This is a genomic window from Pseudomonas cerasi (genome assembly GCF_027983475.1).
In the GTDB taxonomy this organism is placed as follows: domain Bacteria; phylum Pseudomonadota; class Gammaproteobacteria; order Pseudomonadales; family Pseudomonadaceae; genus Aquipseudomonas; species Aquipseudomonas cerasi.
Map to the genome: position 1 here is coordinate 1,891,764 of NZ_JAQJVM010000001.1, position 57,671 is coordinate 1,949,434.

The following is a 57,671-nucleotide window of genomic DNA, read 5'->3' on the forward strand; positions in this document are numbered from 1 at the left end:
TCCTGAATTTCCTGCTCCTGACGCGCCACCTTCTCGGTCAGCAAGTCGTGCTGGCTGTTGCCCAGGTCCTGCAACTGGCTGTTGCCGGCCAGTTCCTGACGGCGCAGCAGGTTGAGGGCGTTGATCGAGGCCAGTTCTGCATTGAGCAGGTTGCGCTGGTCGGCGCTCAGGGTCTTGCCGTTGTCCTTGCCATTCTTGAGGATGGCGTTGATCTGCTGAATGCGCGTCTGATTGGCGCTGATTTCAGTCTGGGCGCGCTCAGGCCGGGTCTGCGCGGTAATGGCCAGACTGTTGGCGTCGTTGAGTTCGCTCTGCAGATCACTCTGCTGGGTGCTGCGCTGACTGAGCAGTTGCTCCAGCTGCGGCACGTCGAGGCCGCCATAGCGCTGGGCCACGGGCACCACTTTGCTTTCTTTCAGGCGGGCCAGTTCACGCTGGTTTTCCGAAGTCTGTTTTGGCGCCTGGGCGAGCTGCTGTTTGAGCGCTTCGAGCTTCTGCTCGCTGTCCTGCTTGCTGTTCAGAAACGCCAGTGTCTGCTCGAGGACCTGCTGCAGTGCCTTTTGCTCGGCGTCAGGCAGCTTGCGGTCGGCAATCTTGTCGAGGCTTTGCTGAACAGCGTCGCTGCTGGGCGGGTCGGCGGCGAGCGCCGGGAAAGAAGACAGGCAGAGCGCAAACAGTGCGGCAGCACAAAAGGAACGCAGGGAAAACATAGACACCGGTCGCATGATGATACGTGTGGGTTGGCAGTTTAAAGGAACAGTCCGGGGCCCGGGCGGGTTCCTTCGGGGAATTTGACGCCCACTTTCTGGATCTTGTTCCCGTCCATGACGGCAACGGTCCAAATAGTTCCATTCCATTCAACCTGGTCGCCCACCACCGGCTCGCCACGGTTCTTCTGCACGATGAACTGGCTGAGTGGCATTCCTGGGTCGATGCCGTCGAGTTTCAGGCCATAAAGGGCCGCCACTTCACCCAGCCTTGCGTCGCCTTCGAGCACGAAGTCGCCGAAGAAACGCAGGTCCAGCCCACGCTGCGGTGCCTGGCTGAACAATTTGCCCAGCGCCGGAAGGTCGTGTTCGTGGCCGATCACACACAGCAGATCACCCACTTCCAGTGTCGTACTGCCGGACGGATGGAGCAGTTGCTGGCCGCGGAACAGTGCCGCGATACGCGTGCCTTCCGGCATCTTCAGTTCGCGCAGTGCTGCACCGATGCACCACTTTTCGGCGCCCAGGCGGTAGACGAACAGCTCCCATTCGCTGGTGACGTGTACCTCCAGCGCGGCTCGGGAAATCGGTGCGGGATCAGGCGGAACCGTCACTTTCAGCAATTTGGCCATCCACGGCAGGCTGGTGCCTTGCAGCAACAGCGAAACCAGTACGATAAAGAACGCCAGGTTGAAGTACAGCTGCGCATTGGGCAGGCCGGCCATCAGCGGGAACACCGCGAGGATGATCGGTACCGCGCCGCGCAGGCCGACCCAGGCGATAAAGGCTTTTTCGCGGCCATGGAAGGCCTTGAACGGCAGCAGGCCGACCATCACCGACAGCGGGCGTGCCACCAGAATCATCCACAGCGCCAGGCCCAGCGCCGGAATCGCAATCGGCAGCAGATCGTGTGGCGTGACCAGCAGGCCCAGCACCAGAAACATGCCGATCTGCGCCAGCCAGGCCATGCCATCGAGCATATGCAGGATGCCGTGGCGGCTGCGAATCGGCCGGTTGCCGAGCACCAGACCGCACAGGTAGACCGCGAGAAAACCGCTGCCGTGGATAGCGTTGGTCAGGGCGAAGATCGCCAGGCCGCCGGCAATCACCAGAATTGGGTAGAGGCCGGCCGCCAGATTGATGCGGTTGACCAGTTGCAGGAGGATCCAGCCGCCGCCCAGGCCGATGAAGCTGCCGATACCGAATTCCTGGATCAGGTGCCCCAGCAGCCCCCAGTGCAACCCGGTCTGCCCGCTGGCGAGCATGCCGATCAGGGTAACGGTCAGGAACACCGCCATGGGGTCGTTGCTGCCCGACTCGATCTCGAGGCTGGCGGTAACGCGCTCGTTCAAGCCTTTGCCGCCCAGCAGGGAGAACACCGCCGCGGCGTCTGTGGAGCCGACGATCGCGCCGATCAACAGGCCCTGAATGACGCTGAGATTGAACAGCCAGGCAGCCACCATGCCGGTCAGTACGGTGGTGATCAGCACGCCCACCGTTGCCAGCGACAAGGCAGGCCACAGCGCAACCCGGAAACTGGCCACCCGCGTTCGCAGCCCGCCATCGAGCAGGATCACCGCCAGCGCAAGGTTGCCGACCAGGTAAGCGGTCGCGTAGTTGTCGAAGATGATCCCGCCGCCATCGACGCCTGCCACCATGCCCACCGCGAGGATGATGACCAGAATAGGAATGCCGAGGCGCGACGAAAGAGAACTGACCAGGATGCTTGCGGCTACCAGCAACGCGCCGATCAGGAACAGGCTGTTGATGGTGGTGGCGTCCAAGGGCGGTACTCCGTAGAAAACTGAATTGAAGCGAGAGGGGCGAAAACTGACCATGCAGTCCGCGTGCCAAGGGATTTAACCTGTTGAATTGCTTGGCTGTCAAAGAGCAATTTCGAGCGATTGACCCAGACCGGCATTCCCGGGCTCACGATTGGTTGCAGTCCAGCGGCTGACATATACCTATATACCGCAGACCAGGCCTTCTTGCTCCCTACTGTAGGCGCTCCAACCATCAAGCAGGTTTTTCATCATGGACGATGAGTTTGCAGCACATTACGACTTCGACGATGACAATAGGGATGGCGGTGATGACCCTGACGCAGAGTTCTGGGCGCGGGTGCGCGATGACTATTCGGTCAGCGATTACTTCCGCCTCAACCCGATCGCCCTGCAGTCACCTGCCGCCCTTGCTGCGCGGGATGTGGCCCAGGCATGCCAGTCGAGATGGGGTGTCGAGATCGATCCGGACGACACCCTGATCGTCACGCTGTATATCGAAGACCCTAAGCTCTATCCCGCCCCTCATCGCGCCAATGTCGCTCACTCGATGACGCTGACCGAGGCGCTGCTGCGCAACTGGCAGCAAAAGGGCAATGGCGACTGGTTTGATCACCTCGGGCATTTGCAGCCCCATCATGATGACGGTCTCGACTGTCAGAGAGTGGATAAAAAACTGCCGCCCTATGACTGCGTCGCTTATGAAGCGGTGTACCGCAAATCCGATCCGCAGCATTACGATTCGACGACGCAACTTCGCCTGACTGCCGAGGCGTTCAAGCAGTACATCTGGGATCACAACCTGCAAGCCGGTTATCTCGCCTACCTGAATCAGTTCTGGCAGGCGCATGCCAAAGACTACAACCTGATGCTCAAGGCCGGTCTGTTCAGGGCGGCCTGGCTGCAAGCTGAGGAAAACACGCTCAAGGCCGAGCACAAGGACATGGTGCTGGAGGCGCTCGGGCTGCCCGCCGATCAGGGTTGGAAAGAGCTGAGCTTCGACGCTTTTGTCGCCGCGCCGATTTCCACTCGCGTGACAATTTCCGAATTGCAGGTGCACGGCTACAGCGCCGTGGACATCATGGTCATCCGCAGTGCCGATTCGCCAACCGTGCTGCTCTACATCCCCGGCAACTCGTCACCCATTCATACCTTCGCCAACGCCGATGCGCTCAAGGACTGGGTCGCGCTGATGTGCAAGGATCCAGGCAAGCGCCGGTCTTTAGAGGGGCATTTCAGTGCCACGGATGACGTCGATGGCTTTTTCTACAGTGGTGTTGCCACCGCCCTCCGAGGCTTCGCTGTCTACCCGAAGCTGCTGGACGCCGCGACCGGTGCGTGGAACCCGCGCAGACTGGTGCAGTTTGGCGAACCGCTGCAGCCCTGGCCGTTCTCGCACTTCAAGGATCGGATCAAGGCAAAGTCCGAAACCGATGCGCTGCAAAAAATCCGCAACCACGACGACTACTGGAAAGAGGAAGTCAGCAGTGGCTTGAGCGAGTGTGTGTCTGTTCTGGGCGGCGTCGCCATCGTCTTTCCCGAGCTTATGCCCGTGATTGCGGGACTGTCTCTCGCGCTGGTGGGGCTTGGCGTCGATGCGGCAGTCAATGGTCGCACGCTCGAAGAGCGCCAGGCCGGGCTTGGGCGGATTGCCTTTGGCGTTTTGAACGCGTTGCCGATCCTTGCCGAGGGGGGCACTGCGGTCGAGGCTGGCGCTGAAACCGGACTGATTGATGAGGCGCGAGGCGATTATGAGGTTTTCGACCCCTCAACAACCGACCCGGCTATAGAAGTCGGGCCGCTTCCGGTATTCAGGGAAGAGCCGCGTGCCTTGCGTTCGCTCAATGCCAAAATGCGCCGCCTGTTGCGCGCGCTGGAAGTGACTCAAGACCTGCCGGGACTGGCGTCGGGCGAAGTGGCAGGTATCTATCCGCTGCAAGGCAAAAGTTACATCGAACTGCATGATCAGGCTTTTCGGGTCGAGTGGGTGCCACAGGAAAAACAGTACCGGATTCGCTCTGATTCTGATCCGCGTGTCTGGGGACCCTACGTGAAGACTATTGACACCGGCTATTGGGATCTTGACCTCAAGCTCGGGTTGCGTGGCGGGGAAAGCTTTGACGGCTCGCGATTGCCGCCGGCCAGTGAGGCAGAGAGCGCCGTGGTGGCGGTCGTGCCTGAAGAACCAGCCGTCGAGATTCAGCGCTGGGGCCCCAAGGTGCAGGTCGAGGTGCCACTGGATCAGATCATGGTCGAGGAAGTACTGAGCCAGGCAAAAGGAACGGTCGTAGAGAAGTACTTCATTCAGATCGGGGGGATCAGGAAGAACGTGTATTACGATGCCGATATTCCATGCTGGCGCACTGATCCGTCTTCAAACGGCCTGGTCTGGCTGGACCGCAACGGAGTCTGGAACAGCGGGTCGGAGGATGCATTCAGGAAGGTGGAGGCAAAACTGCCACAGAGCCGCCGCTTCGAGATCTTTTCTTTCCCCCGCGTGCCCAGGTTGCCTTCAGATGCCGAGCCCATCAGCCGTGTGATTCATCATATATGGCTGGGCGAACGCATGCCGGGCGATAACCTGCTGGAACGGATGCTCGACAACATGCGCACCAGCCCGGACTTGCGCTTCGAACTGCATATCGATATCAACCACCCGACGGCGCATCAGCAATTGCTGGATTACTTCAGCGCACATCCACAGATGCGGATTTCCAGGCTCAAGGAAGAAGCGTTCTTTCCCACGTTCCTGAGTGGTGAAAATGGCGAAGCCTTCAACTATTTCATGCACTCGGATAATCGTAATTATGCGGCCGCTTCGGACATTCTGCGTTATCGACTGATCAACGAATACGGCGGCATTTATCTTGATTGCGATGACACCATTGATGTCCCTTTTGCAGGCATTCCGTTGAAGGCCGGGCCCAATGATGTATTGCTGGGCAGGCGTCTGGATGCGCCGCAATTAAGTTACAACGGGCCGGGTAACAGCCATTTCGCCAGCCACCCGGACAACCCGGTCCTGAAGAGGATCCTGAAAGAAATAAATACGCGTTTCCAGAATGAAAAACAGACCAACAAGGCGTTTTTCAGTACACGCAGACCCTTCATCGACCACAGCAGCGAAGCCTTGCGTAGCGCCTCTAGAGACCGAATGACACCGTACATGACGCGCATTTCCGACCTGACCGGTCCCAAACTCATGTCAGACGTCTTGAGAAAGCTGCGACCTGACTATTTTGATCTGCTGGAGCGTTCCTATTTGCCGGTCGATGAGGTCTTGTCCGTGTTGTACATCGAACACCTGAACGAGGCCGTGGACTTTTATTTTCCATTCAAGGGCAGGGCGAAAATTTCCCCGGGCTCCGAGAATGGTTGGTAAGGCTTCAGTGTTTGCAGCGTCAGGTGAGGGTGATAGATAGTTAGCGCCACCAACACGCTTATGAATGATTACGTGCATGACTTCTCTCTTACAGGAAGACGTCATGGCACCTACCCCCCTGGAAACATCCAAAACCGACCAGCAACTGCTGCGTGCACGTGCGCAGCAGTTCGTTCTCGATTATCCCGATCTTTACGATCTGGCCCATACCGCCGCCAGCAGGATCATTCTTCAGCACACCCAGCGCGTGTTCGCCCCGGAGCAGGTGTATTGGCATCGTTTCAGCAGTGCCAGCAGCAGTCCGCGCACGTTTACCGGCTGGCAGCATTCCGGAACGCCGGAGCAGTCGATGACCTTTATCGAGCTGCTCATGCGGCACTTCAGCGCCCACGATCAGGAAGCCAGCGACGAGCTTTCCTTGTATGGCGGTTTCTATACCGATGGCCCGGATCACGGGGTTTTCGACGAGCGCAATGAGGTGCCCATGCTCCCTCAGGACGTGCTCAAAGACATGTGGACGCTTGATTTCAGCGCGCAGTACACCCGCCGTATGGAGCGTTTCTGGAGCCTGCACAGCGAGAACTTTTGCACCCTGGTCAAGGCACGCTATCTGGTTGCCGCCAGTCACTGTCTGCGCAAGGGCCATCTTTCAGCCGACGATTTCAAGCACGTTACGTGCGTTATCACCGCAGACCCTTTGCAGACCCCTACGCTTAAGGCGTTGCAGAGCCCGCTTCCCTCAACCCCCGGTGTCGCGGTACACACGCTGGATATCGATGGCATCAAGGCCCATGACATGTTGCGTATTGTCACCGCCGCTGGCCGAGAGATCATCTACTGGCCTGATGCCGAGCAGCCTTTCATGGCGTTCGACAGTGAGCGTGCGGTGTACCGCTGGCTCAAGACCCGGTTTATGGACGAGCACGCAGACAAGGCGATAACCCGCCAGTTTCTGCGTGGGGAGGCGTCGCGGACAAAGGACGGTGAGCGGTTCTTTCGTGCGGTGAGCCAGTTGCTCACGCACGATTGGCGTGCCAACGTTCGACTCGTCAATCTGGTGCAGGCGCCTATTGCGGGCGACCCCTTCGTGTATCTGCGAGACGTCGCCCGTCAGGGAATGGCCGCCGATGCGCGTGAACTGCTGACCTCCAATGCTGATCTGCGCAAGCAGATGTGGATCGGCTACCTGGGTGCTTTCATGCAGGCGTTTGGCGGGCTCGCGCCGCTGGGTTGGCCGATCGCCTTGACGCTGGTTGGCGCAAGCCTCGCCAATACCGGTTTGAACATCGATCAGGCGCTCAATGGCAAAACCGTAGCACAGCGCAAGGCGGGCGTGCTGGGCGCGATCATCAACATCATTTATCTGCTGTTCAATCTGCCGCTTTTAATGTCCATACGTGCGGTCCCCCAGCCTGTGCCGGTGGCCGCAACCGAAGGCCAGCCGGTCTCCAGCGAGGTAATTGAAGGCGGCAGCGCGTCGGCCCATGCGCTGGACAATATGGAGGGTAACCTGCTGCTCGACAGCCTTACGCCTTCAGTCGCAGAGGGCCGGTTTCGTGGCATCTACACACTGGGTAATGGCGAAACCTGGATCAAGCTTGCACAACTGCCTTATCGCGTGATGTTCAACGAATTGCAGCAGTGCTGGTTTATCGTCAACCCGGACAATCCTTTTGCATTCGCAGGCAGCAAGCCGGTGCGCCTGAGTGCCGACGGGGAGTGGACGTTACTTGACTCGCCTGGTCTGCAGGGCGGTGCCCCGATGGATGTGCAGGTGCCGTCAAGCAGTACATCCGCCGCGACGGGCAAACCTTATGTGACCGTGCACTCGGCGTTTTGGGACACGTACCTGCAAACGGACCTGTTCAATGAGCAACACTATGCCGAAATGGCCTTGGCCCGGCAGAAAGACGTGATGACGATTTGGGAGCCAGGCCCTGAAGATACGGCCATGTCGGATTCTTCACCCGAAGGCGATGAGGTCTACAAGGACCCTTGGCATGGCAAACATCGGGTTTTCAAGCTTGGTGAGGACGACTACTGCGGAAGAAATATCATGCTTTATACCCAGGACTATTCTGAATTCAATCGGTTCCTGCGTACGGGCGAGAGCAATAAGGCCAATCAGGTGCGACTCATTGAACGACTGGCCGAGGACATTCAGGTGGTGGGGTACAACAATGATGTCGAGTTGTACCGAGGCGGCAGCGGTGATCGCGGGACTTCGGGTGCCGTGTTCCGTAGCGGTCAGATCAGGGTCGGTGATGTGCTGGTGAATACTGATGTCACCTCGTTCAGCGAAAATCCCTACGTGGTCAGCGCCTTCGCCAGCAGTCGGGTCGGTGCACCCGCTAACGCCATGATCGGGCCGGTAACCTTCGATGACACCTCGGTGGTCTTCGTTTTGCCCAAGGGCCGATACCTACGGGCGACACCGATTGCGCCGTTTTCAGCCTCTCCCGAAGAGGCCGAATCGATCTTTTTGCCCGGCTGCTACTTTCAGATCGACAGCATCGAAGAGGTGAGCGGCGAGTTTTACCGCATTATGAAAATCCAGATGCAGGAGGTCGATCGCCCTCATCCGGGGCGCGGGCTTTACGACATGCGCACGGGCGAGCCCTTCAGTCGGGAGCAGTACGCGCGCAAGCTGGGCGCAGACGCCAGGGTACTGGTCGATCGTTTTTTTCCGCAAAACCCGCTGACTGACCTGTTTAGCCTTCATTGATCAAGCGTGCGCCCTGGTTTATTTAAAACCAGTCGTCGCGCATTGCCAGGCAAGTGTCATCGCGGTTTTCCAGAATGGCCAATTCATGATGGCAGCCCGGTACTTCCCACGTCAGGAAGTATCGGGCGGCTTGCAGCTTGCCTCGGTAAAAGTCGTTGTCGGCCTGATTGCCGCTAATCAAGCCTTCTTCTGCACGGATCGCCTGTTCGAGCCATCGCCAACCTACTACCGTGTGGCCGAATGCCTTGAGGTACAGCGCCGAATTGGCCAGTGTGCTGGTGATTCTGCCCTGGGCCAGATCGGTCAACAGCCCGAGGGTGACGGCCTGCACGCGTGCGACCAGTTGCTGCAGGGGCTGGCGCAATTCGTCGAGTGCTTGATGGGTCTGGGCACGTTCGCAGGTCGCCGAGATCAGGCGCAGCAGTTGCTTGAGGCCGGTGCCGCCATTCTGCGCCAGCTTGCGGCCAAGCAGGTCGAGCGACTGGATGCCGTGAGTACCTTCATGGATCGCATTGAGGCGGTTATCCCGGTAATACTGCTCGACCGGGTATTCGCGGGTGTAGCCGTGGCCGCCCAGGACTTGAATCGCCAGTTCGTTGGCCTTCAGACAGAACTCCGACGGCCACGACTTGACCACCGGGGTCAGCAGGTCCAGCAGTTCGTGCGCGTGCTTGCGATCGTCTTCGGTTTCGCCGGTCTGCGTGTCATCGAACAGTCGCGAGGCGTAGAGGCACAGGTCAAACGCGCCTTCCACGTAGGCTTTCTGGGTCAGCAGCATGCGCCGCACGTCTGCATGTTCAATGATGGATACTGGCTTGCTGTCCGGGCTTTTACTGTCCGGCAAGCGTCCTTGCGGCCGCTCGCGGGCATACTCCAGTGAGTACAGGTAGCCGGAATAACCCAGCATTGCCGCACCGAGCCCGACGCCAATACGCGCTTCGTTCATCATCTGGAACATGTAATTCAGGCCATGATGAGGTTTGCCCACCAGATAGCCGACACACTCACCGTTATCGCCGAAATTCAGCGCGGTGGAGGTAGTACCTTTCCAGCCCATCTTGTGAAACAGGCCTGCCAGCAGCACATCGTTGCGCTTGCCGAGGCTGCCGTCATCGTTGACCAGAAACTTGGGCACGATGAACAGCGAGATACCTTTGACCCCGCCCGGCGCGTCCGGCAGTTTCGCCAGGACCATGTGCACAATGTTCTCCGACAGCGAATGATCCCCGCAGGAAATGAATATCTTGTTGCCACGCAGCCGATAAGTGCCGTCGCCTGCCGGCTCGGCGCGTGTGCGGATATCTGACAGCGACGAGCCGGCATGTGGCTCGGTGAGCGCCATGGTGCCGAAGAAGCGTCCTTCGATCATCGGTTGCAGAAAACGCTGCTTCTGCTCGTCGTCGGCAAAGCTCTCGATCAGATTGGCGGCGCCCATCGTCAGAAACGGATACGACGTGGTGCCGACATTGGCCGCCTGAAAGTGGGCAAAACAGGCTTGCGACAGCAGGGTAGGCAACTGCATGCCGCCTGCGTCGAAATCGCGTGATGCATTGAGAAAGCCGGCCTCGAGAAACGCGTTTATCGCGGGCTTGACCTCAGGAATCAGGATCGCTTCGCCATTTTCATAGCGCGGCTCGTTTTCGTCAGCCTTGCGGTTGTGCGGTGCAAAGTACTTTTCTGCAATGGCGCGCGCCGTTCCCAGCGCCGCATCAAAGGTTTCCCGCGAGTGCTCGGCAAAGCGCTCGCGACGCGTCAGACCTTCGGCGTCCAGCACTTCATACAGCTCGAAAGCCAGATTTCGGGAACTGAGCAGCGACTCGGACATGATGACGTACCTGTTCTTGGAATGGCTCAAGTCTAGGTCGGGTTGAGGGGGGAGGGTAGCAAGATTGATTCGGGTGATGGTCGAGCGTGTGCATGGGGTATCGAGAGCGGACGCGGAGGGTCCAGAGCATGGGAACGGTCGGTGTCTTTCCGACACCTCTCGTTCCGCACGCTCCGGCGTGGGAATGCCGTTCTTGACGCGCTGCGTCATCTGTTACCGAGCGGCATCAGCCGATCGTCATCAGGCTCGCATTGCCACCCGCCGCCGCGGTGTTGACGCTCAATGCCCGCTCGATCACCAGACGTTCCAGCGGCACGTTGGTTTCGCCGTGGGACAGGCCATTGACGCCGACGATGGCACCACTGCGTTGTGCGATCTGCTGGCAGACGGCACGTAGCTGGTCGGAGTCGCCGTGGTGCAGGACGGCGTCGAAGTTGACGTCGTCCTTGGCCCAGTCAGGTACCAGTTTGATGCGCGCCTGAACGTCCTTCGGCAGGCGAGCGCGTAGTGACTTGCTGATGTCGGTCTCCGGCCACACGGCAGAGCTGCCGACCGCCAGTACGGCTGCCAGTTGAATCATCAGGTCGTTCTCGTCGTCAGCCAGGCAAAGCACATGCTCACGCGGCAGGATCGCGTAGCTGTTGCGTTCGCCGGTCGGGCCAGCCAACTGGCGAGTGATGCCGCTTTGTGATTGCTCGGCGTATTGACTGCACAGGGCATCCAGATCGCTTTGCTGGTTGCTGGCAGCCCAGGCTTTCAGTGCCTGCAACGGCTTGCCGAAGACTTCACGCAGACGGGTATCCGGTGCAGACAGCGCGTCGCTACGGATGAACGATTTCTCGATAGCATCCTGCGGGCGCGTCGACAGCAGGCGATACAGGTACAACGGGCCGCCTGCTTTGGGACCGGTGCCGGACAGACCTTCGCCGCCGAATGGCTGAACACCCACCACTGCGCCGACGATGTTGCGGTTGACATAGACGTTGCCGGCATTGACGTTGTCGATGACCTTGGCAATGGTTTCGTCGATGCGGGTGTGCACGCCCAGGGTCAGGCCATAACCGGAGGCATTGATCTGATCGATCAGCAGGCCAAGCTCCTTGCGCTTGTAGCGCACCACGTGCAGCACCGGACCGAAGATTTCACGTTGCAGCTCATCGAAGCTTTCCAGCTCGATCAGGGTCGGCATCACATAAGTGCCGCGCTTGAGTTCGGCGCTGTCGGCGATGGCCACCTGGTAAACCGTGCGGCCCTTGTCGCGCATGGCCTGGATGTGTTTTTCGATACCTGCCTTGGCCTCTGCGTTGATGACCGGGCCGATGTCCACGGACAGGCGCTCCGGATTACCGAGGCGGTTCTCGGCCATCGCGCCCTTGAGCATTTCAATGACGCGGTCGGCAGAGTCTTCCTGCAGGCACAGCACGCGCAGTGCCGAGCAGCGTTGACCGGCGCTGTCGAATGCCGAAGACACCACGTCGATCACCACCTGTTCGGTCAGCGCCGAAGAGTCGACAATCATTGCGTTCTGGCCACCGGTTTCGGCGATCAGCGGAATGGGGCGACCCTGCGAGTCGAGGCGACCTGCCACGTTGCGCTGCAGCAGGCGGGCGACCTCGGTCGAGCCGGTGAACATGACACCTTTGACGCGTTCGTCGCCGACCAGCCCTGCGCCTACGGTTTCGCCACGACCGGGCAGCAATTGCACCACGCCTTCCGGGATGCCCGCTTCAAGCAGCAGACGTAAGGCCTGCGCGGCGATCAGTGGTGTCTGCTCGGCAGGTTTGGCCAGCACCGGGTTACCTGCGGCCAATGCAGCCGCCACCTGACCACTGAAAATCGCCAGCGGGAAATTCCACGGGCTGATACAGACCACCGGCCCCAGCGGACGGTGACCGTCGTTGGTGAAGTCGTTGCGCGCCTGCACGGCGTAGTAACGCAGGAAGTCCACGGCTTCGCGCACTTCGGCGATGGCGTTGGCGAAGGTCTTGCCCGCTTCACGGACCAACAGGCCCATCAACGGCTGGATTTCAGCCTCCATCAAGTCTGCGGCACGCTCCAGAATCGCGGCGCGCTCGACAGGCGGGGTAGCCTGCCAGATCGGACCGGCGCTCAAGGCGCACTGGATGGCGTTATCGACATCTTGCAGGGACGCTTCCTGCACATGACCGACCACGTCACGCAGATCCGATGGATTCAACGCAGCACTCAACGTGCCTGCGCTGGCCGGACAGCCCAGCATCGGGGCGGCTTTCCAGTCGTTGTGCGCGGTAGCCAGCAGGGCCGAAGACAGCGACGCCAGACGATGCTCGTTGGCCATGTCGATGCCGCTGGAATTGGCGCGTTCGGTTCCGTAGAGGTCTCGCGGCAGCGGAATGCGTGGATGCGGCAGGCCGAAACCGCCTTCCTGGGTGGCCATGCGTTCGATCTGGCTGACCGGATCGGCGACCAGTTCCTGTATGGAGATGGAGTGGTCGGCAATCCGGTTGACAAACGACGTATTGGCGCCGTTTTCCAGCAGACGACGCACCAGATAGGCCAGCAGTGTTTCATGAGTGCCAACCGGGGCGTACACGCGGCATGGTCGATTCAGTTTGCCGTCGGCGACTTTGCCTACAACCTGTTCATACAACGGCTCGCCCATGCCGTGCAGGCACTGGAACTCGTACTGGCCGGGGTAATAATTCTGACCGGCAATCTGGTAGATGGCCGCCAGGGTATGGGCGTTGTGCGTGGCGAATTGCGGATAGATGACTTCCGGTGCCGCGAGCAGCTTGCGCGCGCAGGCGATGTAGGACACGTCGGTGTACACCTTGCGCGTGTACACCGGATAGCCTTCCAGGCCTTCGACCTGGGCGCGCTTGATCTCGCTGTCCCAGTAAGCGCCCTTGACCAGACGGATCATCAGGCGATGGCGGCTGCGGCGCGCCAGATCGATCACGTAATCGATCACATAAGGGCAGCGCTTCTGGTATGCCTGAATCACGAAACCGATACCGTTCCAGCCGGTGAGCTGTGGTTCGAAACACAGGCGCTCGAGCAGATCCAGCGACAGCTCCAGGCGATCGGCTTCTTCGGCGTCGATGTTCAGGCCGATGTCGTATTGCTTGGCCAGCAGGGTCAGCGACAGCAGGCGCGGGTACAGCTCATCCATCACCCGCTCGTACTGGGCGCGGCTATAGCGTGGATGCAGTGCCGACAGCTTGATGGAAATCCCCGGACCTTCGTAGATGCCGCGGCCGTGTGAGGCTTTGCCGATGGAGTGGATGGCTTGCTCGTAGGACGCGAGGTACTTCTGCGCGTCATGTTCGGTCAGCGCCGCTTCACCCAGCATGTCGTAGGAATAGCGGAAGCCCTTGGCTTCGAAGCGGCTGGCATTGGCGAGGGCTTCACCGATGGTTTCGCCGGTCACGAACTGCTCGCCCATCAGGCGCATGGCCATGTCGACGCCCTTGCGGATCATCGGTTCGCCACTTTTGCCGATAATGCGGCTCAACGAGGACGTGAGGCCCGCCTCATTGTGAGTGGCAACCAGCCTGCCGGTGAGCAGCAGGCCCCAGGTGGCGGCGTTGACGAACAGCGATGGGCTGTTGCCCAGGTGCGGCTGCCAGTTGCCGTTGCTGATCTTGTCGCGAATCAACGCATCGCGGGTGCCCTTGTCGGGAATACGCAGCAGTGCTTCGGCCAGGCACATCAGCGCAACGCCCTCCTGAGAGGACAGTGAAAACTCCTGCAACAGGCCTTGAACGATGCCCGCGCGACCGCCAGCGCTTTTCTGGTTACGCAGTTTTTCCGCGATCGACGCGGCCATCTTGTTGGTGGCTTCGGCAACCGGGGCGCTCAGGCGGGCCTGCTCGAGCAGCATCGGCACCACTTCCTGCTCGGGGCGGCGGTAGGCGGAGGTGATGGCCGCTCGTAATACAGACTGCGGCTGGATGCTTTCGGCAAAATCCAGAAAGCATTGCAGCCCGGCATCTTCTGCCAGCTCACCGCGGTCTTCGTTGTCCTTTGCGCCGGCGGCACTGTTGAGTTCCAACAGGGTTGCACCACTCTCGAGCTTTTCCAGGTAATTGAAAATCGCCTGCTTGATCAACCAGTGCGGCGTGCGGTCGATGGAGTGGGCTGCGGCTTTCAATCGCTCGCGGGTAGGGTCGTCAAGTTTGACGCCAAGAGTGGTGGTGGCCATGTGTTGTCCTCTTTATAGCCACGCAGAAGTGGCATCGGCTTTGGCGCAGATTAGCGTCGGGACGGGGTGAGGTGCAACCGGGTGCAACCCGATTTGGAGAATATTTTGTGAGGTGCCCGGCGAGCGGCTCATAAAAACAGCGCTATGCGCAATGCTGGTGCGCGTTTTTTTGTAAATGGTATTTAAAACGCCCTAAAATGGCGCGTAAATGCACCTGCGTCAGGTTTTTTGTAACAGGTGCAACTTGCGCGATGAAATGGGTTGCACCCTGTTTGGTTTGTTTAATAGGATTCGTTTCCGCGGTGCAACCGCCAGTCATTGATTGCCGATCCTTGCGGAGCGATCAGTCAACGCGGTGTCGGGTGCAAAAGCAGGGATGTGCCGAATATCGGTCGCTATTCCCTTTGGCATCGGGTGCCAACATAAAAACAATGCCAAGGCAGAACTCATGAGTGTCAGCAACCCTACCTTGATCACGTTCGTGATCTATATAGCGGCAATGGTATTGATCGGCTTGATGGCCTATCGCTCTACCAACAACCTTTCGGATTACATCCTCGGCGGACGCAGCCTGGGCAGCGTGGTGACCGCTCTTTCAGCGGGTGCCTCTGACATGAGCGGCTGGCTGTTGATGGGGTTGCCCGGTGCCATCTATATGTCCGGCCTGTCGGAAAGCTGGATCGCCATCGGTCTTATCATCGGTGCCTACCTGAACTGGCTGTTCGTGGCCGGCCGTCTGCGTGTGCAGACAGAGCACAATGGCGACGCACTGACCCTGCCGGATTACTTCAGCAGCCGTTTCGAAGACAACAGTGGCCTGCTGCGCATCATTTCGGCCATCGTGATTCTGGTGTTTTTCACCATCTATTGCGCCTCGGGCATCGTTGCGGGGGCGCGTCTGTTTGAAAGCACCTTCGGCATGTCCTACGAAACCGCCCTGTGGGCCGGTGCTGCGGCGACCATTGCCTACACTTTTGTCGGTGGTTTCCTCGCAGTGAGCTGGACAGACACCGTGCAGGCTACGCTGATGATTTTCGCGCTGATCCTCACGCCGATCATCGTCCTGCTGGCAACGGGCGGCGTCGACACCACCTTTCTGGCGATTGAAGCGAAAGATCCGACCAGCTTCGACATGTTCAAGAACACGACTTTCATCGGCATCATTTCCCTGCTCGGCTGGGGCCTGGGTTATTTCGGTCAGCCACACATCCTCGCGCGCTTCATGGCGGCCGATTCGGTCAAGTCGATTGCCAGCGCCCGACGCATCTCCATGGCCTGGATGATCCTGTGCCTGGGCGGCACCGTGGCGGTCGGGTTCTTCGGCATTGCCTATTTCTCGGCGCATCCGGATGTTGCCGGGCCGGTGACTGAAAACCCGGAGCGGGTGTTCATCGAGCTGGCCAAGCTGCTGTTCAACCCCTGGATTGCCGGCGTGCTGCTATCGGCCATTCTGGCTGCGGTCATGAGTACGCTGAGCTGCCAGTTGCTGGTGTGCTCCAGTGCGTTGACCGAGGACTTCTACAAGGCTTATCTGCGCAAGGGGGCTTCGCAGATCGAGCTGGTCTGGGTCGGTCGGGCAATGGTGCTGCTGATCGCGATCATTGCCATTCTGCTGGCGGCCAATCCTGAAAACCGCGTACTGGGCCTGGTGAGTTACGCCTGGGCCGGTTTCGGCGCAGCCTTCGGCCCTGTGGTGCTGATTTCGGTGCTGTGGAAGGGCATGACTCGTAACGGCGCACTTGCCGGGGTCATTGTTGGTGCGGCCACCGTGGTGCTCTGGAAGCAATTCAGTACGATGGGGCTGTATGAAATCATCCCCGGGTTCATCTTCGCCAGCCTCGCCATCGTGGTGTTCAGCCTGATCGGCAAGCCTGCTTCTGCGTCCATGCAGACCCGTTTCCTGGCAGCCGAGCAGGACTTCAAAGCCAACCGCTGACAGTGTCTGACTGAAACAGAAACGGCCCGTTCTTCTTCGTGAAGCGCGGGCCGTTTTGTATGTGGGTTTAAGGCGCGTGCCGCTCAGCTCTGGTTGTGATCGATATCCAGGTTGTAGAACGTCGCCTTGCCGCCCTCCGAGGTGTACCCGGTGTTGTCCTGGGTATACACCCCCGCCTTGAAGTACAGAGGCTTGTCCCGCCAGGTCTCACTGATGCGCGTGCTCCAGTCCTGATCCTTGGCGCTGACCGACAGTTTGCCGCCCTTGCTCAGGTGAATGACGTAATTGAATGTCTCATTCAGCTTCACACCTTCTACGATGGTGTAAACCTTGCTTTCATCGTCGTCATAGCGATTGCGGACTTTTGCAACGATATCGCCAGTTTTAGTGTCTTCCTTGTATTGAAACTCGACTTTCAGGAGCGGCTCCGTGCTCTCGTATGCGTGTATTTGTCCGATGACAACCTTGCCAGTGGAAGGTACTTGGTCGACTTCCAGTTTGGCATTCAGATAGTTGTCGGCATCCGGGTATACCCAATTATGCAACGAGCCATCGGACCACGTTTCTCGAAGTTCGCTGCGGGCATATTTTGCGTTCTCGGTTTTACTGCCTGTGACGGGCGACCAGAACACAATGGAGTCGGTTTTTGATTTGAAATATTTACCGTCATAGCCTTTTACTAACTGAGCGGTTTCGATGGTCTTGGGGGGCGACCCCACAGGGATGCTGAGATTCCACGATCCAAGATCTACCATTTTGTCTCCGTCCGTAAATGTCTTTATATCGCTCATAGAAAAAGCCTCTGGCGCGAGACTTCAGGCGGGTTTTATACGGCTCGTAGGACAATTTGTTAATAAAAAAATGTCGAACGGATGGCGTCAAAGTGCTGTCACTTCTTCTGCAGGGCAGAGTCTGTAAGGGGTGTAGCGAATGACCGTTAGTCGGGTAGATCGAACTTTGACAGTAGGGAACAGGCGCCTTGCTTCTGCTTTTGGCGAGACGAGGCTAGAGTTATTCCAAAGTATGACGGTCGTCCTGAGTCTCAGGCGTCATGCCCACATAGAGAAGCAGCATGGAACGCGTGCCAACCCAGCCAGATGATGGCTCTTCAGTTTTACTCGTTGTAGACGATTACCCGGAAAATCTGGTGACGATGTGTGCTGTTCTGCAAAGAACGGACTGGCACATTGTGACTGCAAGTTCCGGAATCGAAGCATTGACCGTACTTCTCGAGCAGGAAGTCGACCTGGTTTTGCTGGATGTGCAAATGCCGGGCATGGACGGCTTCGAGGTCGCGCGACTGATGCGCGGCAGTCAGCGTACCCGCCTTACGCCGATTATTTTTCTCACCGCCAATGAGCAGACTCAGGATGCGGTGCAGAAGGGTTATGCGAATGGTGCGACGGATTATCTGTTCAAACCGTTCGACCCGAATGTGCTCAAGCCCAAGGTACAGACTTTGCTTGAACAGCAGCGTAATCGCCGTGCGCTGCAACAGCTGTCGCTGGAGCTGGAATCGGCTCGTGCGTTCAATGCATCGGTGCTGGCCAATGTCGCCGAAGGCATTCTGGTCGTTGACGAAGCAGGCACCATCAGCTTTGCCAATCCGGCCATCTGTCAGTTATTGAACACCTCCGTCGATCAGCTTCGCGGCACTCAGGTGCTGGACTACATCATCGAGCCGAAGGAGGGGCACTGGCTGGACTCGGGCTTTTATCAGCACTATCGCAAGTCCGATACCTATCGGGTGCATGACGCCATTCTGCGCACTGCGCAAGGCACACAACTGCCCGTGGCGTTGTCCTGCGCGGCGCTGCCTGCCGAACAGAAGGCAATGGTACTGACGGTTCTCGATATGTCGGTGGTCCGTGATCTTTATCAGCAGCTTGAAAAACAGGCCGTCACCGATGCATTGACTGGCCTGCTCAATCGCCGCGGGCTTTATCAGGCGGTTGAAAGCATGCTGTTGCGTAACGAGCGGGCTGATAAATACCTGGTCGTGCTGTTCATGGATCTGGATGGCTTCAAGCAGATCAATGATGCGCTTGGCCATGAAGCGGGGGATCAGGTACTGCTCTGGGTCGCCGAACAGTTCAAGGACAGCATGCGCCCCTATGATGTGCTGGCGCGCATCGGCGGCGACGAATTCACTGTGGTGATCGACGGGCTCGATTACCCCGAGCAGGCGGCCAAGATCGCCGAAAAGCTCATCGAGCGGGTATCCGGAAGACGTCAGGTCGACGGTGTCGAGATCACGCTGGGTGCCAGTGTCGGCATTGCAACCTTCCCGGACTGCGGCTCGAATCTGGACGGTCTGCTGCGCGCGGCAGATATTGCCATGTACGAGGCCAAGCGTGCCGGGCGGCAGCAATACCGGTTCTATGATCAGAACATGAACGGGCGCGCCCGCTCGCGACTGATGCTTGAGGAAAGCGTGCGCACGGCCATCGATGGCCGGGATTTTTCAGTGGTGTACCAGCCTCAGATTCACATGGCGGATGGTCGCTTGCGTGGTTTCGAGGCCTTGCTGCGCTGGCAGCATCCTGCGGTCGGAGAGGTCCCGCCTGCGCTGTTCATTCCGTTGCTGGAAGAGACCAGGCTGATCAATCGGCTCGGCGGCTGGATCTTTGATCAGGGCGCCGAGCAGCGTCAGGCATGGAGCCGTATCTTTGCGCCCGACATGGTGCTGAGTGTCTGCGTCAGCCCCACGCAATTCTGTCTGCCCAATCTGGCTTCGGAATTGAAGCGCGCCATGGATCGCTTCGAGTTGAAACCGGGGCAAATCGAAGTGGAAATCACTGAAACCGCTCTGGTGAATAACCTTACGCACAGCCATAAACAGCTGAAGTTGTTGCATGACGTCGGTGTGCGCATTGCGCTCGACGACTTTGGCACGGGCGAATGCTCGCTGTCGCATCTGCGCAATCTTCAGCTCGACACTTTGAAGCTGGACAGGCGTTTTGTGGCCAGCATCGCAGGATCAAAGCGCGAAGCGGCAATGGCCAGCAGTATCATCGACCTGAGCCGCAACCTCGATATGCTGGTCATCGCCGAAGGCGTCGAGACGGCTGAGCAATATCAATGGCTGGCCGACAACGGTTGTCAGGTCATTCAGGGCTTTTTGATCGCTCACCCGATGGGCCCGGAAGAGGCGTTGCGCTTTCCCGGGCACTTTGACGTGGCAGGCTTGAGACAGAAGAGATTGTTGTAGAATGGCGTTTTTCGATCTTATGCAAAGGCCCCATGACTGCATCCAGCCATGCTCCGCTCAAATACCTGCAGGCCTATCCGCAGGCCCTGCAGGACCAGGTGCAGCAGTTGATTGCCGACGATCGCCTGGCGGATTACCTGCAGCAGCGCTACCCCGCGCGGCATCAGATTCAGAGCGACAAGGCCCTCTACGCCTATGCGCTGGCGCTCAAGCAGGATCACCTGCGCAATGCGCCAGCCATCAAGAAGGTTCTGTTCGATAATCGCCTTGACCTGACTCATCGCGCACTGGGCCTGCATACCAAGATATCCAGAGTGCAGGGTGGCAAGCTCAAGGCCAGCAACGAGATTCGCGTAGCAGCGCTGTTCAAGGAAGCGCCGCCGGAGTTTCTGAAAATGATCGTGGTGCACGAGCTGGCCCACTTTCGTGAGTCGGACCATAACAAGGCGTTCTACCAGTTGTGTGAACACATGTTGCCTGGTTATCACCAGCTGGAGTTCGATTTGCGCGTGTACCTGACGTACCGCGATCTGCAGGCCGCACATGCGCCATGCTGAACCAGGCACTGAAAAAGGATTCGACGATGCAGGTCAGCAAGACCAAAAGCAGTTTCTATCGCCGCCTGTACGTGGCGTATCTGATCGATTCACGGGTCGCCAGCAGTGTCCCTGAGCTGATGACGGCAACCGGCATGCCTCGTCGTACCGCTCAGGACACCATCAGTGCGCTTGCCGATCTGGACATTGTGTGCGACTTCGAGCAGCTCGAAGGTGGCCGCAATCACGCCGGCAGCTACCGGATCCGTGACTGGGGCGCCGTTGACAAGGGCTGGATTGCCGACAATCTGCTACGCATCAAGGCTGTGCTGGCGTATCCCTGAGCGGTTTTCAGTCCAGATCGCGACGCATGCCGATATGCGGGATGTCGTCTTCCAGGTAGATCTCGCCCACCGGATTGAAGCCATAGCGGCTGTAATAGCCCTGCAAATGGGCCTGGGCCGATAGGTAGATGGGCTGGTCGGGCCATTTGCGTTCGGCGTTTTCCAGGGCCTGCTCCATCAGTTCATGGCCGATACCCCGACTGCGAATCGACGGCGCAGTCACCACCCGGCCGATGGTCACGTCGCCGCCTTGCTGGATGGGGTCGAGCAAACGCAGGTAGGCGACCAGCTTGTCTTCCTGCCAGGCCATCAGGTGGCAGGTGTCGCCCGTCAGGTCCTGTCCGTCGACGTCCAGATACACGCATTGCTGCTCGACCACAAACACCTCGGCACGCAGTTGCAGCACGGCATAGAGCTGCTGGATGCTCAGCTCGGTGTGATGTTTGCAGATCCATTTGATAGACATGTTGCAGACTCGCAGGGAAACCAGAAGCGAAGTCTAAACGTATCCGGCGACATTCCCAATAAACGCCGTCAACGATATGAATGCTACGTCGGGTGAGCATGTTGCTCCCCCGGCTTGTCTACTGCCTGCTTCAGGTCTTCAATTAAAAACGGCAGGTGCTCTAGGCTCTGTACGAAAAGTGGAACAGGCTCGCCTGACCTACGCTCGCCGACTTTTCGTACAGAGCCTAACGCGCGAGCGTTTTCCTGCCGATAGGATTAAATCGGGCACGCCGCCCCTTTCAGGAACCTGAGCATGTCGCAGTTGCTTCGAGCGGTGGGGTTGCTGGTCTTCATGCTGATGGCGCCCGCCAATGCAGCTGAAAAGTTGCGTCTTGTCGCTGACCCCTGGCCGCCTTTTACCGACGCGCTGCTGCTCAACGGCGGGTTGGCAACCGACATCGTCAATACGGCGCTGCGCCGTGCCGGGTACACCACACTGTATGAGCAAGTGCCCTGGGCGCGGGCGATGCTCGGCTTGAGCCAGGGGCGTCATGACGTGCTGATCAATGCCTGGTTCAGCGAGGAGCGCACGAAAATTGGCCAGTTTTCTGCGGAGTACCTGCTCAATCGGGTGCGTTTCATCAAGCGCAAGGAGTCGCCCATTGACACCCTGACCCATGAGCAATTGCACAAGTACATGATCGCGGTGGTGCGCGGTTACGCTTATGCCCCTGCGTTTGACGACGACACCGAGTTGCAGAAAGTCCCTGTGCAAAACTTCTCCACCGCCATACGCATGCTTGCTGCCGAGCGTGTCGACCTGACCCTGGAAGACGAATACGTCGCTCGCTACAACCTGGCGATGGAACCGGACGAGGTGCGTGACCGGGTCGAGTTTCTACCGGGTTCGTTAAGCGATAACAGCCTGCATATTCTGGTCAGTCTGAAAAATCCGCATCACGAAAAGATCGTCGCTGACTTCGATCGCGAAATTGCCGCCATGAAAGCGGACGGCACCTACGATGAATTGCTCAGACTGCATGGGTTGCAGCAGTCTCCGGAGCTTTGATCAGGTGCGCGGCGAGGGTGCGCAGCGGTGCCAGTTGGCGGCAGATCAGTGCCAGTTGGGCCTGCACCAGCCGCTGGCTCTCGTCCATGTCCTCGGGCAGTTGCTCCAGTTGCGCGGCCAGCCCTTCCTCGACATCGCTCTGTACCGCAACCGGCCTCTTCTCGGCCAGCCCTGCGGCGATTTCGTCGATGCTGGCGGCCAGCGTGGCGCCGACGTTATCGATCAGGTGTTCGCGGACATCGCTCGGCAGCTGCGTATCACGGTGCGCGCCGAGACCTGAAAGGTAGCTCAGCAGCGTGTGCGACAGCACCAGAAAGCGGAAGCCGACGTCGGCCTCCTTGCGGAAGTGGCCGGGCTCCATGAGCATATTCGCCAGCGTGGTCGACAGCGCCGCGTCGGCGTTGTGGGCATTGCGCCGCGCCAGTCGGTAGGCCAGGTCGTCACTCTTGCCCTTGGCATACTGTTGCATGATCTGCCGCAGGTAGATGCTGTTGCAGGTCAGGGTATTGGCCAGCACCTTGTTCAGGCGCCGCCCCTGCCAGTCCGGCAGAAACAGGAACACTGCGAGGCCGGCGATAAGGCTGCCCAGCAGGGTATCGAACAGCCGGGGCAGGAACAGGCCGTAACCGTCGCCGACCTGATTGAAACAGAACAGCACCATCACTGTGATGGCGGCGGTCGACAGGGTGTAGCGCGTGGTCCGGTTGACGAAGAACACCACCCCGGCCAGCACCGCGCACATCGATTGCAGAATCGGACTGGTAACCAGATCGAACAGCACCCAGCCGACAGTCAGGCCAATCGCGGTGCCGATGATCCGCTGGCCGAGCTTGAGCCGGGTGGCGCCGTAGCTGGGCTGGCAGACGAACACCGTGGTGAGGATGATCCAGTAGCCCTGTGACGGGTGAATCAGGTGCACCATCGCGTAACCGATGGTTAATGCCAGCGGCAGGCGCAGGGCGTGACGAAACAGCAGCGAGGTCGGGGTCATCTGCAGGCGCAGGCGTGTCCAGACATCCTTGAGGTTGCGCGGCGAGCGGTCCAGCAGGCTGCTGTCGGTGGCATCGGCTACGGCGTCCGGGTTGCTGGCGTCGCTGATCAGACGATCCAGGGTGCCGAGGTTGGCAGCCAGCGCGCGCAGCGAACGCAGCAGGCCGCGCCAGGCAGGGTTGCTCTGGATGCGCAGATGCTCAAGGGATGCGTGCAGGTCTTCCATGGCTTCGGCGAAGCTGGGGTCATACACGAACGGCTGCCGCAGCTGGATGGATTCTGACAGCGCCTGGCAGGCAACGCCCTGTTGACGCAGCAGGCGCTGACAGCGGAACAGCACGTCGCTGTGGAAAAACGCATCGGCCAGTGAGTTGTAGGGGTAATGCGACGAGCTGGCGCGCTCGTGGATGTCCTGAGCGATGAAGTACAGCTTCAGGTAGCGGCTGACTTTGGAGCCGGGCCGGCCGCTGCCGACGCGGTGCAGGATGATTTCCTTGGTGGAGTTCAGCGCAGCGACCACTTTGCCGTTCTGCTGCGCCAGTTCCAGACGACGTGCCTCCACGTTGAGCGTGCGAATCGGTTCAAACAGGGTCGACTTGAGTTTCAGGTACTGGCCCAGCTCACGAAACAGTCGCGCCAGCGCCTGTTGCACCGGCTGGTTGGAAAACAGCATCTGCCACAGCACTGACAGCAGTCCGTACCAGGCCGCGCCCGCCACCAGCAGCATCGGTTCATGCCAGAAGTCCAGCACTTCACCGCCACGTTGATCGACGCCGATCATGGTGTAGACCGAAAGGATCAACGTGCCGTAGGCGATTGCGCCATACCTCTCACCCAGCGCGCCCAGCATGGTCAGGCAGAAGCTGGCCAGCGCCAGCGAGCAGACAAACAGGATGGGGTAGGGGAAGAGCAATTCGACGGCGAGGGCGGCGATGCTGAAACACACCAGTGTCACGGCCAGGGCATTGAGTCGGCCCTGCCAGCTGTCGTCAGTCTCGGCCAGGGCGCAGGCAATAATCCCCAGAAACAGCGGGATCAGTAATGCCATTTCGTTTTGATACCAGCACAGCGCCATGCTGCCGGTCAGTGCGATAAAGACTCGAACGCTATAGCTGAATTTATCCAGCGCCCACAATCGACGGAATGTATGACGGAGAGATTTCGATGCCATGGGTTAGCTTGACGGCCCTGTTCGCAATTGATCGATCGTGCAGGAGGATATGTACAGACCAAATGACTGGCTGTACATCCGCCTTGCAAAATTTATACCGGTTTGTCGTGTCGTGATGTCGCGTATCAGCGACTACGTCACACGTAGTGTGCGGCAGCATAGGCCGACGCCCAGGCCCACTGAAAGTTGAAACCGCCCAGATGACCGCTCACGTCCAGCACTTCGCCCACAAAATAAAGACCGGGGGATTTCAGCGATTCCATGGTCTTGGACGACACTTCGCGGGTGTCTATACCGCCCAGCGTCACTTCGGCCGTGCGATAACCCTCGGTGCCCGCCGGCACCACCTGCCAGCTCGCCAGCTTTTCGGCGATATCGGTCAGCTCGGCGTGGGTGTACTGCTTCATCGGTTTGGAAACGAACCAGTGTTCGGCGATCAGGTTGGCCATCTTCTTGGTGAACATCTCGCCCAGCAGGGTTTTCAGCTCACTGTTGGGGCGCTCGGCCTGCTGCTGGTTGAGCCAGGCGGGCACGTCGTGATCGGGCAGCAGGTTGATTTCCACCGTGTCACCGGGCTGCCAGAACGAGGAAATCTGCAGGATCGCCGGGCCACTGAGGCCGCGGTGGGTGAACAGGATGTTTTCGCGGAAGTTGGTGTCGTTGCAGCTCACCAGACAATCCACCGAGGTGCCTGACAACTCGGTGCACAGCTCCTTGAGCTGATCGGTGATGGTGAACGGCACCAGCCCGGCGCGGGTCGGCAGCAGCGTGTGGCCGAACTGCTTGCCAATCTGATAGCCAAAACCCGTAGCGCCCAGCGTCGGAATCGACAGCCCGCCTGTGGCAATCACCAGCGACTGGCAGTTCAGGGGGCCCAGCGTGGTCTGCAGGCTGTAGCCGGCGTCGGTCTTTTCGATCTGCTGCACGGAGGTGTCCATGTGCAGGCTGACACCGGCCTCGCGGCACTCTTCCAGAAGCATTTCCAGAATGTCGCTGGACTTGTTGTCGCAAAACAGCTGGCCGAGCTTCTTCTCGTGATAAGGCACGCCATGCTTGGCGACCATCGCGATGAAATCCCATTGGGTGTAGCGGGCCAGGGCCGATTTGCAGAAATGCGGGTTCTGCGACAGGAAGTTGGCCGGCTCGGTGTACATATTGGTGAAGTTGCACCGCCCGCCACCGGACATCAGGATCTTCTTGCCGGGTTTGTTGGCATGGTCGATCAACATCACCTTGCGCCCGCGAGCGGCAGCGGTGAACGCACACATCAGACCGGCAGCGCCGGCGCCAATGATTACAACGTCAGTAACGGGCACAGCGTGGTTCCTCGATCTTCAGGTCACGATCGTCCCCATGCTTCGCGTGGGAATGCCTCTCGTGACGCTCTGCGTCACATACCTGCGCCGCAGTGCCTATTCAAAATCGGACGCGGAGCGTCCAGAACTGCGTTCCCACGCGGAGCGTGGGGACGATAATCCAGCAGACGACTATTTCAGAGAATCCGCACGCGCAGCGACTTGCCCTTGATCTTGCCGTTGTTCAAACGTTCCAGGGCCTGTTTGGCCATGCTGCGCTCGACGGCAACGTAGGCCTGGAAGTCGAAAATCGCGATCTTGCCGACCTGAGTGCCCGGAATGCCTGCCTCGCCGGTCAGTGCGCCGAGGATATCGCCCGGACGCAGCTTGTCCTTGCGGCCCGAACCGATGCACAGGGTGGTCATGGCGGGCAGCAGCTTGCCGCCTTCCTTGATGCTCAGTCTGTCGTATTGCTGCCAGTTCAACGGCGCTTTCTGCAACTCTTCGATGGCACGCGCGCGTTGGCTTTCCGACGGAGCCACCAGGCTGACCGCGATGCCTTTCTCGCCTGCGCGACCGGTACGGCCGACGCGGTGAATGTGGATTTCCGAATCACGCGCCAGCTCGACGTTGATCACCATGTCCAGCGCGTCGATGTCCAGACCGCGCGCGGCCACGTCAGTGGCGACCAGTACCGAGGTGCTGCGGTTGGCAAACATCGCCAGTACCTGATCACGGTCACGCTGTTCGAGATCGCCATGCAGGCCGACGGCAGACATGCCCTTGGCGGTCAGGTGATCGACCACTTCCTGCACCTGCTGCTTGGTGAAGCAGAACGCCACGCAGGACGTCGGACGGAAATGGCCGAGTACCTTGACCACTGCTTCCAGGCGCTGCTCCGGAGAGATCTCGTAGAAAATCTGCTCGATCTGGCTGTCGGCGTGCAGTGCTTCGACTTTCACGGTCTGTGGATCACGCATGAATTTCGAGGACAACTGCTTGATACCGACCGGGTAGGTCGCCGAGAACAGCAGCGTCTGGCGGCGCTGCGGGGTCTGCTCGATGATGTCGGCGATGGCGTCGTAGAAACCCATGTCCAGCATGCGGTCGGCTTCATCGAGAATCAGCGTGTTCAGGCCGTCCAGGACCAGCGAGCCCTTGCGCAAGTGCTGCTGTATGCGACCCGGAGTACCGACGATGATGTGCGCGCCATGCTCCAGCGAGCCGATCTGCGGGCCGAATGAAACGCCGCCACACAGGGTCAGGACCTTGATGTTGTCCTCGGAACGCGCCAGACGGCGGATTTCCTTGGCCACCTGATCCGCCAGTTCGCGGGTCGGGCACATGACCAATGCCTGGCAACCGAAGAAACGCGGGTTGATAGGGTTGAGCAGGCCGATGCCGAATGCAGCGGTCTTGCCGCTGCCGGTCTTGGCTTGCGCGATCAGGTCCATGCCCTTGAGGATCACCGGCAGGCTCTGCGCCTGAATCGGTGTCATTTCGGCATAACCAAGCGACTCCAGGTTAGCCAGCATGGCAGCAGACAGGGGCAGAGAATTGAAAGCGGTGTTAGTCACGACGGTGAACCTGCAAAACAAAAATGTCGCGTAGTGTATCACCCGCCAGTCAGACCTGGCACCGCGATAAAGGTCGTGGGAGCGAGCTTGCTCGCGAAGGGGTCCGTACAACCCCCGAAGATGGGTCGTGAGCAATGCGGGTCGCCGCCCCGGTCACTCCCACAGGATCCAGCAATCAGCGCGGAGCATGGGCGCGATAGCCAGACAAAAAAATCCCCGCTGGAGGGCGGGGTTGAGGTTCGAGCGTGGCAGCTCGCAAAGGTGTACAGCAAGGCCCGTCCGGGAACGGGCCTGCAGGGCTTACAGCAGGATTGTGCGGATGTCCGCCAGCAATTCGCTCAAGCGCTTGGTGAAGCGGGCAGCAGCTGCGCCGTTGATCACGCGGTGATCGTAGGACAGCGACAGCGGCAGCATCAGTTTCGGCTGGAAGGCTTTACCGTCCCAGACGGGCTGGATGGTTGCCTTGGAAACACCGAGGATCGCCACTTCCGGCGCGTTGACGATCGGCGTGAAGCCGGTGCCGCCAATGTGGCCAAGGCTGGAGATAGTGAAGCACGCGCCCTGCATGTCGTTCGCAGTCAGTTTCTTGTTGCGCGCCTTTTCCGCCAGTGCGGCGGCTTCGGCAGCCAGTTGCAACAGGCTCTTCTGGTCGACGTCGCGGATGACCGGGACCAGCAGGCCGTCCGGGGTGTCCACGGCAAAGCCGATGTGCACGTACTTCTTGCGAATCACGGCCTTGCCGCTAGGTGCCAGCGAAGCGTTGAAGTCCGGCAGCTCCTTGAGCAGGTGGGCGCAGGATTTGAGCAGCAGTGGCAGAACGGTCAGCTTGACGCCAGCTTTCTCGGCAGCGCCTTTCTGCGCCACACGGAAAGCTTCCAGGTCGGTAATGTCGGCCTGGTCGAATTGCGTGACGTGCGGGATGTTCAGCCAGCTGCGGTGCAGACCGGAAGCGCCGAGTTGCATCAGACGCGTCATCGGCACTTCTTCGATCTCGCCGAAACGGCTGAAATCGACTTCCGGAATTGGCGGGATGCCCGAGCCGCCGCTTGCGCCGCCAGCTGGCGCTTCCTTGGCCTTCTGCATCATGGTTTTGACGTAAGCCTGAACGTCTTCTTTCAGCACACGGCCGTGCGGGCCGGTGGAACTGACCGCGCTCAGCTCGACGCCGAATTCGCGGGCCAGCTGACGAACGGCCGGGCCTGCATGAACCTTGGCGCCGTCTTTGGCCGGAGCCGCTGGAGCAGCCGGCGCAGGTGCCGCTTCTGCCTTGGGGGCAGGGGCGGCAGGAGCCGCGGCTTCAGCCTTGGCAGGGGCAGCAGCGGGTGCGCTGGCGGCAGGCGCCGGAGCAGCGGCAGGGGCGGCACCTTCAACTTTCAGTTTCAGGATCAGGTCGCCGGTACCGACTTCCTGGTCCAGTTTGACTTCGATGCTCTCGACAACGCCTGCGGCCGGAGAAGGGATCTCCATGCTGGCCTTGTCGGATTCCAGGGTAATCAGCGACTGATCGGCCTGGATGCTGTCACCGACCTTGACCATCAGTTCGATGATCTTGGCCTTGCCCGACGAACCGATGTCCGGTACGTGGATGTCCTGAACGCTGGCGCTGGCGCTGGCGCTGGCTGCCGGAGCAGGCGCAGCGGCTGCGGGTGCGGCTTCAGCCGGCTTTTCGGCGGCGGCCGGGGCCGCAGCAGGTTCGGCAGCAGGTGCCGGGGCCGCAGCTGCTTCGCCTTCCACTTCCAGTTCGAACAGCTCGTCGCCTTCTTTCAGGCGGTCGCCCAGCTTGACCTTCATGGTCTTGATGACGCCAGCCTTGGGAGCAGGGATTTCCATGCTCGCCTTGTCCGACTCAAGCGTCAGAATGCTCTGGTCGGCCTCGATGCGATCACCGACCTTGACCATCAATTCAATGACTTCGCCTTCACCGTTGCCGATGTCGGGTACACGAATTAACTCACTCACTATGTCTCTCCTTAGGAGAACCTGTTCACTCACGAATACGCTGGTTCAGTTACAACGAAACAGCGTTGGATGCTCATTTACGGCAAGTAAATTCCGCATCCTCGGCTGTTCACGCTCTGATCAGCGCTCTTGAAGCAGACTCTTAGCAGTCCAGTGGATTGCGTTTTTCAGGATCGATGCCGAACTTGGCGATGGCTTCAGCCACGACCTTGGGTTCGATATCGCCACGATCAGCCAAGGCTTCCAGGGCCGCCAGCACCACGAAGTGACGATCGACTTCAAAGAAGTGACGCAGCTTCTTGCGGCTGTCGCTACGGCCGAAACCGTCGGTGCCCAGGACTTTGTATTCCTTGGTTGGAACCCACTGACGAATCTGATCAGCGAACAGCTTCATGTAATCCGTCGATGCGATGACCGGACCTTTGCGGCCGTTGAGGCACTCCTCGACATAGCTCAGCTGCGGCTTCTGGCCAGGGTGCAGGCGGTTGTTGCGCTCTGCAGCCAGACCGTCGCGACGCAGCTCGTTGAAGCTGGTGACACTCCAGACGTCGGCGCCGATATTGAACTCGTCACGGAGAATCTTCGCCGCTTCGCGAACTTCACGCAGGATGGTGCCCGAGCCCAGCAACTGGACGTGGTGCGCCGCTTCCTTGGTGTCTTCTTCGAGCAGGTACATGCCCTTGACGATGCCTTCTTCCACACCGGCCGGCATGGCTGGCTGGGTGTAGGACTCGTTCATCACGGTCAGGTAGTAGAAAACGTCCTGCTGCTCTTCGAACATCCGGCGCATGCCGTCCTGGATGATCACTGCCAGTTCGTAACCGTAAGTCGGGTCGAAGGTGCGGCAGTTCGGGATGGTCGATGCCAGGATGTGGCTGTGACCGTCTTCGTGCTGCAGGCCTTCGCCGTTCAGCGTGGTACGGCCGGCGGTGCCACCGATCAGGAAGCCACGGGTGCGGCTGTCGCCAGCGGCCCATGCCAGGTCGCCGATGCGCTGGAAACCGAACATCGAGTAGAAGATGTAGAACGGAATCATCGGCTGGTTGTGGCTGGAGTACGAAGTACCGGCAGCGATGAAGGAGGACATGGCGCCCGCTTCGTTGATGCCTTCTTCGAGGATCTGGCCTTTCTTGTCTTCGCGATAGAACATCACTTGTTCTTTATCGACTGGCTCGTAGAGCTGGCCGACCGACGAGTAGATGCCCAGCTGGCGGAACATGCCTTCCATACCGAAGGTACGCGCTTCGTCCGGGATGATCGGCACGATGCGCTGACCGACTTCCTTGTCCTTGACCAACTGCGCCAGGATGCGCACGAAAGCCATGGTGGTGGAAATTTCACGGTCGCCCGAACCGTCAAGGATGGCCTTGAGGGTGTCGAGTGGCGGCGTCGGCAGGTTGAAGCTCTGCGCGCGACGCTGAGGCACGAAGCCACCCAGCGCAGCACGACGCTCGCTCAGGTAACGGGCTTCGGCGCTGCCTTCTTCCGGCTTGTAGAACGGCAGGGCTTCGAGTTCGGAGTCCTTGACCGGGATGTCGAAACGGTCACGGAAGTGACGCAGGCTGTCGACATCGACCTTCTTGGTGTTGTGCGCAGTGTTTTTTGCTTCGCCTGCGCCGGTGCCATAACCCTTGATGGTCTTGGCCAGAACCACGGTCGGTTGACCCTTGTGGTTGACGGCTTCGTGGTAGGCCGCATAAACCTTGTACGGGTCGTGGCCGCCACGGTTGAGTTTCCAGATCTCGTCGTCGGACAGATCGGCAACCATCGCCTTGAGTTCAGGCGAGTTGAAGAAGTGCTCGCGGACGAACGCGCCGTCCTTGGCCTTGTAGTTCTGGTATTCGCCGTCGATGACTTCGTCCATGCGACGTTGCAGGATACCGTCGACGTCCTTGGCCAGCAGTGGGTCCCAGAAACGGCCCCAGATGACTTTGGTGACGTTCCATTGGGCGCCGCGGAACACGCCTTCGAGTTCCTGGATGATCTTGGCGTTGCCGCGAACCGGGCCGTCGAGGCGCTGCAGGTTGCAGTTGACGACGAAGATCAGGTTGTCGAGCTTCTCGCGACCGGCCAGGGCGATGGCGCCCAGCGATTCCGGCTCGTCGGTCTCGCCGTCACCCAGGAAGCACCAGACTTTCTGCTTGCCTTCCGGAATGTAACCGCGGTGCTCCAGGTACTTCATGAAGCGCGCCTGGTAGATCGCCTGGATCGGGCCAAGGCCCATCGATACAGTCGGGAACTGCCAGAAATCCTTCATCAGCCACGGGTGTGGATAAGAGGACAGGCCATTGCCGTCGACTTCCTGACGGAAGTTGTTCATCTGGTCTTCGGTAATGCGGCCTTCGAGGAACGCACGGGCGTAGACGCCTGGCGATGCGTGACCCTGGAAGTAGATCAGGTCGCCGCCGTGTTCGTCGGTCGGGGCCTGGAAGAAATAGTTGAAGCCGATGTCGTACAGCGTGGCGCTGGAGGCGAAGCTGGAGATGTGGCCGCCCAGATCCGGGTCGTTCAGGTTGGTTTTGACGACCATGGCCAATGCGTTCCAGCGCACCAGCGAGCGAATGCGGCGTTCCATGAACAGGTCGCCAGGCATGCGTGCTTCGTGGGTGACAGGAATGGTGTTGCGATATGGCGTGGTGATGGCGTACGGCAGCTGCGAACCACTACGGGTGGCCAGCTCGCCCAAACGGGTCATCAGGTAGTGAGCGCGGTCTTCGCCTTCTTTGTCGAGAACCGATTCCAGGGCGTCCAGCCATTCCTGGGTTTCGACGGGATCGAGGTCTTGCATGGCTTGCTCCAGGGCGGAAAGGCTTCCAGAATCGGTTGCCTGAGTTTGCGACTGGCCTTGTGGGCAGACGACATAAATTCTTGGATTACCGGAGGGTGGGATCCGGCGGCGTGTAGTTTTACTACAAATCGACGACGATTTCAGCCCTCCGAGTATCGGACCCAGTAGTAAAACTACAGAGAAGCGTCTTAATCGCTCCTGTTGTCGTGTAGCTTAAAACGTTACTGTTGATCGCTATTGAATATCTTGCAGGGAAAAAGCGGATTTTTATGCTTCTAATTTGATTTTTCCAGCAATTTATAACCTTTGTTCGACAAGCGGTGCTGGCAGACGCGTCTCGCCATAACGACGGACGGGCGTCTGCACGCCGATCAAGGATAGACCATGAGCCTGCCTTTACTGGCCGAATTTCCGGCCATTCTGCTGCCATCGATTACCCGCGCTCGCCAGATGTTTCAGGCCGCGCTCACTGTCCTGTCCGAGGACGCACAGGCCTCATTCAAGGCCTGGCCCGAGGCGCGGCAGGCAGCATTCGACCGGGTCTGCGCTGCCAGTGATTTTGTAACCGAACAAGTCTGCCGTGATCCGCAGATGCTCCTGCAGCTGGCCGATTCGGGCGAGCTGGAGCGTAGCTTCTCTGCCGGCCAATTGCGCGGGCAGATTGCCGACGCGCTGTCGAGCGCTGCCAGTGATGATGAATTGGGGCGTAATCTACGTCGACAGCGCGCACGCCAGCAAGTACGGATTATCTGGCGCGACCTGACCCGTCAGGCAAACCTGATCGAAACCTGCCGTGACCTGTCGGACATGGCCGATGCGTCGATCGATCTGGCTTACCAATGGTTGTACCCCCGGCACTGCCAGCAGTTCGGCACCCCGACCGGTCGTCATTCCGGGCAGCCGCAGCACATGGTCATTCTGGGCATGGGCAAGCTCGGTGCGGTCGAACTGAACCTGTCCTCGGACATTGACCTGATCTTCGGCTACCCGGAGGGCGGCGAGACCGTCGGCACCAAGCGTGCGCTGGACAATCAGGAGTTCTTCATTCGTCTGGGCCACCGGCTGATCAGGGCGCTCGACCCGGTGACCGTCGACGGATTCGTATTCCGGGTCGACATGCGTCTGCGCCCCTACGGTTCGTCCGGCGCCCTGGTGCTCAGCTTCAATGCGCTGGAACAGTATTACCAGGACCAGGGCCGGGATTGGGAACGTTACGCGATGATCAAGGCGCGCGTGGTCGGGGGCGATCAGGCTGCCGGTGCCGAATTGCTGGCGATGCTGCGTCCGTTCGTGTACCGCCGCTATCTGGATTTCTCGGCCATTGAAGCGCTGCGCACCATGAAGCAGCTCATTCAGCAGGAAGTGAAGCGCAAGGGCATGGCGGAAAACATCAAGCTGGGCGCCGGCGGTATTCGTGAGGTGGAGTTCATCGCCCAGGCCTTTCAACTGATTCACGGCGGCCGCGACCTGAGTCTGCAGCAGCGGCCGTTGTTCAAGGTGCTGAAAACTCTTGAGGGGCAGGGCTATCTGCCCTCGGCGGTGACCGAAGAGCTGCGCGAGGGCTACGAGTTTCTGCGTTATACCGAGCACGCCATTCAGGCGATTGCCGACCGTCAGACGCAGATGCTCCCGGACAACGAACAGGATCAGGCGCGCGTTGCGCTGATCATGGGCTTCGCTGACTGGGCTGCCTTTCACGAACGACTGATGCACTGGCGTGGCCGTGTGGCCTGGCACTTCCGCCAGGTCATTGCGGACCCCGACGCCGACCCGGATGATGAGCAGGAAGAAGATGGTGAAGTGGTGGTGGGAGGCGAATGGCTGCCGTTGTGGGAAGAGTCCCAGGACGAAGAGGCCGCAGGTCGCCAACTGTTGCAGGCCGGCTTTGTTGACGCCGAGAAGGCGCTGAAAAATCTGGCAAGCCTGCGCAGCAGCCCCAACCTGCGTTCGATGCAGCGTCTGAGCCGTGAGCGGCTGGACGCGTTCATCCCCCGTCTGCTGGCTCAGGCGGTGGAACATGAGAAGCCCGACCTGGTACTCGAGCGCGTGCTGCCCCTGGTAGAAGCGGTCGCCCGGCGCTCGGCGTACCTGGTGCTGCTCACGGAAAACCCCGACGCGCTGCGACAGCTGCTGACCCTGTGTGCCGCGAGCCCGTGGATTGCCGAGCAGATCGCGCGTTTCCCGTTGTTGCTCGATGAGTTGCTCAATGAGGGACGCCTGTTCAATCCGCCGCTGGCCCCGGAACTGAAGGCCGAGCTGCGCGAGCGGCTGATTCGTATCCCCGAGGACGACCTTGAGCAGCAGATGGAAGCCTTACGGCATTTCAAGCTGGCGCACAGTCTGCGCGTTGCGGCCTCCGAGATATCCGGCAGCCTGCCGTTGATGAAAGTCAGTGATTACCTGACCTGGCTGGCCGAGGCGATTCTCGATCAGGTGCTCGCGCTGGCCTGGCGCTACAGCGTGGCCCGGCACGGTACGCCTTTACGTCCGGACGGCACGTTGTGCGATCCGGGTTTCGTGATCGTCGGCTACGGCAAGGTCGGCGGCATCGAGCTGGGGCATGGCTCCGATCTGGATCTGGTGTTCATTCATGATGGCGATCTGGAGGCCGAGACCGACGGTGCCAAGCCGATCGACACCGCGCAGTTCTTCACCCGGCTGGGGCAGCGGGTGATCCATTTGCTGACCACGCAAACCAACTCCGGTCAGCTGTATGACGTCGACATGCGCCTGCGGCCTTCGGGGGCATCCGGCCTGCTGGTCAGCTCTGTGGGGGCTTTCGCCCGTTATCAGGCCAATGAAGCCTGGACCTGGGAGCATCAGGCGCTGGTTCGTGCGCGGGTCATGACCGGCAGCCGGGATGTGGGCGAGCAATTCGAGAAAGTCCGTGCCGATGTGCTGGGGCGCGAACGTGATCTGGACAAGCTGCGCGCCGAAGTCAGCGAAATGCGCGCCAAGATGCGTGACAACCTCGGTACCCGCGTGACAGCGGCCGGCAGGGCGGCCAATGCCTTCGAGGCGGCGGTGCCATTCGACCTCAAGCAGGACGCCGGAGGTATCGTCGATATCGAATTTATGGTGCAATACGCCGCCTTGGCGTGGTCCAGAGAGCATCCCGCGCTGCTGCAATACACCGACAACATCCGGATTCTCGAAGGGCTTGAAGAAGCCGGACTGCTACCGGATACGGATGCCGGCCTGTTGCGCGAAGCCTATAAGGCGTATCGCTCGGCGGCACATCGCCAGGCCTTGCAGAAGCAGGCGGGCGTGGTCAGCGGCGATCAGTTTCACGCCCAGCGGCGTGAGGTGATGCGGATCTGGACGCAGATGGGGTTGAGCTGAGCCTCACGGCACGCCACATCCCACTGCAACACTCTATAAAGCTATGACAGGGAGGCGACAGGTTGTGTGGGAATGTCACGCAGTCTGATCGGCCTCCCTGATCGTTTCTGGTCGTTTTTGGATAGAACATGAAAATTCTGATCGTTGGGCCTAGCTGGGTCGGTGACATGGTGATGGCACAAACGCTGTTCCAGTGTCTGAAACAGCGTCATCCCGAGTGCGAAATCGACGTGCTGGCCCCTGAATGGAGCCGTCCGATACTGGAGCGCATGCCGGAGGTTCGCGCTGCGCTTAGTTTTCCGCTGGGGCACGGTGCCCTGGAACTGGCGACCCGTCGCCGGATCGGCAAGTCTCTGGCCGGCCAATACGATCAGGCTATCCTGCTGCCCAATTCGCTGAAATCCGCGCTGGTGCCGTTTTTCGCCGGCATTCCGAAACGTACCGGTTGGCGCGGCGAGTTTCGCTACGGCCTGCTCAACGACGTGCGGACCCTCGACAAGCAGCGCTACCCGCTGATGATCGAACGTTTCATGGCCCTGGCCTTCGACAAGGGCACCGAGTTGCCGCGTCCTTACCCGCGGCCGAGCCTGCGTATCGACCCGACCACGCGTGATGCCGCACTGAGCAAATTCGGTCTGACCCTGGATCGCCCGGTATTGGCGCTATGCCCCGGCGCGGAGTTCGGTGAGTCCAAGCGCTGGCCCGCCGAGCATTACGCACAGGTCGCCGACGCGAGCATTCGCGAAGGCTGGCAGGTCTGGCTGTTCGGCTCGAAAAAAGATCACCCGGTCGGTGAGAGCATTCGTCAGGAGCTGATTCCCGGCCTGCGCGAGGAGTCCGTCAACCTCAGTGGCGAGACCTCGCTGGCCGAAGCCATTGACCTGCTGTCGTGCGCCGATGCCGTGGTGTCCAACGATTCCGGCCTGATGCACGTGGCCGCAGCGCTGAACCGTCCGCTGGTGGCTGTCTACGGTTCGACCTCGCCGGGCTTCACGCCGCCGCTGTCCGACGCAGTCGAGGTGGTGCGTCTGGGCATCGAGTGCAGCCCGTGCTTTGAGCGCACCTGCCGTTTCGGCCATTACAACTGCATGCGTCTGCTTGAGCCGGACGCCGTGACTCAGGCGCTGAGCCGCCTGAGTAGCACGCCGGTGGAGGTTGCCTGATTTTGCGGGTACTGCTGATCAAGACGTCTTCACTGGGTGATGTGATTCATGCCTTGCCCGCGCTGACCGATGCGGCGCGTGCGCTGCCCGGCATTCGCTTCGACTGGGTGGTCGAGGAGGGCTTCGCGGAGATTCCCGCCTGGCATCCGGCGGTCGACAGGGTGATCCCGGTGGCGATTCGCCGCTGGCGCAAGCACCTTTGGCAAACCTTCAGGTCCGGGGAATGGCGGCGCTTCAAACAGCAGGTGCGCGAACAGCGCTATGATCTGGTGATCGATGCGCAGGGCCTGTTCAAAAGTGCCTGGCTGACACGCTATGTCGATGCACCGGTGGCCGGTCTGGACCGCGATTCGGCACGCGAGCCGGTCGCCAGTCGCTTTTATGATCGCGCTTTTCCAGTGGCACGCGGGCAGCATGCGGTCGAACGGTTGCGCCAGTTGTTCGCTCAGGCACTGGGTTATTCACAGCCGTCCGGCATGGGCGATTACGGTCTCAAGCCCCTGGCGACTCTGGATGACAATTTGCAGGCCCCGTTCGTGCTGTTCCTGCATGGCACGACCTGGGACACCAAGCACTGGCCTGAGCTGTACTGGCGACAGCTGGCCGAATTGATGGCAGCACGCGGCCTGCAAGTGCAGTTGCCGTGGGGCAACCCGGCAGAGAAGGCCCGCGCCGAGCGCATTGCCGAGGGTCTGAGCAGTGCCCACGTGCTGCCAAAGCTCAATCTGGCAGGCGTTGCGCGGGTGCTGGCCAGCGCGCAGGCGTGCGTCGCGGTAGACACCGGCATCGGGCACCTGGCCGCTGCACTGGATGTGCCGACCATTTCCCTGTTCGGCCCGACCAATCCGGGCCTGACCGGGGCCTACGGCAAGTCGCAGGTGCATCTGGCCAGCGACTACCCGGGCTGCACGCCGTGCCTGCAAAAGAAATGCACGTACCAACCGACCGCCGACGATCAGCGCCGGTTCGACCTTAAGCGCGAGTGGCCGATGTGCTTCACTCGCTTGAATCCCGAGCGAGTAGCGAGCCAATTGGGCGCGCTGTTGCTGGCAAAGGAACCTGGCTGATGCAACTGGCTTTTGTACTCTACAAATACTTCCCGTTCGGCGGCCTGCAACGCGACTTCATGCGCATCGCGCTGGAGTGCCAGCAGCGTGGCCATCAGATCCGTGTGTATACCCTGATCTGGGAAGGCGATGTGCCACCCGGTTTCGAGGTACTGGTGGCGCCGGTCAAGGCGTTCTTCAATCATCGGCGCAATGAAAAGCTCAGCGCCTGGATGGAGGCGGACCTGGCCAAACGCCCGGTGGACCGCCTGATCGGTTTCAACAAGATGCCCGGTCTGGATGTGTATTACGCCGCCGACGGTTGCTTCGAGGACAAGGCGCAGAACCTTCGCAGCCCGCTGTATCGCAAGTGGGGCCGTTATCGCCACTTTGCTGACTACGAGCGCGCGGTGTTCGCCAAGGACTCGAAAACTCAGGTGTTGATGATTTCCGAAGTGCAGCAGCCGCTGTTCATCAAGCATTACGACACCCCGCCGTCGCGCTTCCATTTGCTGCCGCCGGGGATTTCCCAGGATCGCCGCGCGCCGCCGGATGCCCCTGACATTCGTGCAGGCTTTCGCAAGGAATTCGGCCTGGCCGACGATGACCTGCTATTGGTGCAGATCGGCTCCGGTTTCAAGACCAAGGGCGTGGATCGCAGCCTGAAGGCACTCGCGGCTCTGCCCGCCGAGCTCAAGAAACGCACGCGGCTGTTTGTAATCGGTCAGGACGACCCCAAAGTATTCCAATTGCAGAGCGCGGCGCTCGGCCTGGGTGATCAGGTGACCTTCATGAAAGGGCGCAGCGATATTCCGCGTTTTCTGCTGGGCGCCGACCTGCTGATTCATCCGGCCTACAACGAAAACACCGGGACCGTGCTGCTCGAAGCGCTGGTTGCCGGTTTGCCGGTCCTGGTCAGCGCGGTCTGTGGTTACGCTCACTATATAGCCGAGGCCGATTGCGGGCGCGTGCTGGACGAGCCGTTCGAGCAGGCGCAGCTCAATCGCTACCTGTCGGACATGCTTGAGGACGATGCCGCACGCAGCGCGTGGTCGCGCAATGGCCTGACCTTTGCCGACACGGCGGACCTTTACAGCATGCCGCAACACGCTGCGGATGTGATTCTGGCGGAGCACTATTGATGAAGCTGTTCCTTGCTGAGCCGTTCAAGAGCCTGTGGGCGGGGCGCGATGCGTTCGTCGAGGTCGAAGGCCTGAGCGGCGAGGTCTACCGTGAACTGGAAGGGCGCCGCACGCTGCGCACCGAGGTCGACGGGCGCGGTTACTTCGTCAAGATCCACCGCGGCATTGGCTGGGGCGAGATCGCCAAGAACCTGGCAACCGCCAAGCTGCCGGTACTTGGCGCGGGCAAGGAGTGGGACGCCATCGAGCGTCTGCATGAAGTCGGCGTCCCGACCATGACGGCCGTGGCCTATGGTGAACGTGGCAGCAACCCCGCCGCGCAGCACTCGTTCATCGTCACCGAAGAACTGGCACCGACCACCAGCCTCGAAGATGTCAGCCTCAACTGGCGCAACGAGCCGCCCGAGCCGCGTCTGAAGAGAGCCTTCATTACCGAAGTCGCCCGCATGGTCGGCATGATGCACCGCGCAGGCGTCAATCATCGCGACTGCTACATCTGCCATTTTCTGTTGCACACCGACAAGCCGGTGACCGCTGACGATTTCAAACTGTCGGTCATCGACCTGCACCGTGCCCAGACGCGCCGTGCGATCACGCCGCGCTGGCGTAACAAGGACCTGGCCGCGCTGTACTTTTCGGCGCTGGACATTGGCCTGACCCGCCGCGACAAACTGCGTTTTCTCCAGGGCTATTTCCAGAAGCCGTTGCGCGAAATCCTGCTCAAGGAAGCGGCATTGCTGACCTGGCTGGATAAAAAAGCCGACAAGTTGTATCAGCGCAAAGTGCGCTACGGAGATGCACTCTGATGGCGGGCTGGAAGCTCGAGCCCGAGTACGCTTTCCTGGAGCCGGAATTCGGTAGCCTGGACGCCGTGTTTGCCCTGCAGGGCCAGCAGTTGACCCGCGACCCGCTGTCCGACGTCATCCGCGTCGAGCGCGCCGGTGTCTACTACTACGTCAAGCGCTACGTGGGTGCGGGCAAGGGCCTGCGCCGTTATATGGGCAGGCCGAGGGTCAAGTCCGAATGGCAGAACCTCAAGCGCTTCGCCAAATGGGGCATCCCGACTGCAGAGGTGGTGGCCTGGGGGCTGGAGCGCAACGGCGCGGCGTATGATCGCGGCGCACTGATCACGCGTGGCTTGCCGAACACCGAAGACTTGTCGGCACTGGCGCAACGCAAGGATCCGCGACTGACCGACCGCCATTGGGTCGACGCGATCAGCCGCCAGCTGGCTGCCTTCACCCGGATCATGCACGACAACCATTTCACACATAATGATTTGAAATGGCGCAACCTGTTGGTCGATAACGAAGGCAAGCTGTTTTTCATCGATTGCCCCAACGGCGCATTCTGGTGGAGCTTCATGCTGCGCTATCGGATCACCAAGGATCTGGCCTGCCTGGACAAGGTCGCCAAGTATCACTTGTCGGCCACCCAGCGCCTGCGCTTCTACCTGCAATACCGCCAGCGAACGCGTTTGAACGCCTCCGACAAAAAACGTATCCGACATATCGTCAGCTTTTTCGAGGGCCGTGAATGAGCGTTTTTATTGCCAGTGCCGACCAGCCTTTACTGGCGCGTCACAACCTGGCTGATTTTGAATCGCTTTGGAACATCAGACTCGATGCGGTCGATGAGCCCAATACCGGGCGCGGCGGCTGGAGCAGTGTGTTCCGCCTCGATCTGGACGGTCAGGGTTTTTACCTCAAGCGTCAGAGCAATTACCTGACTCACACGTTGCATCATCCGTTTGGCGAACCGTCGTTCTCGCGCGAGTTTCGTAACATCAGTCGCTATCGCAAGCTGGGGATTCCGGCACTGCAAGCGGTGTTCTATGGCGAGCGCAAGGTCGACGGCGAGCGCCGGGCGATCCTGATGACGCGTGCGCTGGACGGCTGGACCGATCTCGACGAACTGTTGCAGCAGTGGAACCAGATGGAGGCCGCTCAGCGTCTGGCAATACTGCACGCCTGCGGTCAGCTGGCGCGCACGCTGCACGGCGCCGGACAGGTGCATGGCTGCTTCTATCCCAAGCATATTTTTCTTCAGGCAGCCGGTACGGGGTATCAGGCGCAATTGATCGACCTGGAAAAAACCCGCCCGGTGATCTTCGGCAAGCGTGACCTTGCCCGCGACCTCGAACCGCTGCTGCGCCGCGCGCCGATGTGGAATGAGGCGGATCGGCGCGAGCTGCTGGCGGCTTATCTGCAAGCTACGCCGAACAGCCTGCTGGTTGACGCCTGGAGTGCGCGTCTGGGCAAGCGCGGCGCTCACAAACGAGACATTCAACACCGCGATGATAAAGAGACCCGTTGATGCGTTTGTCTGAACTCAAGACCGCTGGACGTACCCCCGAGTTGCCGATGAGCCTGACGCTGGCCGATGCTGCCGGACCGGCTGAACTGCAATTGCTGACCCTGCTGCGCGTATTGCCGGGGCAGCGCTATGTCGGGGCCGGTGTCTGGCGAGGCCGAACGGTGCTGGCAAAATTGCTGGTGGGCGACAAGGCGGCCCGACACTTTCAGCGTGAGCTGGCCGGGGTACGGCTGCTTGCCGAACAGGGCCTGACCACACCACTGCTGCTGGCCGACGGTTTGCAGGACGGCGAGGGTGGCTGGCTGTTGTTCGAGTTTCTGGAACAGGCACCGAGCCTGGGCGATGCCTGGAACGCTGTTCAGCACCTGCCACCGCTGGCAGACGAGCAGCAAGCGGTGCTCGGCGACGCGCTGTCGGCCATTGCCCGGCAGCACGCTAAAGGCCTGTGGCAGGAAGACCTGCACCTGGACAACCTGCTGCGCCACAACGGGCAGCTGTATTTGATCGATGGCGCCGGGATTCGTGCTGAACAGGCTGGCACGCCGTTGTCCCGGCAAAAAGTGCTGGAAAACCTCGGTGTGTTTTTTGCCCAGTTGCCCAGGTCTTTCGAACCTTTCACCGAAGAGCTGCTGGTGCATTACCTGTTGAGCAATGCCGAGCATGGTTTGCCGATGGAAGCGCTGCAAAAGCAGATCGACAAGGTGCGCAGTTGGCGGCTCAAGGACTTCATGAGCAAGACCGTGCGCGACTGCAGTCTGTTCAGTGTCGAGGACAGCGCTTCGGTGTTCCGCGCCATTCGCCGCGAGGAAGAGCCTGCGATGCTGCCGGTGCTGAGTCAGGCGGATGCCTTGCTCGACAAGGGGCATCTGTACAAGACCGGTGGCGCGGCGAGTGTCGGGCGGGTTGAGGTCAATGGTCGTCAGCTGGTCATCAAACGCTACAACATCAAGAATTTCAGTCACTGGCTCAAGCGCTTCTGGCGCCCCAGCCGAGCCTGGCATTCATGGCGCGAAGGCAACCGGCTGACGTTCCTTGGCATTGCCACACCCAAACCGCTGGCAGTGCAGGAAAAGCGCTTTCTCGGCTTACGCAGCAAGGCCTGGCTGGTGACCGAGTTCATTGATGGCCCGGACATCATCGAACGCTTCGCTCCCTATGTGGAAAACGGGGATGCGCCAGAGGTCGAACTGTTGGCGCTTGACCGGCTTTTCGCGCAGCTTATCCAGGCGCGTATCAGCCATGGCGATTTCAAGGGGCATAACCTGTTCTGGCACATCGATCGCTGGGCAATGATTGACCTTGACGCCATGCAGCAGCACAGCTCGCAATCGTCATTCGCCGCGGCCTACGCCCGAGACCGGGCTCGCTTCATGCGCAACTGGCCGACGCAGAGCGCGCTGCACCAGGTGCTGGAACAGCGCTTGCCGAAGCTTGTGACGGACTGAGCCCAGCTGACTCTCGTGCCAGCGCAGAGCGCTCACCGGTAGGTGCAGATTATCGTGCCAATGCTCCGGCGTTGGCATGCAGTTCCGGACGCTCCGCGTCCTCTGTGTGACGCGGAGCATCGGCATCCTCAGGTGATGCGTGTGAGGTTCATTGCTTCGAGTGCTGCCACCAGTGCATCGATGTCGTCGAAGGGTTTGAGGTGGATGCGCGGCCAGCGCAGACGTTCGATGTACAGTTTGCCTTCGGCATTGCGCAGCACCGGTGTATGGTGAATCCAGGTGTCGCGTGCGCGATGGACGATGGTTTGCAGATTGCCTTCACCCTCCTGTATCAGAAACATTCCAGGCCTGGAAAGGCGTTTCTCGATGCTTGGCAGCCTGACCGGCTGTGAGCGCAGTACTTCCATCTCCACCCGATAATCAGCTTTGATGTAGACCTTTTCATCCGCTATGCCACCCGAGACGAGCTCCCCCGGATCCAGCGTTATTCCCCTCGAATGCCCCGGAGCTACATCGACGACCCGCAGGCCGATCCCGCCTTCCAGTTCGGCAATGCCAGGCACGACGCCCTGATAGGTATTGGAGTGGCTGTTGCCCACCAGCGCGATCCATTTATGCGAGCCCATCACGTCCTGATGCCTGCGGATCGTGCGCGAGGCAAAGTAATTCATCATCTGCTGGCGGGTAATGGACTCTTGATAGGCGATGCCTTTGAGGTGGTAACTGCTTGCGCAATCGATGGCGCGAATCTCCAGACCTTGCTGCCGCGCCCTGATGATCAGCCGTTCGAAGGTGTAGATCCCGGCCGGATCGGTGTGATACCCGTGGTCCAGGGTTTTCAGGTCATGCAGCAAGGTTTTACTCATCTGCCCCGTTTCAAGGAAATGATCCAGATCCGCCTGATGCAGATCGCTCAGCAGGTGCTCCATGTACAGCGTTTTGACGTTCTGCTGCGACAGCAGCGGCAGGTTGTCGATGATCAGCTTTTTGCTGGCGAGCGAAGAGTGTGACTCGCCAATAACCAGGCCTTCGGTATGGCGATACAGGGTTTCAAGCAGTCCGGCAGTGCTTGTCTGCGCTTCGATCGCCGGTAACGTCGGGCGAGGCGGCAGTTGAGCCGCGCTGATCCGGGCGGCGTCCTTTCGTAGCGTCGTGCGCCGCAGGTCGAATGTATTGCGCACAGTGTCGAGTTCGATGTCTTCAAAAAAATACTCCATATCAAGGCCCTTCTTTTCGAAGTTCGCCAGGCCATGCAGCGTTGTTCTGGTCTCCATCGGCATTTCGTAGGTGGCATCGGTCAGCGATTGCTGGATGGCCGTCATCGGCCTGTCAACGCTCCAGTCATCGGGCTCCACGCGTAGCCAGGTATCGTTTTCGTCCAGAACAAACCCGTAATCACCCGTCCAGCGCTCACCCCCGGCAATCGCGGCCGGGTCGCCCAGCTCGCGGATCAGCATGTCATCCAGCGCAGTGGCAGGCGGAAGCGGTTGGGCGGGCAGCGTCGGGTCGGCAAACGCTATGCTGAAGTCATAGTGAGTCGGCGTGTTTTCATGCAGCAGGTCCGCGCTTTGCCTGATGCGTGTCGGTCGTCCGGCAGGTATGTCCTGGACATGCACGCTGACGGCCCCTTGCATTTCAGCGATGCCGGGCACTTGATCGTGCGTCGTGGCAAGCTTCCGGTCGAGCAGTGCTACCCAGCGTCTGGCAGAGGCCGGCTCGATGTCGTGGCTGATAACCTTGTGGCCGAAGAAATTGCTCATTTTCATGGCGGCTGCCGGGTCATCGGCAGCGCTCAGCACCGTATGGCCGAGAAACGGATAGCTGATCGACGAACTGAACGGGCGCACCTCGATCCCGTAACGGTGGGCTGCCTTAATCAGGTGGTAGTAATCGAATTCGGTGCTTGTGTTGTTCAGGGCGCCGCGATTGGTCTCTTGCAGGTAATACTTGAGTTCATGAGAGCCGGAGCAACTCTTTTTACCCAGTTGGCGATACCTGGCCAGCTTGCGAAGGTGTTTGTCGATCAGCAGGTGCTCGATGTACAGCACCTCGACACGCTGCTCTGCGAGCAAGGGCATGTTGAGCAGGAGCAGACGCTTGCTGGCCACCGACTTCGGGGCTTCGCTGAACACCAGCCCGTTAGTGTGACTGAAGATGTGCTTGATGAGTGTGTCGACACTGCCGGGCAGTTCATAGGTGGGCAGGGTCGGCCTGGGTGGAGGCGTGAATCGGGCAAAAAAGGCTTGGGCGTCCTGATAGAGCTTTTCCCGGCGTGCCGCGAAGGTCTGGCGCACCTCGGTGAAATACGTTTCGAAATAGACTTCCAGGCCTGCGCCGGTCGGATCGAAGGCTTCCTTGCTGATGACGACATCCAGATGCGCGCGCATGCCGCCAGGCATCTGATAGTCGCTCAGGATATTCAGCGAGCTTGAGCTTGCGCTGGCTTCCTCAGGCAGCGGGCGATAAGTGCCCGGACCGTCCAGCCCGCCGCCGCCCAGGCGCTGCCGTTGGACGACTTGCCACAGGCCCTGGTCATTCAGGCGAACCGGCTGTTTGCCGAAGAAGGCGAACGGATTGGCCGGGTCGATGATCTGCCAGTACCGCCCGTGTGCGTCGTATTGAACCTCAAAGGCCCGGTCTGACAGCTGGATATAGTGTTTTCCATTGATCGCATGCACGCCCTTTGCGTGACCATCGGCGATACGTGGCACGTTATCCAGCGAAATGTCGACGGCCAGGTCGAGGCGCAAACCGGATGGTGCGCGCTGCGCTGCTGGGGGCAGGGGGAGAAGTGGCTGCCAGGCGCCACCGAGCTCGCGTGCAGCGAACTGACCGGTTGCACGCGGGGGTGCCGAGGCGAGAGGGGACGCTTGGAAAACCGCAGCATGCCCGTGGACGTTGGGCGTGCCGAGCAGCAATACCTGCTCTTGCAGCTCTACCGGGTACAGGTCCTCGTAACGCGGCAGAGAAGGCTGGCGCTGGAACGAACGTAGCATTGGGGTCGAATGCTGACCGCTCTCAAGTTGATGCAACACACCGCCAAGTCCTTTCAGGCCCACCAGCAAATCGCTGCCTGCACCGAGGCCGTTGAGCAGTGCCGACAGCATGTAGCTCGTGGCGCGCTCCCGGTCGCCCGCGCTCAGCGCAACCAGTGCCTGCCCGCTGTCATGCAATGAAATCAGGCTGCCCACCGCAAAGCTTGCCGGCGGAAAGGGCAGGGTCAGGGCCGTGGCAATGATTTCGACACTGACCCAGATCAGCTTCGCCAGCATGTCGTTGCGACCCGTGGTGGTTTCTTCCACATCACGCAACCTGCGCTCCAGCGGCCGGTTGAAACAGGTATCGGCAACGTCTGAGATAAATGCCTTGGGGATGACCGGAGGCTTGTTGGCATTGCCCTTCTGCATGTCCCGCAGGAAGAACGACAGGGTCCGGCGTGCCTTGATGCGGCAGCGATCCTTGTAGTAATCGATCATCCCTTCGCTATCCAGCGAGCTCACGAAGTCGCTGAACAGGCGGAATTCGATACCGTCAGGTGCCTGCGGCGTATAAAGCAGCGCGGCGTGTCGGATCTGCGTCGGCAAAATGACCAGGCAGCCCTGAACGGTTTCGATGTGGGTCAGCAGCGGGCCGGGGATAACCAGTTGATCGACATCGGTCAGGCCCGAGGCGATCAGCGGTTTATCCACATGTATTTGCAGGGGATAGAGCGGGTATCGCTCGCGTGAAGCCGAGTCGCTCAGGTGCGCGTTATCCAGTGATTGCTTGAGCCAGACATACTGCGTGGGCTCGATATGACCTTTCAGAAGGCTGCGCAATGCAGCGGCCTTCACCTGCAGTTGGGTGATCATCACGCTGCATTGGCGGCGGTAGGCGTAGCCATCGTTTTCGCTGTTCAGCAGGGTGTTTCTGATCAGCGCAATGTACTCGTCGGCCAGCCACTGGCCACGCACCGAGCCTGCGACCGCCGCAGGTGACAGTGCGCTCAGGTCGATACCCGGCGGGCCGCTGAACGTGGCGTCGGTGGCTGCCGACGTGCGCAAGGGGTCGATGCTGTCGTTGTAGCCGTTGAGCAGCATGTCGGTGTAGGTCAGCGTTTCGCGCTCGCTGTTGATCACGATCAGGTCAGGGTCTACCGTACCTGCAGGGACGCCCAGCAGTTTGCCGATCTGCTGGCTGGCACGCTGGTGTACGTAATCCTGGAACGACTGAACCCTGGTGTGCGGCTGGGCCTGATAGTTGCCGAGCGCGCCATCGATGGCGTGTTCAAGGGCCAGTAATTCCCGGCGCTGGGCACGGCTGGCGCGCAGGTACCAGTCCGGGGTATGACGGGCCTGCTCTGAGAGCAATACGCGGGTCTGCTCGTCGGTAAAACTGCGCAGTGCCGTCTCGCAGTCGGGGTGCTCGATGAATTGCAGAAAGTCCTTTGCGGGCTGGGGTTTTTCGCTGAGGGCCGTCAGTTGCGCGGCCAGTTCCGGACGCGCTGCGACCGCTACCTGATCAAGCAGCCAGGCCATCATTGCGGGCGATGCGGTCCAGCCGACAACTTCATGCAACAGCTGGGTGTCGGTGTCGAAGGCCTTGAAATACTGCTGCCCGGGTGCCTCGCTGGCGAACATGATCAGCCGTTGCGTCTGGCCTTGGGCATCCTGCTTGCGGAACACCAGTAATCTGGCCATCACGTTACGGTCGTTCAGTTTGATCTGCTGCACGCGTACCGTGGGATCAGGCGCACTCGCCGCCGTGCTGGTCAGCGCTTCAACAATGGCAAAATCATCGGGCTGGATATGCCCCTGCATCTTCGCCGCCCAGCCGAGCGTGGTCATTCGGACCCGCGCCAGTGCGCGCAGCATCCGTTGGTTGTGTTCCTGCTGACAGGCCTCGCGCTGGAAATTGCCAAACACCGCGCGCAGGTCGAGTTCATCAATCACCCCGGCAAGGTAGGTCGGGCTCAATGTCGAGTACGCAGCGTCCAGCGGCTGGCCATCGAGGGTAATAACCGTCTGGTCGAGGAAGTCCGAGCCTGCTGTCTCGTCGCCCGGATGCAGGCCATAGAGCGCCAGTTCGGTCAGTGGCAGCGTCACGTGGTAGGTCTCGCTCGTCGCTGGCAGCGTGCGACGGGTGTCGATGATCAAGGCCCGAGGGTCCAGATCATGACCCAGGTCATTGGCCAGGCGCGCGCGCAACTGCATTTCGGCAAACCGCTCCGGCGACGCTGCGCTGCCCAGCACACTCAGCATTGCGGCATGCGCCGCGTCGTAGCGTTGCAGGTGCCGGGCATAGGTCTGCAGGTCAGCCTCGCTGGCGATCTTCATCCATTCGGGCAAGTTGCGCTGGTACTGACGTTGTCTGTTGGTCAGTTCCCGCAGCTCGAGCATGGCGGCGGGGCCTAGCAGGCCTGGCATGTCGATGGCCTGCTGGATTTGCGACTGACGCGTGAGCCGATCCGCCGTGCCGTGCTGTTCGCAGGCATAACGGATGTCGTTGCGTTGTTTGTTCAGCAGCCTGTCGAACGCGTGAAGGAACGGTGCCGTGGTAACGGGCTGCAATTGCACATCGGCAGCCGTGAACGGTTCCAGGTACAGGTCGGCGTCCTGAGCTATCTCGGCCAGCCGGTCCTGATGCTGTCGTTCCGCGCTGCTGAACAGCGCATCGCGCAGTGTTGGCGTGTTGAGCCACTGCGCAAGGGTTTTGGCCATCATGGGCGGCGTGGCAAAAGCGGTGATACCAAGCCCTGGCAGCATCAATAGTGTGCGCCCCTGACCTTGAGAAATCACCAGCACGCCGGCCATTTCAATCTGTTCGTCATCGTGCAGCTGCACCCACACGGTCGAACAGGCGAGTGCCGGGCCTTGCGCCTGCTCGGGCGCCTCGGGCAGGCAGGCCAGGTAGCCACTGTCGAAATCGCGCTCGTGAATCCTGACGTGGACTTCGTCATACACAGCCCTTTGCAGGGCTGGCAAGAGGCGATCACGGCGGCTTTCACCGGTTTCGCCCGGGGCCGTCCAGTAGTCGTCGATCTGCTGCAACAGGCTGACGATCTCCGGTTCGCGTTCGGACACGTCATCGTTGTCGAGGGCGCTCAGCAAGGCCTCGCCGGCCCTGGGCAGCGCGTCCAGTTCCCTGGCCAGAAGGGTGCGCAGTTCGTCGAGCCTTTTCAGCGCTGCGGACGCTTCAGGCCAGGTATCGCCGGGCGTCGTCGGTACAGGGCTCGGCGTTGAAAGGTTGAAATCCAGAGAGGGTGGTGTTTGTGTCATGACAGGCTTTCCATTGCGCAATGCGCTGAGGTTTGATCGGCGGCCTCGGGGGCTGCGACTAAAGGCCTCAATTAATCAGATGCAACGGGCAGCAACGCCGTAGATAAATATGCAGCATGGCGAAAGAGACGTTTCGTACACCGTCTGGCGGGCCGCCTTCAGTGACATTTCAGCGCGTCGAGCCAATCGTTGGTCATTACGCTATAATCCCGCCCTTTAGCTGCCCTCAGCCCGCTGTGCGGGGGCACACCTTTTCTCGGGCGCCCTGCGCCTGCATGCAGACTAAAGAGGCTAGACACTAGTGGCATTGACGATCCTTGGCCTGTCCGGCGCCCTTAGCCATGATCCTTCCGCAGCGCTTTACATCGACGGCAAGCTGATAGCAGCGGCCGAAGAAGAGCGCTTCGTTCGTGACAAGCACGCAAAGAACCGCATGCCCTACGAGTCGGCGAAGTTCTGTCTGGAACAGGCAGGCATCAAGCCTTCGGATGTCGACGTGGTCGCGATTCCGTTCGCCCCGATCAGCCTGTTCGGCAAGGCCCGCTGGCACTACGCCAAGCGTTACTGGTACGCGCCGGATCGCGCCCTCGATGCGCTGCTGATGGGTAATCGCCGTTACAAGCGCTATCGCAACAAGATTGTCTGGTGCCTCGAGCAACTGGGCTTCGATCCGAAAAAGATCAAGATCGAGCCGGTCGAGCACCATCTGGCCCATGCTTCCAGTGCCTACCATTGTTCCGGTTTCACCGAGAAAACCGCGATCATGGGCATCGACGGCAAGGGCGAGTACGCCACGACCTTCTTCGGCTACGGTGAAAACGGCAAGATCCACAAGATCAAGGAATTCTTCGATCCGGACTCGCTGGGCGGCCTGTACGGCGCGATTACCGAGTTCCTCGGTTTCGAGATGCTCGACGGCGAATTCAAGGTCATGGGCATGGCACCGTACGGCGATGCCAGCAAGTATGATTTTTCGCGTCTGGCGACCTTCGAGAATGGCGAGCTGGTCATCAATACCGAGCTGGCCAACGTCATCGGCCTGCGTCGCTACAAAGAGAACGGCAAGGGCTTCTACTTCTCGCCGAAACTGATCGAATGGCTCGGCCCGAAACGCGTGGGTGACGTGGCCGACGAACCTTACATTCACTACGCCGCGAGCATGCAGGCGCTGTTCGAAAAGCTCGCGCTGCAGATGATGGATCACTACCTGGGTGACATCCTCAAGGAAACCGGCAAGATCGCCTTCGCCGGTGGCTGTGCGCTGAACGTCAAATTGAACCAGCGCATCATCGCCCGCCCTGAAGTCAAAGAGCTGTTCGTGCAGCCTGCGTCCGGCGATGCCGGTACGGCGGTGGGCGCGGCGGCTTACGTATCGCACGCCCGCGGTGTGCCGGTCGAGAAGATGGAACACGTCTACCTCGGCCCTGCGTACAGCAACGAAGATGTAATCGCGGCCTGTGCCCGTCACCCAAGCAAGCCGGTCTGGCGCCAGATCGACAACACGCCGGAGCGGATTGCCGAGATCATGGTCAAGGGCAACCCGGTTGCCTGGTTCCAGGGGCGCATGGAGTTCGGTCCGCGCGCACTGGGCGGTCGTTCCATCATTGGTTGCCCGAGCGTCACCGGCGTGGCCGACCGCATCAACCATCAGATCAAGTTCCGTGAGCGCTGGAGGCCTTTCTGCCCGTCGATGCTCGACACCGTCGCCCCGCAGATGATCAAGATCGATCACCCGGCACCGTTCATGACCTTCACCTTCGAAGTGGCCGAAGAGTGGAAAACCCGCGTTCCGGAAGTCGTCCATGAAGACGGCACCTCCCGAGCCCAGGTGCTCAAGCGCGAATACAACCCGCGCTATTACGACATGATGAAAGCGCTGGAAAACCTGACCGGCAATGGCGTGTCCCTGAACACCTCGCTGAACCGCCGTGGCGAACCGATGATCTGCTCGCCGACCGATGCGCTGAACATGTTCTTCGGCTCGGACCTTGAGTACCTGATCATGGAAGACATCCTGGTGGTAAAAGAGGGCGTCGAGGCTTATGACACGCTCGGTTGAACGTCACGTACTGCAGTTCTGTCACGGCTATGACGGGCCGTTTCTGGACTGCGCGCGGCAATACGCCAGCCTGTTCGCCGGCAAGGGCTATCGGGTGACGACGGTGTTTCTGACCGGTGCCGCCGATCCGGATGTCGTCGCTGACTGCGGTTCGGACGAAGTGCTGTTCATGGAATACAGCTCCAGCGCCATTCGTGGCCTGAAGCTGGGCGCCATTCGGGACCTGCGCAAGATTGCCGCGACGCGCTCGTTCAGCTTTTGCATCGCGCACCGTTTCAAGCCGGTGTACATCGCCCTGTTGGCGACGAAGTTGCCGGTGATCGGTGTGCATCATGCGTTCGGCGATTACCACCGGCGCAGTCGCAAGCTGTTCGCCAACCTGTTTCGCAAGCGCCTGAGCCTGCTCGGTGTTTCCGACGCGGTTCGCGACGACCTGCGCAGCAGCCTGCCCAAGTGGCCGGCCGAGCGCATTCAGACGTTGTACAACCGGATCGATGTCGAGCAACTGCAGGGCAGTCAGTTTTCCGCTGAAGATGCCCGCGCAGAGCTGGGTCTGTCGGCATCGGCCTGGATTGTCGCCAATGTCGGTCGCCTGCATCCCGACAAGGATCAGGCCACGCTGTTGCGCGGTTTTGCCGAGGCGCTGCCCGATCTTCCCGAGAACAGCCAACTGGTGATTCTCGGCAAGGGTCGCCTGGAAGAAAGCCTCAAGGCCCTGGCGCTGGAGCTGGGCATCGGCCCGCAGGTGCTTTTCCTCGGCCAAGTGCCTGATGCGCGCCGCTACTTCAAGGCATTCGACGTGTTCGCCCTGAGCTCGGACCACGAACCGTTCGGCATGGTCCTGCTGGAAGCGATGGTCGCCGGTGTCCCGCTGGTTGCAACCTCATGCGGCGGTGCCAGGGAAGTGGTCGAAGACGTCGGCCTGCTGTTCCCGTTGGGTGATGTACATAGCCTGGCAAACGGCCTGGTGCATATGGCCGGCCTCGACGCCGAACAACGTCAGGACTGTGCCGAGCGCATGCTGTTGCGCTTGCGCGAGCGGTTTTCCGACCATGCTGTGCGTAATGTTTTCTGGCGTCTGCCACAAGTCTCCAGCCTGACAGCGGGGGCCTGATGCTCAATCGATTCAAAGGCTGGCGCGAGCGTGGCTGGGTGCAGATCGATGCGGCTGCCTACGAGCAGGCCTGGCAGCGGTTTGGCGGCAGCGTCGCCACTCATCCGTTGGTGGTTGCGCGTCTGTCGGCCTTTTCCGGCATCGCTGTGCGTTATCTGGCCTGGGAGCAGGGCGGTGAAGTAAAGGCCGCGATCGCCACCTGGGATCGCTCGCTGGCGCTGTCCAAGGACGAACTCAAGCGCCATGGCAAAAAAGGGCTGTTTGACCTGGGGAATGCCGAGCTGATTCTGCCGGTGGCCGATGATATCCAGGTGCCGGTCCGCCATCGGGCCCGCTATGTGTCTTCGCTCAACGAAGGCCGCATCAGTACCTTCAAGCCACAGGCCGAATCCCTGGCGATGGCGCGCACGCCTGAAGAGCTGTCCAAGAAATTTCGTTACAACCAGCGTCGTGAGCTTCGCCTGCTCGAAGAAGCTGGCGGTACGGTAAGGCCTGTCAGCGAGTTCAGCAGCACCGAACTGGCGAATATGTACTGCGATCTGTTTCAGCGTCGCTGGGGCTTCGAAGCGACCGGTGCCCGGCACAAGGCCGAGGTCATCGAGCTGTTGCGCGAACTGCTGATCGGTTCGGTGGTGTTTCTCAACGATGCGCCGATTGCCATTCAACTGGTGTATCGCGTCGAAGCGCCGCAGTGGGTCAGCATCGAGTACGTCAACGGCGGTGTCGATCCCGAAACCCGGGACTTCAGCCCGGGCAGCGTGCTGAGCTTCGTCAATACCCAGTCCGCCTGGGAGAACGCCCGCGCACTGGGCAAATCACTGCGTTTTTCCTTCGGTCGTGCCGACCGTGAGTACAAGGACCGATGGTGCAACCCCGTTCCGGTGTTCCAGATTTGAGTCGCAAGCAGCAACTACTCAAACGCCATCGCCGTAACAAGCGGCTGGCGTTGCTGGGTGGTCTGTTCCTGTTGATTGCGGTCGGCGTGCTGGTGGCCTGGTGGCTGGCGCCGCTGCTGGCTGTGTGTGCCTGGGTCGCTCATGAGGCCTGGTTTGCCGATCATCTGTTTTATTCGCCGTCTGACGACTATCAGTACACCTTTGCTGCCGACAGCGAAGTGCCGGGCGTCCGCCTGGACGGCGGCACGTTGCTGATCGACCCCGCCTTGCAACTGAATGGCGACGAGACGCTGGTACTGGCGCTGACGGTCAAAAGCACCTGGCTCGGACGTTTTCTCGATCCGGTGGTCGAGTTGCAAGGTCAGGGCCTGAGCGACCGGCAGGCGTTCGAGCGCGGCGTCAGTGGTGTGCGTTATCTGAACCTGACCGGGCTGGGCGAGCCGCTGGCCGCAGGTGTGCTGAAACTGCGCGGGCGTTGCTGCCGTCTGGCCGGTACGCCGCGGCTCTGGCTGTTTCGCCAGCCGGATGCGCGAAAACAGCGTGTCATGGTCATCGCACCGCACGCCGATGATGCCGAACTGGCCGCGTTCGGACTGTACAGCCAGGCCGAGGAGGCGTGGATCATCACGCTGACCGCCGGTGAGATCGAGGCCGAGCATTATCGGCAGATGGGCATGGAGCGCGCCGAAGCTGCGCGCATGAAGGGCCGCTTGCGGGCCTGGGACAGTATCGCCGTGGCGCGCTGGGGCGGGGTGCCCGAGTCGCAGTGTGTGCAGTTGGGCTATTTCTGCCTGCAACTGCCCGCCATGCAGGCTGCGCCGGATATGCCGATTGGCTCGCGGGAGGCGGATCTGACCGATACCCGCCTGTTCCGTCAATTCAATACCCTGCCACTGCCCGGCGACGACGGCCAGCCGACCTGGAACAACCTGCTCGCCGACCTGCGCGCGCTGATTCTCAAGGCCCGGCCGCAGGTTGTGGTGATGCCGCATCCTGCCATCGACCCCCATCCCGATCACATCTGCGCCCAGGCTGCGGTGCGTGAAGCCCTGCTCGGGCTCGAATGGCAGCCGGACGTAGTGCTCGGTTATGCCAATCACCTGCACGACAACGACCGTTGGCCGATGGGCGATGCCTACAGCGGCATCAGCCTGCCACCGGTATTCGATGCCGCGCTGCCGCTGGTGCCGTACAGCCTGCAATTGTCGGTCGCCGCGCAACGCGACAAGGCCATGGCGTTGGGCATGATGCATGACCTGCTGCCGCCGATGCCGTTCAAGCGCCGTGTGCGCCGTGCGCTGCAGCGCGTTCTGGCCGGTCGCCACTGGCCGGCCGAGGGCGAAAACGAATTCTTCCGCAAGGCGGTGCGACGACACGAGTTGTTCTGGTACAGCCGTGATCTCTGATTCAGCAGGCGCAGTACTGCAAGGAAAACCATGAAAGTTCTACTGCTGGTCCAGAAAGAGCAGCGTGCGATTCTGGACCGTCTCTATGACGGCATCGCCGCACACTGTGAATGCGAAGTGCGCTGGCTGAGCTCTGCGGAGCAACGCAACCTGCGTGGTTATTTCCGCCGTGAGGTGGACGTCAGCCGCTATGACCGGATCGTGTTTTTCCTGCGTTTCAAGCAGGAAGTGCGTCAGGTCGGCTTCATCCGCACGATTCCCAATCTGGTCATCCTCGAACACGATGCCTACCAGAACTACATTCCGTGCAAATACACCGGCAAGTTCAGCGCGCACTACCGCAGGCTGCCCTGGGCGCGGGTGATCTGTTCGGGGTTCATGGTCAGCGAGCGTCTGCGTCAGGAAGGCTTCGATGCGGTGTTCGTGCCCAAGGGCTATGACCAGAGCCTGCTGCAGTTGCAGGCACGCGAGCGTGACATCGAACTGGCCTTCGTGGGCAGCACCAACAGCGTGGCCTACAGCGGCCGCAAGGCGTTGCTGGACGAGTTGGGCCAGGTCGAGAATCTGCTCGTCACGCGGACCAAGTCCGGCGAAGAGTATTGCGACACCCTGAACCGTATCCGTTTTTTCGTCAGTGCCGACGTGGGCATGGGCGAATACATGATCAAGAATTTCGAGGCGATGGCATGCGGCTGTGTGCTGCTTGCCTTCGATCAGGGCGCTGAAGAAAACCGCGCGCTGGGCTTTGTCGACATGCACAACATCGTGCTCTATCGCGACATTCCCGAACTTCGCGAAAAGCTGGCGAAATTGCGCGATAACGTCACACTGGCCAGTGAAATATCCCGTAATGGGCAGACTTTGGTCGAGGAACGCTTTACATTCCATGCCCTTGGAAAAGCCATCGTGGACGCCATGCATGCGCCACTGCGCAGCATGCCGGCGGCGAATTGGGTCGATCGCCTGCGGTCACGATTGGGATGGTAGGGAATTATGAATATTCAATGATTGGGAACGAATGATGGTATTCAGCGAAAACAGCGACATTACGCTGGTTGTCACCAGTTGTGGTCGATTCGACCTGTTGAAGCGCACTCTGGAAACGTTCGACCATTTCAACACTGCGCCCATACGCCATGTGCTGATTACCGAAGACTCCGGCGATGCCCGGGTCCAGGCGTGCATTCCCGAGCACTGGCACCCGCATACGCGCTTCATCATCAACAACCCCAAGCTGGGGCAGATGCGCTCTGTCGATGCGGCCTATTCGCTGATCGAAACGTCCTGGGTGTTCCATTGCGAAGACGACTGGGATTTCTACCGTCCGCACTTCATCGAAGAGTCGATGACGCTGCTGGATCACGACCCTCAGGCCTTGCAGGTCTGGTTGCGCAGCTACAATCATGATCTGCGTATCCACAGCCCTTACGTTTACCTGAACGAGCGTGAAGTGGTCGAGGGTATCCCGTTTTACAAACTGGGCTCGCACAAGCCGGAATGGCAGGGTTTTTCCTTCAATCCGGGGCTGCGCCGCCTGGCTGATTACCTGCAGCATGCGCCTTATGCCGAACACGGTGGCGAGAAGAAACTTTCACAATTATTCGCCGCGCAAAACCGTTACGCTCTGATTCTGGAAAATGATGCCGTGTTGCACACCGGGTTTGGTGAGCACGTGGAGGTGCCGCAGGAGCGGCTTGACAAACAGCGTCGCAAACGTCGGGATCGCATCAAGCTGATCGTCGCAGTGCTCGCTGGCCTAGTAGCAGGTTGGTTGCTTAATAATGTCAGTTGACCCGATAAGAGTACCCGGCAACAAAGTGCAGCAGTACTTTACGGCTGCCATCGTCATCTTCCTGCTGAGTTTCATCCTCAACCCCTCAGCCAAGATCACCAACAATCTGTTTTATGCATTCACGGCGCTGCCGGGCTTGTTCTTCCTGATCAAGTACCGCGGCGCTGGCGTGTTTGCCAAGCCCCTGGGCATCGCTTGGGCGGTGTTCATGGCCTGTTTTCTGGTCCCCGCGCTACAGGCGCAGGAGTTCCAGTATTACAAGCACATCATTTACGTCAGCCTGTTTGTCTTCATCGTGGCCGGGATCACCGACAACGGTTTCTTCAGGCGCGGTGTATTCGTGCGCAGCATGTTCTGGGCGCTGTGCCTGTACATCCTGCTCAGCAGCATTCACAGCTGGGTGACCGGGCAGTTCGAGTTCGGCCAGCGTGTGGCGATTCTGCCGGGGCGAATGGAGAACGTGATCTACGCCAGTGCCTGGCTGGTCTGCAGCCTGGCGTTGGCCATGCCGCTGTGGGCAAGAGAGCGGCGCTGGGTCGAGGCCGTCTGCGCCGTTCTTGTCACGCTGGTGATAACCGCCTTTGTCGTGCAGACGCGCACTGCGCTGGTGGGTTGCGCGGTTCTGTTCGCCGTCTGCACCGCCTATGCGCTGTACCGTTTTCCACTGCGCACGATAGTCGCCTTGTTGGCGCTGGGCGTCGTGGCGGCGGCAGCCTTCTGGTTCGTCAAGGATGAACAGTGGGTCGCCCTGCTGATGGTCAGAGGGGATTCCTACCGCATCGAGCTGTTTGAAATCATGACCGGTGAATGGCGTCGCTGCGGCTGGGTGCTCGGTTGTGGTGTCGATTTCTACACGACCCAGACCCTGACGGGCGGCATACCGATCCAGCACCCGCATAATATTTTCGTGTCGCTGGGGCTGTATACCGGTGCCGCTTCGCTGGTGATGTTTCTGGTCGTGATGGCGATGACACTGTGGGACGCGGTGCGCAACGGCGATGCCTGGGGTCTCTACTTGGTGTGTGCGCTGGTCATGCTTAACTTCGACGGCGGCCAGTTGGTCGGCAACCCAGACGAGCTCTGGGTGCTGGTGCTGCTACCGGCGACCATGGTGCTCGGGCGAGTGGTGCAGACGCATCGGCTCAGGCAGCAGCAGTAGCATCAAAAAATGGCCGCTTCGAAAGCGGCCATTTTTCATGGGGCAGGTTTATTGAACAGCCTGGGCCAGTTCAGAGGTGTCGCACAGGGTCTGCGCGCTCATGTAGCCATCGAGGAAAGCCGGGTTGCCGTTGTCCAGCAGCCATTGGCGGTCTTCCTGATAACGCAGCATGTGTTTGAAGTTGCGCAAGCGAAGGCTTTTGCGCAAGGCGCGGCGATAGGTTTTCATGTCGGCAATGTCAATCAGGCCGAGGCTGCCTTCCGGCGTGAGGATCACGTTGCCAAGATGGGCCGAGCGAAAGTAGATGCCCTTTTCATGCAGCCCGGCAATGAAGCTTCCCAGTTGCCTGCGCAGCTTGTCGTCGGCCACCGCACTGCCCAGCAGCTGACGCAGGGTGAAGCCAGCCAGCGGATCATAATGCACGGCATCGCGCTCGATCTCGGCGATGCGGCTGACCGAGCGTATGCGCGGGCAGGGAATGCCGCGTTTGATCAGCGTTTCACAGTTGTCTGCGAAGCGCTGCGCGTAGGGGTACCAGGCTGCGGAGCTGACAATGCGTTTGCGCCGAAACAACTTCAACATGGAGCCGTCACGCAGACGGAGTACTT

The 57,671-nt window shown here is 60.2% G+C and carries 35 protein-coding genes (2 of these 35 cut by a window edge); 22 read left to right on the forward strand and 13 right to left on the reverse strand.

What is annotated here, in order from left to right:
• Positions 1 to 710, reverse strand: partial view of a mechanosensitive channel MscK gene (gene mscK, locus PI739_RS08225; protein ID WP_003432039.1) — the 5' portion only. Its footprint begins 2,680 nt before the window's first position; the window shows 710 of its 3,390 coding nt (coding positions 1-710); its start codon is at positions 708 to 710; its stop codon lies off the left edge, out of view.
• Positions 711 to 748: 38 nt separating this feature from the next.
• The gene (locus tag PI739_RS08230) at positions 749 to 2,491 is read right to left on the reverse strand and encodes a potassium/proton antiporter (protein ID WP_003432036.1); all 1,743 of its coding nucleotides are present in this window, start codon (positions 2,489 to 2,491) and stop codon (positions 749 to 751) included.
• Positions 2,492 to 2,741: 250 nt separating this feature from the next.
• On the opposite strand from PI739_RS08230, the gene PI739_RS08235 reads away from it, so the two are divergent.
• A complete protein-coding gene (locus tag PI739_RS08235) occupies positions 2,742 to 5,870 on the forward strand; it encodes a dermonecrotic toxin domain-containing protein (protein ID WP_271351689.1) in 3,129 nt (1,042 codons plus the stop codon).
• Between the two features lie 103 nt (positions 5,871 to 5,973).
• On the forward strand, positions 5,974 to 8,595 hold the full coding sequence (locus tag PI739_RS08240) for a dermonecrotic toxin domain-containing protein (protein WP_054081285.1): 2,622 nt from the start codon (positions 5,974 to 5,976) through the stop codon (positions 8,593 to 8,595).
• Between the two features lie 22 nt (positions 8,596 to 8,617).
• Here PI739_RS08240 and PI739_RS08245 read toward each other — a convergent pair whose 3' ends face one another.
• Positions 8,618 to 10,420, reverse strand: a complete 1,803-nt coding sequence (locus PI739_RS08245; protein ID WP_054081286.1) for an acyl-CoA dehydrogenase — start codon at positions 10,418 to 10,420, stop codon at positions 8,618 to 8,620.
• A 226-nt stretch (positions 10,421 to 10,646) separates the two neighbouring features.
• A complete protein-coding gene (putA, locus tag PI739_RS08250; protein ID WP_054081287.1) occupies positions 10,647 to 14,603 on the reverse strand; it encodes a trifunctional transcriptional regulator/proline dehydrogenase/L-glutamate gamma-semialdehyde dehydrogenase in 3,957 nt (1,318 codons plus the stop codon).
• 448 nt (positions 14,604 to 15,051) lie between these two features.
• Here putA and putP point away from each other — a divergent pair, with 448 nt between their 5' ends.
• A complete protein-coding gene (gene putP / locus PI739_RS08255; protein WP_003366196.1) occupies positions 15,052 to 16,539 on the forward strand; it encodes a sodium/proline symporter PutP in 1,488 nt (495 codons plus the stop codon).
• 83 nt (positions 16,540 to 16,622) lie between these two features.
• Here putP and PI739_RS08260 read toward each other — a convergent pair whose 3' ends face one another.
• Complete coding sequence (locus tag PI739_RS08260) at positions 16,623 to 17,294, reverse strand: polysaccharide lyase family 7 protein (protein WP_003366199.1); 672 nt, start codon at positions 17,292 to 17,294, stop codon at positions 16,623 to 16,625.
• A gap of 317 nt (positions 17,295 to 17,611) precedes the next feature.
• Between PI739_RS08260 and PI739_RS08265 the strand changes: the two genes are divergently transcribed.
• Genes PI739_RS08265 through PI739_RS08275 form a run of 3 tightly spaced genes read left to right on the forward strand, consistent with a single transcriptional unit; the run spans position 17,612 to position 20,630 of the window.
• Positions 17,612 to 19,750 (forward strand): putative bifunctional diguanylate cyclase/phosphodiesterase, encoded by a 2,139-nt coding sequence (locus PI739_RS08265; RefSeq protein WP_003366201.1) that lies wholly within the window; start codon positions 17,612 to 17,614, stop codon positions 19,748 to 19,750.
• Positions 19,751 to 19,782: 32 nt separating this feature from the next.
• The gene (locus tag PI739_RS08270) at positions 19,783 to 20,307 is read left to right on the forward strand and encodes a M48 metallopeptidase family protein (RefSeq protein ID WP_003366203.1); all 525 of its coding nucleotides are present in this window, start codon (positions 19,783 to 19,785) and stop codon (positions 20,305 to 20,307) included.
• Between the two features lie 26 nt (positions 20,308 to 20,333).
• Complete coding sequence (locus PI739_RS08275) at positions 20,334 to 20,630, forward strand: winged helix-turn-helix domain-containing protein (RefSeq protein ID WP_054081340.1); 297 nt, start codon at positions 20,334 to 20,336, stop codon at positions 20,628 to 20,630.
• A 7-nt stretch (positions 20,631 to 20,637) separates the two neighbouring features.
• On the opposite strand, the gene PI739_RS08280 is transcribed toward PI739_RS08275, so the two are convergent.
• Positions 20,638 to 21,096, reverse strand: a complete 459-nt coding sequence (locus tag PI739_RS08280; RefSeq protein WP_003366207.1) for a GNAT family N-acetyltransferase — start codon at positions 21,094 to 21,096, stop codon at positions 20,638 to 20,640.
• A gap of 294 nt (positions 21,097 to 21,390) precedes the next feature.
• Between PI739_RS08280 and PI739_RS08285 the strand changes: the two genes are divergently transcribed.
• The gene (locus tag PI739_RS08285; RefSeq protein WP_054081288.1) at positions 21,391 to 22,146 is read left to right on the forward strand and encodes a substrate-binding periplasmic protein; all 756 of its coding nucleotides are present in this window, start codon (positions 21,391 to 21,393) and stop codon (positions 22,144 to 22,146) included.
• Here PI739_RS08285 and yccS read toward each other — a convergent pair.
• From yccS to aceE, 5 genes are all read right to left on the reverse strand, one after another.
• Complete coding sequence (gene yccS / locus PI739_RS08290) at positions 22,109 to 24,307, reverse strand: YccS family putative transporter (protein WP_032609246.1); 2,199 nt, start codon at positions 24,305 to 24,307, stop codon at positions 22,109 to 22,111. The two genes, PI739_RS08285 and yccS, sit on opposite strands and share 38 nt — an antisense overlap.
• Before the next feature lie 137 nt (positions 24,308 to 24,444).
• Positions 24,445 to 25,623: a BaiN/RdsA family NAD(P)/FAD-dependent oxidoreductase gene (locus tag PI739_RS08295; RefSeq protein WP_054081289.1), complete on the reverse strand. Its 1,179-nt coding sequence runs from the start codon at positions 25,621 to 25,623 to the stop codon at positions 24,445 to 24,447.
• A 176-nt stretch (positions 25,624 to 25,799) separates the two neighbouring features.
• A complete protein-coding gene (dbpA, locus tag PI739_RS08300; RefSeq protein ID WP_003432003.1) occupies positions 25,800 to 27,179 on the reverse strand; it encodes an ATP-dependent RNA helicase DbpA in 1,380 nt (459 codons plus the stop codon).
• Positions 27,180 to 27,479: 300 nt separating this feature from the next.
• Positions 27,480 to 29,138: a dihydrolipoyllysine-residue acetyltransferase gene (gene aceF, locus PI739_RS08305; RefSeq protein WP_054081290.1), complete on the reverse strand. Its 1,659-nt coding sequence runs from the start codon at positions 29,136 to 29,138 to the stop codon at positions 27,480 to 27,482.
• A gap of 142 nt (positions 29,139 to 29,280) precedes the next feature.
• The gene (gene aceE / locus PI739_RS08310) at positions 29,281 to 31,926 is read right to left on the reverse strand and encodes a pyruvate dehydrogenase (acetyl-transferring), homodimeric type (RefSeq protein ID WP_003431997.1); all 2,646 of its coding nucleotides are present in this window, start codon (positions 31,924 to 31,926) and stop codon (positions 29,281 to 29,283) included.
• A 384-nt stretch (positions 31,927 to 32,310) separates the two neighbouring features.
• Here aceE and glnE point away from each other — a divergent pair, with 384 nt between their 5' ends.
• The 8 genes from glnE (at position 32,311) to PI739_RS08350 (ending at position 42,380) form a co-directional block, all read left to right on the forward strand.
• Entirely contained in the window at positions 32,311 to 35,268 is a 2,958-nt protein-coding gene (gene glnE / locus PI739_RS08315) for a bifunctional [glutamate--ammonia ligase]-adenylyl-L-tyrosine phosphorylase/[glutamate--ammonia-ligase] adenylyltransferase (protein WP_271351690.1), read from the forward strand.
• 128 nt (positions 35,269 to 35,396) lie between these two features.
• The gene (gene waaF, locus PI739_RS08320; RefSeq protein ID WP_054081292.1) at positions 35,397 to 36,431 is read left to right on the forward strand and encodes a lipopolysaccharide heptosyltransferase II; all 1,035 of its coding nucleotides are present in this window, start codon (positions 35,397 to 35,399) and stop codon (positions 36,429 to 36,431) included.
• Positions 36,432 to 36,433: 2 nt separating this feature from the next.
• On the forward strand, positions 36,434 to 37,498 hold the full coding sequence (gene waaC / locus PI739_RS08325; RefSeq protein ID WP_003366216.1) for a lipopolysaccharide heptosyltransferase I: 1,065 nt from the start codon (positions 36,434 to 36,436) through the stop codon (positions 37,496 to 37,498).
• Positions 37,498 to 38,619 carry a glycosyltransferase family 4 protein gene (locus PI739_RS08330; RefSeq protein ID WP_003366217.1) on the forward strand — a complete coding sequence of 374 codons (1,122 nt, stop codon included), beginning with the start codon at positions 37,498 to 37,500 and terminating at the stop codon, positions 38,617 to 38,619. Before waaC ends, PI739_RS08330 begins: the two co-directional genes overlap by 1 nt.
• Positions 38,619 to 39,425: a lipopolysaccharide core heptose(I) kinase RfaP gene (gene rfaP, locus PI739_RS08335; protein WP_003431990.1), complete on the forward strand. Its 807-nt coding sequence runs from the start codon at positions 38,619 to 38,621 to the stop codon at positions 39,423 to 39,425. The genes PI739_RS08330 and rfaP overlap by 1 nt, the downstream gene beginning before the upstream one ends.
• On the forward strand, positions 39,425 to 40,159 hold the full coding sequence (locus PI739_RS08340; RefSeq protein ID WP_003431987.1) for a lipopolysaccharide kinase InaA family protein: 735 nt from the start codon (positions 39,425 to 39,427) through the stop codon (positions 40,157 to 40,159). The genes rfaP and PI739_RS08340 overlap by 1 nt, the downstream gene beginning before the upstream one ends.
• The gene (locus tag PI739_RS08345; RefSeq protein ID WP_003366220.1) at positions 40,156 to 40,935 is read left to right on the forward strand and encodes a lipopolysaccharide kinase InaA family protein; all 780 of its coding nucleotides are present in this window, start codon (positions 40,156 to 40,158) and stop codon (positions 40,933 to 40,935) included. Before PI739_RS08340 ends, PI739_RS08345 begins: the two co-directional genes overlap by 4 nt.
• Complete coding sequence (locus PI739_RS08350) at positions 40,935 to 42,380, forward strand: lipopolysaccharide kinase InaA family protein (RefSeq protein ID WP_054081293.1); 1,446 nt, start codon at positions 40,935 to 40,937, stop codon at positions 42,378 to 42,380. Before PI739_RS08345 ends, PI739_RS08350 begins: the two co-directional genes overlap by 1 nt.
• Before the next feature lie 128 nt (positions 42,381 to 42,508).
• Here the strand turns inward: PI739_RS08350 and PI739_RS08355 are convergent, their stop codons facing one another.
• Positions 42,509 to 48,637: a membrane-targeted effector domain-containing toxin gene (locus tag PI739_RS08355; protein WP_271351692.1), complete on the reverse strand. Its 6,129-nt coding sequence runs from the start codon at positions 48,635 to 48,637 to the stop codon at positions 42,509 to 42,511.
• 301 nt (positions 48,638 to 48,938) lie between these two features.
• Between PI739_RS08355 and PI739_RS08360 the strand changes: the two genes are divergently transcribed.
• The 7 genes from PI739_RS08360 to PI739_RS08390 are packed head-to-tail and all read left to right on the forward strand — an operon-like array spanning position 48,939 to position 57,063.
• Positions 48,939 to 50,696 carry a carbamoyltransferase family protein gene (locus PI739_RS08360; protein WP_003431977.1) on the forward strand — a complete coding sequence of 586 codons (1,758 nt, stop codon included), beginning with the start codon at positions 48,939 to 48,941 and terminating at the stop codon, positions 50,694 to 50,696.
• Positions 50,680 to 51,810, forward strand: coding sequence for a glycosyltransferase (locus PI739_RS08365; RefSeq protein ID WP_054081295.1), 1,131 nt, complete (start codon positions 50,680 to 50,682; stop codon positions 51,808 to 51,810). The genes PI739_RS08360 and PI739_RS08365 overlap by 17 nt, the downstream gene beginning before the upstream one ends.
• A complete protein-coding gene (locus PI739_RS08370; RefSeq protein ID WP_054081296.1) occupies positions 51,810 to 52,706 on the forward strand; it encodes an antimicrobial resistance protein Mig-14 in 897 nt (298 codons plus the stop codon). Before PI739_RS08365 ends, PI739_RS08370 begins: the two co-directional genes overlap by 1 nt.
• Positions 52,703 to 54,112: a PIG-L family deacetylase gene (locus PI739_RS08375; protein ID WP_054081297.1), complete on the forward strand. Its 1,410-nt coding sequence runs from the start codon at positions 52,703 to 52,705 to the stop codon at positions 54,110 to 54,112. Before PI739_RS08370 ends, PI739_RS08375 begins: the two co-directional genes overlap by 4 nt.
• Before the next feature lie 30 nt (positions 54,113 to 54,142).
• A complete protein-coding gene (locus PI739_RS08380; protein ID WP_054081298.1) occupies positions 54,143 to 55,099 on the forward strand; it encodes a glycosyltransferase family protein in 957 nt (318 codons plus the stop codon).
• Between the two features lie 31 nt (positions 55,100 to 55,130).
• On the forward strand, positions 55,131 to 55,904 hold the full coding sequence (locus tag PI739_RS08385; RefSeq protein ID WP_054081299.1) for a hypothetical protein: 774 nt from the start codon (positions 55,131 to 55,133) through the stop codon (positions 55,902 to 55,904).
• Entirely contained in the window at positions 55,894 to 57,063 is a 1,170-nt protein-coding gene (locus PI739_RS08390; protein ID WP_054081300.1) for an O-antigen ligase family protein, read from the forward strand. The genes PI739_RS08385 and PI739_RS08390 overlap by 11 nt, the downstream gene beginning before the upstream one ends.
• Positions 57,064 to 57,111: 48 nt before the next feature.
• Here PI739_RS08390 and PI739_RS08395 read toward each other — a convergent pair whose 3' ends face one another.
• On the reverse strand, positions 57,112 to 57,671 hold the 3' portion of the coding sequence (locus PI739_RS08395; RefSeq protein WP_003366239.1) for a BUD32 family EKC/KEOPS complex subunit. The gene runs 79 nt beyond the window's last position; the window shows 560 of its 639 coding nt (coding positions 80-639); its start codon lies beyond the right edge, outside the window; its stop codon occupies positions 57,112 to 57,114.

What these genes read in the sequence shown, in the direction of transcription:
- PI739_RS08235 (WP_271351689.1), top strand. Translation starts at nt 2,742, where the DNA reads ATGGACGATGAGTTTGCAGCACATTACGACTTCGACGATGACAATAGG.
- PI739_RS08240 (WP_054081285.1), top strand. Translation starts at nt 5,974, where the DNA reads ATGGCACCTACCCCCCTGGAAACATCCAAAACCGACCAGCAACTGCTG.
- PI739_RS08245 (WP_054081286.1), bottom strand. Translation starts at nt 10,420, where the DNA reads ATGTCCGAGTCGCTGCTCAGTTCCCGAAATCTGGCTTTCGAGCTGTAT.
- putA (WP_054081287.1), bottom strand. Translation starts at nt 14,603, where the DNA reads ATGGCCACCACCACTCTTGGCGTCAAACTTGACGACCCTACCCGCGAG.
- putP (WP_003366196.1), top strand. Translation starts at nt 15,052, where the DNA reads ATGAGTGTCAGCAACCCTACCTTGATCACGTTCGTGATCTATATAGCG.
- PI739_RS08260 (WP_003366199.1), bottom strand. Translation starts at nt 17,294, where the DNA reads ATGGTAGATCTTGGATCGTGGAATCTCAGCATCCCTGTGGGGTCGCCC.
- PI739_RS08265 (WP_003366201.1), top strand. Translation starts at nt 17,612, where the DNA reads ATGGAACGCGTGCCAACCCAGCCAGATGATGGCTCTTCAGTTTTACTC.
- PI739_RS08270 (WP_003366203.1), top strand. Translation starts at nt 19,783, where the DNA reads ATGACTGCATCCAGCCATGCTCCGCTCAAATACCTGCAGGCCTATCCG.
- PI739_RS08275 (WP_054081340.1), top strand. Translation starts at nt 20,334, where the DNA reads ATGCAGGTCAGCAAGACCAAAAGCAGTTTCTATCGCCGCCTGTACGTG.
- PI739_RS08280 (WP_003366207.1), bottom strand. Translation starts at nt 21,096, where the DNA reads ATGTCTATCAAATGGATCTGCAAACATCACACCGAGCTGAGCATCCAG.
- PI739_RS08285 (WP_054081288.1), top strand. Translation starts at nt 21,391, where the DNA reads ATGTCGCAGTTGCTTCGAGCGGTGGGGTTGCTGGTCTTCATGCTGATG.
- yccS (WP_032609246.1), bottom strand. Translation starts at nt 24,307, where the DNA reads ATGGCATCGAAATCTCTCCGTCATACATTCCGTCGATTGTGGGCGCTG.
- aceE (WP_003431997.1), bottom strand. Translation starts at nt 31,926, where the DNA reads ATGCAAGACCTCGATCCCGTCGAAACCCAGGAATGGCTGGACGCCCTG.
- glnE (WP_271351690.1), top strand. Translation starts at nt 32,311, where the DNA reads ATGAGCCTGCCTTTACTGGCCGAATTTCCGGCCATTCTGCTGCCATCG.
- waaF (WP_054081292.1), top strand. Translation starts at nt 35,397, where the DNA reads ATGAAAATTCTGATCGTTGGGCCTAGCTGGGTCGGTGACATGGTGATG.
- PI739_RS08330 (WP_003366217.1), top strand. Translation starts at nt 37,498, where the DNA reads ATGCAACTGGCTTTTGTACTCTACAAATACTTCCCGTTCGGCGGCCTG.
- rfaP (WP_003431990.1), top strand. Translation starts at nt 38,619, where the DNA reads ATGAAGCTGTTCCTTGCTGAGCCGTTCAAGAGCCTGTGGGCGGGGCGC.
- PI739_RS08340 (WP_003431987.1), top strand. Translation starts at nt 39,425, where the DNA reads ATGGCGGGCTGGAAGCTCGAGCCCGAGTACGCTTTCCTGGAGCCGGAA.
- PI739_RS08345 (WP_003366220.1), top strand. Translation starts at nt 40,156, where the DNA reads ATGAGCGTTTTTATTGCCAGTGCCGACCAGCCTTTACTGGCGCGTCAC.
- PI739_RS08350 (WP_054081293.1), top strand. Translation starts at nt 40,935, where the DNA reads ATGCGTTTGTCTGAACTCAAGACCGCTGGACGTACCCCCGAGTTGCCG.
- PI739_RS08355 (WP_271351692.1), bottom strand. Translation starts at nt 48,637, where the DNA reads ATGACACAAACACCACCCTCTCTGGATTTCAACCTTTCAACGCCGAGC.
- PI739_RS08365 (WP_054081295.1), top strand. Translation starts at nt 50,680, where the DNA reads ATGACACGCTCGGTTGAACGTCACGTACTGCAGTTCTGTCACGGCTAT.
- PI739_RS08370 (WP_054081296.1), top strand. Translation starts at nt 51,810, where the DNA reads ATGCTCAATCGATTCAAAGGCTGGCGCGAGCGTGGCTGGGTGCAGATC.
- PI739_RS08380 (WP_054081298.1), top strand. Translation starts at nt 54,143, where the DNA reads ATGAAAGTTCTACTGCTGGTCCAGAAAGAGCAGCGTGCGATTCTGGAC.
- PI739_RS08385 (WP_054081299.1), top strand. Translation starts at nt 55,131, where the DNA reads ATGATGGTATTCAGCGAAAACAGCGACATTACGCTGGTTGTCACCAGT.
- PI739_RS08390 (WP_054081300.1), top strand. Translation starts at nt 55,894, where the DNA reads ATGTCAGTTGACCCGATAAGAGTACCCGGCAACAAAGTGCAGCAGTAC.